Source organism: Pelatocladus sp. BLCC-F211, from assembly GCF_041928655.1.
Lineage (GTDB): Bacteria > Cyanobacteriota > Cyanobacteriia > Cyanobacteriales > Nostocaceae > Pelatocladus.
Genome location: NZ_JBHFLM010000148.1, coordinates 1 through 57,671 on the forward strand (window position 1 = coordinate 1; position 57,671 = coordinate 57,671).

The 57,671-nt window shown below is 40.6% G+C and carries 45 protein-coding genes and 2 pseudogenes (1 of these 47 running past the window's edge); 23 read left to right on the forward strand and 24 right to left on the reverse strand.

The features are described 5' to 3' along the window. The 6 genes and pseudogenes from ACE1AT_RS18385 to hemL form a co-directional block, all read right to left on the reverse strand. Positions 1 to 729 (reverse strand): annotated as a pseudogene (locus ACE1AT_RS18385) (hypothetical protein); the annotation flags it as partial. A 132-nt stretch (positions 730 to 861) separates the two neighbouring features. Then, positions 862 to 1,233: pseudogene (locus ACE1AT_RS18390) on the reverse strand (hypothetical protein); the annotation flags it as partial. Continuing rightward, positions 1,220 to 1,687: a hypothetical protein gene (locus ACE1AT_RS18395; protein WP_374870878.1), complete on the reverse strand. Its 468-nt coding sequence runs from the start codon at positions 1,685 to 1,687 to the stop codon at positions 1,220 to 1,222. The gene ACE1AT_RS18395 and the pseudogene ACE1AT_RS18390, both read right to left, overlap by 14 nt. 78 nt (positions 1,688 to 1,765) lie before the next feature. Further along, the gene (locus ACE1AT_RS18400) at positions 1,766 to 1,972 is read right to left on the reverse strand and encodes a type II toxin-antitoxin system HicB family antitoxin (protein ID WP_374870880.1); all 207 of its coding nucleotides are present in this window, start codon (positions 1,970 to 1,972) and stop codon (positions 1,766 to 1,768) included. 128 nt (positions 1,973 to 2,100) lie between these two features. Beyond that, entirely contained in the window at positions 2,101 to 3,729 is a 1,629-nt protein-coding gene (locus tag ACE1AT_RS18405) for a mucoidy inhibitor MuiA family protein (protein ID WP_374870882.1), read from the reverse strand. Between the two features lie 196 nt (positions 3,730 to 3,925). Further along, positions 3,926 to 5,224 (reverse strand): glutamate-1-semialdehyde 2,1-aminomutase, encoded by a 1,299-nt coding sequence (hemL, locus tag ACE1AT_RS18410; protein WP_374870884.1) that lies wholly within the window; start codon positions 5,222 to 5,224, stop codon positions 3,926 to 3,928. A 109-nt stretch (positions 5,225 to 5,333) separates the two neighbouring features. Between hemL and ACE1AT_RS18415 the strand changes: the two genes are divergently transcribed. The 3 genes from ACE1AT_RS18415 (at position 5,334) to ACE1AT_RS18425 (ending at position 7,065) form a co-directional block, all read left to right on the forward strand. Beyond that, the gene (locus tag ACE1AT_RS18415) at positions 5,334 to 5,522 is read left to right on the forward strand and encodes a ChaB family protein (protein WP_016859064.1); all 189 of its coding nucleotides are present in this window, start codon (positions 5,334 to 5,336) and stop codon (positions 5,520 to 5,522) included. A 101-nt stretch (positions 5,523 to 5,623) separates the two neighbouring features. Beyond that, positions 5,624 to 6,274: a bifunctional phosphoribosyl-AMP cyclohydrolase/phosphoribosyl-ATP diphosphatase HisIE gene (gene hisIE, locus ACE1AT_RS18420; protein ID WP_374870886.1), complete on the forward strand. Its 651-nt coding sequence runs from the start codon at positions 5,624 to 5,626 to the stop codon at positions 6,272 to 6,274. Between the two features lie 593 nt (positions 6,275 to 6,867). Continuing rightward, entirely contained in the window at positions 6,868 to 7,065 is a 198-nt protein-coding gene (locus tag ACE1AT_RS18425) for a DUF2811 domain-containing protein (RefSeq protein ID WP_017313148.1), read from the forward strand. Between the two features lie 490 nt (positions 7,066 to 7,555). On the opposite strand, the gene ACE1AT_RS18430 is transcribed toward ACE1AT_RS18425, so the two are convergent. Beyond that, positions 7,556 to 8,275: a response regulator transcription factor gene (locus ACE1AT_RS18430; RefSeq protein ID WP_016865534.1), complete on the reverse strand. Its 720-nt coding sequence runs from the start codon at positions 8,273 to 8,275 to the stop codon at positions 7,556 to 7,558. A gap of 689 nt (positions 8,276 to 8,964) precedes the next feature. Between ACE1AT_RS18430 and ACE1AT_RS18435 the strand changes: the two genes are divergently transcribed. Continuing rightward, positions 8,965 to 9,594 carry a CPP1-like family protein gene (locus ACE1AT_RS18435; RefSeq protein ID WP_374870889.1) on the forward strand — a complete coding sequence of 210 codons (630 nt, stop codon included), beginning with the start codon at positions 8,965 to 8,967 and terminating at the stop codon, positions 9,592 to 9,594. Positions 9,595 to 9,685: 91 nt separating this feature from the next. Here the strand turns inward: ACE1AT_RS18435 and ACE1AT_RS18440 are convergent, their stop codons facing one another. The 4 genes from ACE1AT_RS18440 to der all read right to left on the reverse strand — a co-directional run bounded on the left by ACE1AT_RS18440 (position 9,686) and on the right by der (position 14,494). Then, positions 9,686 to 10,390 (reverse strand): HAD family hydrolase, encoded by a 705-nt coding sequence (locus tag ACE1AT_RS18440; RefSeq protein WP_374870891.1) that lies wholly within the window; start codon positions 10,388 to 10,390, stop codon positions 9,686 to 9,688. 326 nt (positions 10,391 to 10,716) lie between these two features. Continuing rightward, positions 10,717 to 11,835: a 4-hydroxyphenylpyruvate dioxygenase gene (gene hppD, locus ACE1AT_RS18445; protein ID WP_374870893.1), complete on the reverse strand. Its 1,119-nt coding sequence runs from the start codon at positions 11,833 to 11,835 to the stop codon at positions 10,717 to 10,719. Positions 11,836 to 12,003: 168 nt separating this feature from the next. Continuing rightward, on the reverse strand, positions 12,004 to 12,957 hold the full coding sequence (locus tag ACE1AT_RS18450) for an energy-coupling factor transporter transmembrane component T family protein (RefSeq protein WP_374870895.1): 954 nt from the start codon (positions 12,955 to 12,957) through the stop codon (positions 12,004 to 12,006). 175 nt (positions 12,958 to 13,132) lie between these two features. Next, positions 13,133 to 14,494: a ribosome biogenesis GTPase Der gene (gene der / locus ACE1AT_RS18455; RefSeq protein ID WP_374870897.1), complete on the reverse strand. Its 1,362-nt coding sequence runs from the start codon at positions 14,492 to 14,494 to the stop codon at positions 13,133 to 13,135. Positions 14,495 to 14,723: 229 nt separating this feature from the next. Here der and ACE1AT_RS18460 point away from each other — a divergent pair, with 229 nt between their 5' ends. The 4 genes from ACE1AT_RS18460 to ACE1AT_RS18475 all read left to right on the forward strand — a co-directional run bounded on the left by ACE1AT_RS18460 (position 14,724) and on the right by ACE1AT_RS18475 (position 20,228). Beyond that, a complete protein-coding gene (locus ACE1AT_RS18460) occupies positions 14,724 to 15,500 on the forward strand; it encodes a glucosamine-6-phosphate deaminase (protein ID WP_374870899.1) in 777 nt (258 codons plus the stop codon). Positions 15,501 to 15,751: 251 nt separating this feature from the next. Continuing rightward, entirely contained in the window at positions 15,752 to 16,711 is a 960-nt protein-coding gene (gene phnD, locus ACE1AT_RS18465) for a phosphate/phosphite/phosphonate ABC transporter substrate-binding protein (protein ID WP_374870901.1), read from the forward strand. Continuing rightward, positions 16,708 to 18,942: an ATP-binding protein gene (locus ACE1AT_RS18470; protein ID WP_374870903.1), complete on the forward strand. Its 2,235-nt coding sequence runs from the start codon at positions 16,708 to 16,710 to the stop codon at positions 18,940 to 18,942. Before phnD ends, ACE1AT_RS18470 begins: the two co-directional genes overlap by 4 nt. After that, complete coding sequence (locus tag ACE1AT_RS18475; protein WP_374870905.1) at positions 18,939 to 20,228, forward strand: response regulator; 1,290 nt, start codon at positions 18,939 to 18,941, stop codon at positions 20,226 to 20,228. Before ACE1AT_RS18470 ends, ACE1AT_RS18475 begins: the two co-directional genes overlap by 4 nt. A gap of 125 nt (positions 20,229 to 20,353) precedes the next feature. Here ACE1AT_RS18475 and ACE1AT_RS18480 read toward each other — a convergent pair whose 3' ends face one another. Beyond that, positions 20,354 to 22,426: a hypothetical protein gene (locus ACE1AT_RS18480; protein ID WP_374870907.1), complete on the reverse strand. Its 2,073-nt coding sequence runs from the start codon at positions 22,424 to 22,426 to the stop codon at positions 20,354 to 20,356. Between the two features lie 356 nt (positions 22,427 to 22,782). Between ACE1AT_RS18480 and ACE1AT_RS18485 the strand changes: the two genes are divergently transcribed. Beyond that, positions 22,783 to 23,505, forward strand: coding sequence for an SDR family oxidoreductase (locus tag ACE1AT_RS18485; RefSeq protein WP_374870909.1), 723 nt, complete (start codon positions 22,783 to 22,785; stop codon positions 23,503 to 23,505). A gap of 54 nt (positions 23,506 to 23,559) precedes the next feature. Here the strand turns inward: ACE1AT_RS18485 and trpE are convergent, their stop codons facing one another. The 3 genes from trpE to ACE1AT_RS18500 form a co-directional block, all read right to left on the reverse strand. Then, complete coding sequence (gene trpE / locus ACE1AT_RS18490) at positions 23,560 to 25,083, reverse strand: anthranilate synthase component I (RefSeq protein ID WP_374870911.1); 1,524 nt, start codon at positions 25,081 to 25,083, stop codon at positions 23,560 to 23,562. 417 nt (positions 25,084 to 25,500) lie between these two features. Next, entirely contained in the window at positions 25,501 to 25,923 is a 423-nt protein-coding gene (locus ACE1AT_RS18495; RefSeq protein WP_016859046.1) for a photosystem I reaction center subunit II PsaD, read from the reverse strand. A 186-nt stretch (positions 25,924 to 26,109) separates the two neighbouring features. Further along, positions 26,110 to 28,125, reverse strand: a complete 2,016-nt coding sequence (locus tag ACE1AT_RS18500; RefSeq protein ID WP_374870914.1) for a DICT sensory domain-containing protein — start codon at positions 28,123 to 28,125, stop codon at positions 26,110 to 26,112. Between the two features lie 454 nt (positions 28,126 to 28,579). Here ACE1AT_RS18500 and ACE1AT_RS18505 point away from each other — a divergent pair, with 454 nt between their 5' ends. Further along, positions 28,580 to 30,877, forward strand: coding sequence for a glycogen debranching N-terminal domain-containing protein (locus tag ACE1AT_RS18505; protein WP_374870916.1), 2,298 nt, complete (start codon positions 28,580 to 28,582; stop codon positions 30,875 to 30,877). Between the two features lie 107 nt (positions 30,878 to 30,984). Here the strand turns inward: ACE1AT_RS18505 and ACE1AT_RS18510 are convergent, their stop codons facing one another. Continuing rightward, complete coding sequence (locus tag ACE1AT_RS18510) at positions 30,985 to 31,314, reverse strand: DUF2973 domain-containing protein (RefSeq protein WP_374870918.1); 330 nt, start codon at positions 31,312 to 31,314, stop codon at positions 30,985 to 30,987. A gap of 227 nt (positions 31,315 to 31,541) precedes the next feature. Further along, positions 31,542 to 31,880, reverse strand: coding sequence for a DUF2605 domain-containing protein (locus ACE1AT_RS18515; protein WP_374870920.1), 339 nt, complete (start codon positions 31,878 to 31,880; stop codon positions 31,542 to 31,544). Positions 31,881 to 32,453: 573 nt separating this feature from the next. On the opposite strand from ACE1AT_RS18515, the gene thrS reads away from it, so the two are divergent. The 3 genes from thrS (at position 32,454) to ACE1AT_RS18530 (ending at position 34,842) form a co-directional block, all read left to right on the forward strand. Further along, positions 32,454 to 34,304 carry a threonine--tRNA ligase gene (thrS, locus tag ACE1AT_RS18520; protein ID WP_374870922.1) on the forward strand — a complete coding sequence of 617 codons (1,851 nt, stop codon included), beginning with the start codon at positions 32,454 to 32,456 and terminating at the stop codon, positions 34,302 to 34,304. A 65-nt stretch (positions 34,305 to 34,369) separates the two neighbouring features. Beyond that, positions 34,370 to 34,558 carry a hypothetical protein gene (locus ACE1AT_RS18525; protein WP_016859040.1) on the forward strand — a complete coding sequence of 63 codons (189 nt, stop codon included), beginning with the start codon at positions 34,370 to 34,372 and terminating at the stop codon, positions 34,556 to 34,558. Continuing rightward, positions 34,543 to 34,842, forward strand: coding sequence for a type II toxin-antitoxin system RelE/ParE family toxin (locus tag ACE1AT_RS18530; protein ID WP_374870924.1), 300 nt, complete (start codon positions 34,543 to 34,545; stop codon positions 34,840 to 34,842). Before ACE1AT_RS18525 ends, ACE1AT_RS18530 begins: the two co-directional genes overlap by 16 nt. Positions 34,843 to 35,026: 184 nt before the next feature. Here the strand turns inward: ACE1AT_RS18530 and ACE1AT_RS18535 are convergent, their stop codons facing one another. Further along, complete coding sequence (locus ACE1AT_RS18535) at positions 35,027 to 36,331, reverse strand: ABC transporter substrate-binding protein (protein ID WP_374870926.1); 1,305 nt, start codon at positions 36,329 to 36,331, stop codon at positions 35,027 to 35,029. A gap of 161 nt (positions 36,332 to 36,492) precedes the next feature. Between ACE1AT_RS18535 and pilM the strand changes: the two genes are divergently transcribed. The 4 genes from pilM (at position 36,493) to ACE1AT_RS18555 (ending at position 42,304) form a co-directional block, all read left to right on the forward strand. Further along, positions 36,493 to 37,599, forward strand: a complete 1,107-nt coding sequence (gene pilM, locus ACE1AT_RS18540; RefSeq protein ID WP_374870928.1) for a type IV pilus assembly protein PilM — start codon at positions 36,493 to 36,495, stop codon at positions 37,597 to 37,599. A gap of 180 nt (positions 37,600 to 37,779) precedes the next feature. Then, a complete protein-coding gene (locus ACE1AT_RS18545; protein WP_374870930.1) occupies positions 37,780 to 38,544 on the forward strand; it encodes a PilN domain-containing protein in 765 nt (254 codons plus the stop codon). Next, positions 38,541 to 39,296, forward strand: coding sequence for a pilus assembly protein PilO (locus ACE1AT_RS18550; protein ID WP_374870932.1), 756 nt, complete (start codon positions 38,541 to 38,543; stop codon positions 39,294 to 39,296). The genes ACE1AT_RS18545 and ACE1AT_RS18550 overlap by 4 nt, the downstream gene beginning before the upstream one ends. Positions 39,297 to 39,862: 566 nt before the next feature. Further along, positions 39,863 to 42,304, forward strand: coding sequence for an AMIN domain-containing protein (locus ACE1AT_RS18555; protein WP_374870934.1), 2,442 nt, complete (start codon positions 39,863 to 39,865; stop codon positions 42,302 to 42,304). A 142-nt stretch (positions 42,305 to 42,446) separates the two neighbouring features. On the opposite strand, the gene ACE1AT_RS18560 is transcribed toward ACE1AT_RS18555, so the two are convergent. From ACE1AT_RS18560 to ACE1AT_RS18570, 3 genes are all read right to left on the reverse strand, one after another. After that, the gene (locus ACE1AT_RS18560; RefSeq protein WP_374870936.1) at positions 42,447 to 43,148 is read right to left on the reverse strand and encodes an acyltransferase; all 702 of its coding nucleotides are present in this window, start codon (positions 43,146 to 43,148) and stop codon (positions 42,447 to 42,449) included. Between the two features lie 763 nt (positions 43,149 to 43,911). Then, entirely contained in the window at positions 43,912 to 44,034 is a 123-nt protein-coding gene (locus ACE1AT_RS18565) for a hypothetical protein (protein ID WP_374870938.1), read from the reverse strand. Between the two features lie 360 nt (positions 44,035 to 44,394). Continuing rightward, entirely contained in the window at positions 44,395 to 45,018 is a 624-nt protein-coding gene (locus tag ACE1AT_RS18570) for a hypothetical protein (protein ID WP_374870940.1), read from the reverse strand. A 70-nt stretch (positions 45,019 to 45,088) separates the two neighbouring features. On the opposite strand from ACE1AT_RS18570, the gene psbP reads away from it, so the two are divergent. The 5 genes from psbP to ACE1AT_RS18595 all read left to right on the forward strand — a co-directional run bounded on the left by psbP (position 45,089) and on the right by ACE1AT_RS18595 (position 49,231). Continuing rightward, positions 45,089 to 45,631 carry a photosystem II reaction center PsbP gene (gene psbP, locus ACE1AT_RS18575; protein WP_374871009.1) on the forward strand — a complete coding sequence of 181 codons (543 nt, stop codon included), beginning with the start codon at positions 45,089 to 45,091 and terminating at the stop codon, positions 45,629 to 45,631. A 175-nt stretch (positions 45,632 to 45,806) separates the two neighbouring features. Further along, the gene (locus ACE1AT_RS18580; RefSeq protein WP_374870941.1) at positions 45,807 to 46,400 is read left to right on the forward strand and encodes a Maf family protein; all 594 of its coding nucleotides are present in this window, start codon (positions 45,807 to 45,809) and stop codon (positions 46,398 to 46,400) included. A gap of 114 nt (positions 46,401 to 46,514) precedes the next feature. Continuing rightward, the gene (locus ACE1AT_RS18585; protein WP_374870943.1) at positions 46,515 to 47,171 is read left to right on the forward strand and encodes an Npun_F0813 family protein; all 657 of its coding nucleotides are present in this window, start codon (positions 46,515 to 46,517) and stop codon (positions 47,169 to 47,171) included. Between the two features lie 133 nt (positions 47,172 to 47,304). Continuing rightward, positions 47,305 to 48,231 (forward strand): hypothetical protein, encoded by a 927-nt coding sequence (locus tag ACE1AT_RS18590; RefSeq protein WP_374870945.1) that lies wholly within the window; start codon positions 47,305 to 47,307, stop codon positions 48,229 to 48,231. A 25-nt stretch (positions 48,232 to 48,256) separates the two neighbouring features. Beyond that, positions 48,257 to 49,231, forward strand: coding sequence for a transposase (locus tag ACE1AT_RS18595; protein ID WP_374870947.1), 975 nt, complete (start codon positions 48,257 to 48,259; stop codon positions 49,229 to 49,231). 174 nt (positions 49,232 to 49,405) lie between these two features. Here the strand turns inward: ACE1AT_RS18595 and ACE1AT_RS18600 are convergent, their stop codons facing one another. Then, a complete protein-coding gene (locus ACE1AT_RS18600) occupies positions 49,406 to 50,149 on the reverse strand; it encodes an SGNH/GDSL hydrolase family protein (protein ID WP_374870949.1) in 744 nt (247 codons plus the stop codon). Positions 50,150 to 51,401: 1,252 nt separating this feature from the next. Between ACE1AT_RS18600 and sir the strand changes: the two genes are divergently transcribed. Then, positions 51,402 to 53,315 (forward strand): sulfite reductase, ferredoxin dependent, encoded by a 1,914-nt coding sequence (sir, locus tag ACE1AT_RS18605; protein WP_374870951.1) that lies wholly within the window; start codon positions 51,402 to 51,404, stop codon positions 53,313 to 53,315. 38 nt (positions 53,316 to 53,353) lie between these two features. Here the strand turns inward: sir and ACE1AT_RS18610 are convergent, their stop codons facing one another. Together ACE1AT_RS18610 and ACE1AT_RS18615 are read right to left on the reverse strand one after the other, a co-directional pair. After that, complete coding sequence (locus ACE1AT_RS18610; protein WP_374870953.1) at positions 53,354 to 56,203, reverse strand: AAA-like domain-containing protein; 2,850 nt, start codon at positions 56,201 to 56,203, stop codon at positions 53,354 to 53,356. Between the two features lie 29 nt (positions 56,204 to 56,232). Further along, positions 56,233 to 57,671: the 3' portion of an AAA-like domain-containing protein gene (locus ACE1AT_RS18615; protein WP_374870955.1), read on the reverse strand. Its footprint extends 142 nt past the window's final position; the window shows 1,439 of its 1,581 coding nt (coding positions 143-1,581); its start codon lies beyond the right edge, outside the window — the gene reads right to left on this strand; it ends in the stop codon at positions 56,233 to 56,235.

Genomic DNA, 57,671 nt, shown 5'->3' on the forward strand with positions numbered 1-57,671 from the left:
TAGTACTGATTTTCGCAGGGTTTGTTGTTCTTCTTGTTCTTGTGCTTCTTGATATTCTGCGATCGCTTGAGTATCTACTAAGTTTACCCGGTTATCGCTGTCATCAGTGAGGATCTCTTCTGAGACTAGTCTCACCATATCCCCACCAGGTACTTGGGTTAAGCCACCACGCTGGGTACGACGTAAATAATTGACAAATCGATAAACTAGCAGAGGTTGATTACGTACTGGTCGCAGGCAATATTCCTCTACACTGGCAAATAGCAGGGCGCTGCGTAAGCGCGGATCGGTGGTAAATTCCGAGATAAAAGCCATTTGCTGTTGCATGTAATTATCGCTTTGCAGCAATTCTTGAATGACTTCTTGCAAGACATCCAAAACCGAGCGTTGGCGATCGCGACTCAGAGCCACCCATGTCTGAATTTTATTTCGTAATGTGACTAGACTTCCCAAGCGAGTCAATAAATTCTTATAAGCAACTTCTTGTCCTTTACCCAGATAACGTTGATTTAAAATCTTCCAGCGATATTCCATCACTTGTCTAGCAATATCTAATTGTTGTGGATCTTCAAATCGCTGTTGATTGCTGCCTAATAGCCAGCGAACAATGCTTTCTTTATTAGCTATAGGTTGTTCTGGACACTCAACTTCTAGACGCTTGTGCCAAAATTGTGATACTTCATCCGCTCCAGAAGTAAGATTGCGCTCCTCGAAACCCCTTGTCGTGATAGCAACTGCGTACTCGTCGTATCCATACCCAACAGCAATATTTCCTTCTACTACTTCCGCATTAAATACTCTACGTTGTCTATACTGTGAGGTTTTGATTTTTTGTTCTTGAGGTACAACTTGCACATTCTGTACAGGGATACCCAATATCTCAGTCAGTTTACCCTCTCTAAAAAGAGCTAAAATCTTCTCGTACCCATCTTCAGAGCCTTCCAAAGTAATTTTTATACTACCTGCTTCAATTTTCCGCAATTTTAAGGAAGCATCTCCCGAAATTTGACATAAATACTCATAAATAGCGTCTAACTGTTTCTTATCAAAATCATCGATTGTAGCTTCTAATACAATTGACCATCTAACTTTAGCTTTAGACTCATTTTCTTTTTCACATAGAAGAACAGGAGTTAAATGTTCTGGAATACCTTGTAATTGAATTTCCACACAACCAAACTTGTAAGCTTCTTCAATTGGACGATTAGCACCAAGCGCTTTATAAAATCCCACAGCAAATGCGATCGCTGATCGCTGCTTTATCCCCAATAGCTTGGTTCATACCGATAACATACTTGATATGCTTAACAATTGCCTCTGCCTGTATTTTTGAATAACAAGCATTTAAAATGACACAACTAACTTGTTTCTGTACAAGTTCAAATAATGCAGCCAGAGCATGAGATGTGACGGGCTTAATTTTTCCCAATTCATCTTCAAAACAAAGCTCTCCAGTACTCTTAGCATGACCAGAAAAATGTACAATGTGAGGCTCAATATCCAGTAATGCTTGGCTAATATCACCCGGACGTATTGACGTTCTTTGTTCTAGCCAAAATTGATCTCGATATTTTGCTAGTTGTAATCTTTCTTGAATATCTCGGAATTCCTGTCCTAAGCGTAATCGCGAAGCATCACTAGGATCAGAAGCTAAAAACAGAATTTTGATTCGATGATCATTGCTCATTCATTGTTGTACAAATCCTGGTGCTTACTAATATAGCTTCTCAACAGGTACTCGTATTATGTCCTTATTTTGTGACATTTAAGCCTCAACATATTCACAAAGAGTTGTCGGTTCAGGTATTGGTAAACCGTCTTCGCGTAAGCCTTCCAAATGAAAAGTTATAGCTTCTCTCATCTGTTCCTCTACTTCTTCAAGAGTTAAACCTGTCGCTACACACCCAGGTAAATCTGGAACATAGGCAGAATAATTACCATCTGCTTTTTCAATCACAATTGCATAACGCATTAATTTTCTTCCTTAAATCAGTGAACAGTACCAGCCGCAGAAATCATCGGCGTATGGTGGGAGACTGTTACCTACCACCAATTGCTGGGGGACTTAAACCCAAGGATTTCACTGATAACTGATAACTGTTAAACATCCAACCCCACTACCGTTAACTGCGGCGGATGTTCAACCATAAACTGATAATAAATCTCCTGTTTTCCCTGAGCAGAAATTATCACATCCCATTCCAATATCCCCATTTCGCCTAATTGAATTTGGGGATTACTGCGAGTTAGACGGACTTTAATTTGTTCATTCCGACTAATTGGTAATTGTTCAGTCAATTTTAAATTCGCTGGTTGGTTGAGCAAATTAGTAATTATTAACCGATAAGCATAAATAATTCTGCGGTTACTACCAATTAATTTTTTCTCAACTTGCCGTTCAACTAACTCACGCTCAATTTTCAAACCTTCGTCAATACCTAAGTTAACTTTAAACTCTTGTCCTGGCGCAATATTTTCCAGCTGAGTACTACCCACAAAAATATTGTCACGGTAAACATTTGCTTTACCAGGTAACAAAGTCGCACCCTCAGAGTTATTTTTTACCTTTGCTTGCAAATAAGCAAAACTCACTAGGCGCGGCATTACTATGTAATTAAAACTACATGGAAAATCGTCATTAAAGATTGTAGTTTTGTGGGGTGTGCCATCACTAGGTATATTCCCGCTACTACTCAGTTTAAAAGTAACTACACTCCCTTCTCTAGATACTTCTGCTACCACAGTTTCAGCTGGTATGTCTGCTTGTACTTCTGCACTTGCTGGTGCGGGAGTTGGCATAGCAGTATCTGCTTCCGCAGCACCTAACTGATTCCTAGCACGCATCGGTACTGCTGTCATTACGTAACTTTGTGGCATGAGACGAGGTATGTCAATATACCAAGGTTGTAATTTGGGTGGGAGTGTACCTAGTCCTGGTTTAGCAGTAGAAAGGGTAAGAGCTACACCCAGCCAATCTTCACCTGTGCTTTGTGTTACTTCTGCTAGATAACCGAGATTGACAACATTGCTGTTACTGCTTACCCGTAGATCATACAGAGGAGTCCAACTCGCACGACTCACCAGGTAAGATACTTCGAGTTCAAATTCGCCTGCACCCGCAGGTTCTACACCTACACTCAAGCTTAAACTTTCTTTGGGATGGGGTGTTTGGATAGTTTGTAATTGCTGGCGGAGTGCTTGTAATTGCTTGTCTAATTCTTTCTGACGAGTTTTGCACTCGGTTGTGGCGATCGCATACTCACTATACTGACTTCCGATAAAGTTAAGAAAATCCAATGTCTCGCTCAGATTGAGATTTTTCCGCGCCAGACTAATCGAAAATTGTTCTTCTGTTTTCTCGCGCAAACCTTGGATAAAACTAGACTGTAACGCCAAAGAATCAATTTGGGCTTGTAGATGTTGCCACTCTAATTCTAACTGTTGAATCTGCTGAGTCAGGTGAGCAACTTTTGCTGCTACGGGTTCAGTAGAAAACATGCGATCGCACTTCACTTCCAGCAAGCGTACTGCGACTTTTCCCTTACCACTAACTCTGACAGACTCTGTTTCGACAATCTCCGGCAGTGGAGTAATGACTAATTCTTTTTCTTGTCCTGTTAAGGATACTAAACCTCTTCTTGTTACCAAAGCTTTGTCAGAGTACACCGTTACTGCCACAATCTGACTTGCTACGATTTTTCGCACAGATGGTATTTCTGGGTTCTCCACTGCCAGTTTCCCCCTATGTTTTTATATGGAGACTTTAGCTCGGTAGCTAATACTCTGTCAAAGCAAGTTTCCTGGGGTCGTAGTGAGCGCTTAAGCGCTCATAAAGGACTAAAGTCCTCACTACAAACCCCTCAAAGCTAGGTTGCCAGACTACTAGTATTTACTTCAAATCTTTGTTACTTCAATGTGAAAGAAGTCAAAGTTGAGACATTACATCTTTAGCTGCTTCTAGTGTTCTGTCAATATCTTCTTCTGTGTGAGCAAAAGAAGTAAAGCCAGCTTCAAATTGTGATGGTGCTAAGTAAATACCATGCTCTAACATCCCGCGATGGAAGCGAGCAAATTTAGCCAAATCTGATTTTTTGGCATCTTCGTAGTTATGAACAGGGCCAGCAGTAAAGAACAGACCAAACATAGCACTGATGGAACCGCCACAAGCTGGATGACCAGTTTCTTGGGCAACTTGCAACAAACCATTTGCGAGTTTCTTGGTAATCTGCTCTAAGTACTCGTAAGTACCAGCTTTTTGCAGTAATTCCAGGGTCTTAATACCAGCAGTCATAGCTAGGGGATTACCAGACAGAGTCCCCGCTTGATACATTGGCCCAGCAGGAGCAACCATTGACATGATATCTCGACGACCACCATAAGCTCCGACGGGTAAACCACCACCAATTACTTTACCTAAAGTTGTGAGATCCGGGGTAATACCAAACTTCTCTTGAGCGCCACCATAGGCGATGCGGAAACCTGTCATGACCTCATCAAATACCAATAAAGCGCCGTGTTCGTGGGTAAGTTCCCGTAATCCTTCTAAGAATCCAGTATCGGGAGGAATAAAGCCAGCATTACCCACCACTGGTTCCAAAATTACTCCAGCAATTTGGTCGCGGTTTTCTTCAAATAAAGCTTTCACGGCTTCCAAATCATTGAAAGGTGCAGTTAGGGTACTACTAGTTACTGATTTGGGAACACCTGGAGAATCTGGTAAACCCAGGGTAGCCACACCTGAACCTGCTTTTACCAAAAACATGTCAGCATGGCCGTGGTAGCAACCTTCAAACTTGATGATTTTTTCACGTCCAGTGAAAGCCCGCATTAATCGCAACACTGCCATACAGGCTTCGGTGCCAGAGTTAACAAATCTTACCATTTCAATGCTAGGAACAGCATCAATGACCATTTCTGCCAAGACGTTTTCTAGCACACAAGGCGCACCGAAACTAGTGCCTTTTTCTAAGGCTTCATGCAACGCTGCAATTACTTCTGGGTGAGCATGACCACAAATAGCTGGTCCCCAAGTACCGACATAATCGATGTATTGATTGCCATCGATATCCCAAATGTATGCGCCTTTAACGTGGTCGAATACAATTGGTTGTCCTCCCACAGATTTGAAGGCGCGAACAGGGGAATTTACCCCTCCCGGCATCAGGTTTTGGGCAGCCGCGAAAATTTCTTGTGATTTTGTTGTTTTAATTGTTGTATTAACCAAGGTTCTCTCCTCAACAGTGGGAAATAATTAAAGCTCTATCTTGGGATAGGGGTGAAGTTTTCTCAGAACTTCTATCGTATAAAATTACCTGAACCAGGAAAATAACAATATGTTATACAAGTCCAATCAAGACTTGCCTGTAGAGATTCGCACTCGCTTATCCGAGGCATACCAAGATGTTTACCGAGCAGCTTATAATTCGGCAATTCATTGGTATGGTGAGGCTACAAAGGCTCATCAAGTTGCTTTAAGTGCTGTTAAAATGCAGTCTGCTATGCATAAAAGTTATGTGATCTAAGTCTGGATAGAAAAAATCTTCAGACAAAAAGTGCCAGTTGCCCTCTTTAGAATGGTATCGTGAACCCATGAATCATTCTCGCTTTTTTTGAAGCACCTGGTATGTTTTTTTCTGCGAGCAATTCTCAACACCAAGTCATCCCTGTTGATCAAATTCGCTACGATGATCGCGGTCTTGTCCCGGCTATTGTCCAAGACTATCTAGATGGTACTGTTTTAATGATGGGGTGGATGAATCGGGAGTCCCTACAAAAAACTTTAGAAACAAGAGAAACTTGGTTTTGGAGTCGTTCCCGTGAGGAGTTATGGCATAAGGGAGAGACTTCTGGCCACATTCAGAAAGTGCAAAGTCTTCGTTACGACTGTGATAGTGATGCACTACTGATTGGAGTTGAGCAGGTAGGAGATATAGCCTGCCATACTGGTGAGCGTAGTTGTTTTCATCAGGTAGAAGGAAATATCACTCCACCACCTGCGGATACTTTATCACAAGTATTTGCTGTGATTTGCGATCGCCGTGATCAACCCCAGGAAAGTTCATACACTTGTAAACTATTGGCTGGTGGTGATAATAAGATTTTGAAAAAAATTGGCGAGGAAAGCGCAGAGGTCGTCATGGCGTTTAAAGATGATGACCATGATGCGATCGCATCAGAGGTTGCAGATTTGTTCTACCATACCCTTGTCGCTCTTGCTCACCATCAAGTTGATTTGAAATCAGTATATCGCAAGTTGCAGGAGCGTCGGCGCTAATTTATATGTATTTATTTATATGGTTATGAACAGTTCGTTTAACTAAAAATCAATTTTGAATTTTTAACGTGTAGGGGTGTAAGGGCAGTAAAAATCCTTACACCCTAATTGCGCTGATGAACAATTACTAAAAACTAATCAATGAAATAAAGTAATCTAATCTTTTTGTAATTCTTATTATTCTCGGAAATTTTCCTCACTGATTCCACAGAGTTTCCACAGGCTATTTCCTAGTTTTCCACAGATAATTTACGATGATATCGGCTTTTGACCCTTGATTGGGGATTGTTTGTTTACAACTGTCAGAGATATTTAAGACTGAGTTTAAGTTAAGAAACATTACAAAAATGACTTAAAAGTCCTATACTTTCGTAAGTATGTATTTTTCATAAACTGATTCGTAATATTTCGCAGCATTGACAACCCCACCCCCTTTTGACGCAAAATGATGCGGCTTACCTTTTTAGTCTGCTCGGATATCTGTACTACAGAATTGTTGACAGACAAAGAAAGGGACTACACACTCTCATCCTGTGGCTATAACTCAAAACAAGATTTCCTAGTCAATGGACACCGCCAAGGAGAAAAACCTCATGAATACGACTGTTAGCATCTTTACAGAAATTCCTGAAACACTACACGAATCTCTCAAAACCTACTTAGAAAAGCATCCTGATTGGGATCAAAACCGGGTCTTAACGGCGGCGCTGTCATTGTTTTTACTCCAAAATGGAGATAGCGATCGCCATGCTGCTCGTGTATACTTGGAAACCTTATTTCATCACTGCTAAATATCTATACTGTGTACTAAATTATGCCTAAAAGCTAATTTAGTAGACATCTTGAGTCATGGGTGTTTCGATTAGCAGTGCAATTAAGTGGACAATGTTCTTTACCATCACATTTAACACTTACTATCCTAAGTAGCCAAATTTTCGTGAACATGAAGCGGCCATTGCTTTAGGGTAAGCATCAAAATCAAAAAATCAAGCAAAATTGTATGACATTTCGAGTAGTTGCTCTAGGTCGCGCAACTACTGATATTAAGAATGGGATGTAAGCAAAACTAATCTTCGTAAACTCTTTGATTACAGCTTTGTAAATATTCAGTCAATTCAAGTGCGGCTCGAAACAATATCGTCAACCGTACTTGGATGTAGCTATCTACCGAAAGTAAAGATAAATTAAATTGTCGAGCGGCTTGCGCCGCTCAAAGTTTGTATTTGTCTTTTGTTGGTTATTGGTTGTTATTACTAACAACTAATGACCATTGACCAATGACTACTGTGGTTTATCTGGCTGCTGAGATTGAGGAGGACATTCAAATTTGTAGCCAACACCACGTACAGTCTGAATTAATGCTGGCTGGCTAGCATCAACTTCTATTTTCTTGCGAATTTGACCTATGTGTACATCTACAACCCGTTGGTCGCCGACGTATTCATAATCCCAGACTTCTTGGATTAGTTCAGCTCTTCGCCAAACTCGACCTGGATGACTAGCCAAAAAATGCAACAAATCGAACTCCAAAGCGGTTAGGGGTACTGGTTCATGATTGAGTGTTACCTCTCGCCGCACCGGATCGATCATCAATTTTTCAAATATCAGACGTTTCTGTTCTGCTGTGGTTACAACCCGTTGACGCCGCAAAATAGCTGCGACTCTGACTTCAAGTTCTCCCAAACCAAATGGTTTGGTGAGATAGTCATCAGCACCTTTAGAAAAGCCGCGAATCTTGTCAGCTTCATCTGCACGGCTGGTTAACATCAGAACAAAAACGCCATTGCGGCTTTGCATTTCTTGACAGAGGTTGAAGCCGATCACGTCTGGTAAATTAACATCCAAAATGACCAAATCTGGATTAAATTGCTCAAACAGAGCTAGAGCAGTCTTACCATCTTCAGCAGCCTCCACCTGATAGTTCTGCTTCATCAAAAAGCGTTGGATTAAATTCCGTACCGCAGGGTCGTCATCAACAACAAGAATCTTGGCGGGAGCCATGACCATCACTTTACACAAAAATTTATTAGGATAAACATACAGGTTGCGTTAAAAACGCATTTCCTGCTCAGAACAAAATAAAATCTACAAGGCTAAGGCACAAATTTCCTGAATGATCCAAATATTAGTTTAATCAGGATTTTCGACTACTAGAGTGCGAATTTTAAATTATCATGCCACCCTGAACAGTTTTAGGCTAATAGCTGTTAACCTTGGTTGTAGTAAGTAGATGCTCTTACGTGAGCCGCAACCCCTAGTAAAATAAGATACTTATGTATCCTTTTTACTTAGTAATTTCAACGCTATTAATTTTAAATCTATATGCGGCTTTATGGTACAAGGGAATGTAAGGCTTCCTAATTCAAACTTAATCAAGGTACAGTCAACAACCAAATTGGAAAGGGAAAAGGTATTTTTTTCATAAAATAAAGGCTTGTAGGTATTTTTAACTCAAATTCTAGAGTAGAGCGAGAATTTGTGAACGACATGAGGGGATACACGGAGTTATAACAATATGTTAAAGTGTCTATAGTTAAAAGTACCAGGTCGATTCTGCTTACACATGCTACGATTCAGGTATGATATATAATAAATCGACCGAAACATTGGTTTCGACCGACACAAAATCTCAAGTTATTTTTTTGTAAATAAATATTGCTGCCGAGTCAGGCTAAACCAACAAACTCACCATGAGCGAGCAAAGTCCCTACGAAAAACTTGGGGTATCTGAAGAAGCTAGCTTCGATGAAATTCAAGATGTTCGTAATCGCCTCTTGCAGCAACATAGCGGCGACAGCAAGCGTCTAGAAGTCATCGAAACGGCTTACGATGCGATTTTGATGGATCGCTTGCGGATGCGCCAAGAAGGAAAGATTAAAGTACCAGAACGCATCCGATTTCCAGAACGCCTTGTCCAAGCACCTCCTAAAGAAACTCCCGCGCCTCGCGAAAAGTCGCCTGTATGGCTGCAAAATTTTCTGGATAAACCAACACCAGCAGATGTAATTTTACCTGGTGCTTGGTATCTGGGTTTAAGTGCCATCAGTGTGTTTTACCCAGGTGGAGGCGATCAAGTTTTACAGATGGCGTTAGTGGTTGGTGTAGGTATTAGTATTTACTTTATCAATCGTAAAGAAGGTAAATTTGGTCGAGCAGTTTTATTTATTCTAGTTGGTCTAATTACTGGTTTAATTGCTGGAGGAATAATTGCTAATTTGGTATTGCCACAAATACAGCAGTTTGTGAGTCTGACACCAAATCAGTTTTCTACGGTGGTAACTTTTGTTTTATTGTGGTTGATTACTAGTTTCCTTAAGTAATAACTCGAAACAGGGAGAAGGAAAAAGGAGAATGGTCAAATGTGATCAAAAAACTCCTTTAACCTTTAACCCCGACCTAATGAATCAGCAATTACCTAGTTCCTGTTGGTTGTAAAGCTTGCTCTAAAACTAAATCAACAGCTGCACTGAAATTCTTAACAATGAAATCTGGCTGATAAAATTCCAGTTGGGCGCGATCGCGGATACCACTCTCTACAGCAATAGCCTTTATACCATGCTTTTTCGCAGCAGTGATATCAGCTTCTGTATCTCCTACCATCCATGTATCTGTAGCGGCTGGTAGTTCTTTTAATGCTCGTGCCATTAATAAAGGTTTATCATCAATGTCACGGGTTTTTACATAATCATTACTCAAACAATAACAGCGATTCTCTGGGAAAAATTTACTTAAATCATATTGTTGGAAAGCATAATCTAGCTCTTTGACTCGGCGCATAGTCATAACCGCTAAATCAACGCCAGCTTCTTGAAGTTTTAACAAAGTATCCACAGCACCAACCGCTAGGTGATCGTACTGGAAATAAGGCTCTGTATGTACCGTATTTCGCCGCAGCTTGGAAAACTCTTGTGCTTGTAATTCATCTAAACCAGAAGCCATAGCAATTTGGGTTTCACTGATGCGCGATCGCTTCATTTGCCAAAATTCTGCTTTTGAAAGTTCTCGCACTGGTTGAGATGGACGGCGGATTTCCTGTAAGCAGAACTGATACACACGGTAGTATCGTTCTGAAACATCCATAATTGGACCGTCAAAGTCTGTAATAATTCTTAACATTCTGTTAAAAAAATAATAATTAATTTATCTTTACACTAGCCCAGATTTAACCGTGTTTGAGTTTTAAATATTTAATGAATGAGTTTTGGATTACTAATCAGATGTAGATTTGCGAGCAGCTTCTAAATAAAAAAACTTTACCGTAATAGTGAAACTGAAAATTTAAGTTCACCAGCTGCTTAGAATCATGTGTAGTGACTTTTTTGGGGCTTGTATCAAACATAGCCCCAATTCCAGTTTCTTGCTTCTATAAAGTATTAATTAATCCATAAAGATACCTAGTACCAAAGTAAAATGACCGCCTACTAACCTCTACCCTCTATTCTCTAACAAGCACCCCTTTTCATTTGTTCTCGTTCTATGGCTTCAAATAAAGCTTGAAAATTACCTTCACCGAAACCTTGAGCTTGACGACGACGTTCTATCAATTCAAAGAAAAAAGTTGGCTGTTCAAAGATAGGCTGAGTGAAAATTTGTAGTAGTAAAGCATGGGGAGTCTGTGGGTTCCAGTCCACCAAAATTTCTTGTTGAGCGATCGCTTCTAATTCTTCACCAGTCAAGGGAAGTTCTGGACGTTCTTTGAGTTGCGAGTAATAAGTTTGGGGAACTGGGAGCAAAGATAAACCACAAGCACGAAATTGAGCGATCGCACTCACAATATTCACAGTACGTAAAGCAATATGCTGAATTCCTGGCCCTTGATTAACATTTAGAAATTCCTGAATTTGGGAATTAGCTGAAGTTGGTTCGTTAATGGGGAATTGTACATTGCCACAGCGAGAAACCATAACTTGGCTAGACAAAGACGAGCGATCGGTTTGAATTTTAAATGTCTGCTGGGGTTGAAAATCAAGAATTTTTTCGTACCACATTACCGCACGCTCTAGATCACCCACTGCGACATTGAGGACAATATGATCTATAGCGGTGATGGAAGGGGACACGGGGAAGTGGAGACGCCCAGACACGGAGAATAAAGTTTCGCTATTGTCTGCGTCTTCCGAAACTGCATTAGTCAAAGAACCTCTTTCAATCAACGTATGTGTCACAGAACCCCAAGCAGCTATTTTGCTCCACTTAATGTATCTGTCTCCTTGTTGATGATGTTGGATGGGTTGTAAGACTTTAGCTCCGTATGCTTGAGCGCGAGCGATCGCTGCTTCTACATCTTCAATTGCAAAAGCAATATCTGCTACACCGGGAGGATGTTGACAGAGAAAATCTGCGACTGGACTGATAGGTAATAGTGGTGAAGATAACAAAAAGCAAACAGAACCACTTTTCACTGCTTCTGTACAGGTGTGAAAACTACTTTCGTTGTCTATGTGTATAAAGGGGGTTAAGAGTGTCGAACTTTCTACGGTTTGAAAACCAAGATGACTGACAAACCAATCACGCCAAGCTTTAGCATCTTCCACATAAAAGTGAACCCAATTAATTTTCATAAGGTAAGAGAATCCAGCACGACAGCCTATCTGTCTCGTTATTTTGCCTTTTTTGCTGAATTTTCAAGTCATTCCTAAGCAATAAATTAGTTATTGGTTAGGAATCAGTTATCAGTTAACAGTGAGTAATGAAATTTGATCATTGATAACTGGTAACTGATAACTGAATTAAATCTCACTACCGATCGCCAACCGCACTCCCCAAAAGATAATTAAAGCTGCAATAGCTAGCCCGTCACGTCTTTTAAGGCGTAGATCGTGCCATTGGACTCGATGTTCATTAGGACTAGTAAAACCCCTTACCATCATTGCATTCGCCATTTGTTCTGCTCTTAGTAGTAGGTTTTCCAAAAGTCTCTCTGCTACTAGCATCCAAACTTTGATTGCTCCTTTGAATCCCAATTTTTTCCAATTTATTGCTCTTGTCATAACAGAGCGAACTAAATTCTGTACTTCTTCTAATACTAAAGGTATAAACCGTAACGATAAAGTCAACATTAATGTGATTTCAGTTACAGGTATATTAAACCTTTGTAGGGGTTGCATTAAGCTTTCGAGAGCGGCAGTGATTTCTTCTGGTGCGGTTGTTAGAAGATATAAATTGGTACTATAAATAACAGTAAATAAGATTGTACTTAGACTGATTGCTAAATCTAAAGAACGACGAGTTACTTTGATTGCACCTTTTTCAAATAGTACGTAACTATATTTTTGTTGCTTCTGAGTGGGTAAAGTTTTATTAGTTGGAGTTGGAGTTGGAGTTGGAGTTGCAGAATTAGTGGGATTTGGTTGCTCAGTTAAGATGACATCGTTAGTCGGTAGACGTGGTTGATAGCTTATACCCAAACCATCGGGGCTAATAGCAGCAATCACTAACACAAAAAAGCATAGCATTAACAACCAGCCCATCTGCTGCTGCCAAACTCGCTTGGGAATTCTGGCGATTAGGGTAGCAAGAATCAACAATGCTACCAGTAATACTCGCCATAAATTGTTAGCAAAAATGTAGGTTGTAAGAAAACTCATCAACCAGATAAACTTGACACGTGGGTCAAGTTTATGTAACCAAGTTTGCGGTTGTTCTAGATAAAGACCTATTGGTAGCGATCGCAGTAAATCCATGTTTAGTCATTAGTCATTGGTCATTAGTTATTGGTCATTGGTCATTGGTCATTGGTCATTGGTCAATTGGCTGATCATCTCTTGATGGTACAAGCTCCTAGATTTCATAGAGAACCAATCCAAAATCTAAAATCCAGATGACAAATGACAAATGACAAATAACAAATAACAATCATTACACGCGGGCTGCTCTATTATTACTAGCATTTTCCACATCTCGTGCTTTTTTACTCCGCCAGAACAATCGGATCGGCGTACCCTTAAATCCTAATTGCTGTCGGAATTGTCGTTCGATATAGCGACGGTAGTTATCGTTAAAACGTTTAGCATCATTGACAAACAATGCTATTGTCGGTGGCTGAGTGCTAACTTGCGTACCGTAATAAATTTTACCTTGTTTGCCACTGCGGCTGACTGATGGCGAATGCCAGCGAACAGCTTCCTCTAGAACTTCGTTGATGATCGATGTGCTGACGCGGCGCTTGTGTTCCTCGGCTGCTTGATTCACCAATTCCAAAATCTTCTCTACTCTTTGTCCAGTCAAAGCGCTGACAAAAATGGTTTCTAACCACTCAGTAAAATGCAGCCTTTCTTGCAAATGTTTTTCGTAATCGTAGATCGTGTAAGAGTCTTTGTCTACCGCATCCCACTTATTCACCACAACAATGCAGGCTCGCCCTTCTTCGATTACTCGTCCGGCTAACTTTTGGTCTTGTTCAGTGACACCATCAATAGCATCAATTACCAATAAAACCACATCGGCGCGACGAATTGCTTTAAAAGCGCGGTTAATACTAAAAAATTCCGGGCCGTATTCGACGTTTTTCTTTTTGCGAATTCCGGCGGTATCGATTAAAAGATAAGTTTTCCCATCACGTTCAATTTTGGTATCAATTGCATCACGGGTAGTACCGGAAATTGGGCTAACAATTGCTCTCTGTTCACCAACAAAAGCATTTAATAAGCTTGACTTACCGACATTGGGGCGTCCGATAATTGCGATTTTGATTTCATCAATGTCTGGAATATCTTGGACTGGTTGTAAATAAGTTACCAATGCATCTAGTAAATCTCCCGTACCACTACCATGAATAGCAGAGACGGCGAAAGGTTCACCCAATCCTAAATTCCAAAATTCAGCAGCTTGGATTAAACCTTGTTCTGGAGATTCACATTTATTTACAGCCAACAGCACCGGTACGGGTTGTTGTCGTAACCATGTAGCGATTTCTTCGTCGGCTGCTGTCGGCCCAGTCAGACCATCAACTACAAAAATAGCCGCACTGGCTTCCGCAAGCGCAGCCATAGCCTGTTGGCGAATTAATGGTAAAAATTCGGTGTCATCATTAAAGACTAAACCACCAGTATCGACAACCATAAATTCGCGATCGCGCCAAAAAGCACTTAAGTATGTGCGATCGCGCGTTACTCCTGGTTGATCATAAACAATAGCAGATTGCTCTCCCGCCAAACGATTGACGAAAGTCGATTTACCTACATTCGGGCGACCAATAATAGCTACGATAGGAAGTCTCATAATCTCGATGCAGAATACTGCAAATCTTTATTGTAGCGATTAGAGCTGTTCTTTTTATCTGTTTACGATTTAATTTAGTAGCAATCTCATTCAATCTTCCTTTCTAATTTCAGTTTTGTAAATCCTCTTGGCTTTCGTTGCTCAGAATTTAGTTCAGCCAAGAATCTTCAATTAGAATTCAAAAGTAACCAAGAATCTATAAGCCATAAACTATATTTTTGATAATTCAATGCCATTCACCAAAAAACTTTTTCGTGTTGATGACCTGAATGTACAAATTTATAACTGTAAAACGGAATTAGCCGAGAATGTAGCAGAAATTGCACGTGATTATTTACAAGAAGTTTTACAAAAAAATGGTCATGCTGCTGTATTGCTAGCCACGGGTAATTCTCAGATAAAATTTCTCAATGCATTGATAACATTGGGTGGTATAGATTGGTCTCAGGTTACTTGTTTCCATTTGGATGAGTACTTAGGAATTTCTGCTGATCATTCTGCTAGTTTTCGACACTATCTACGAGAACGTTTTCACAAACGAGTTAATCTGCAAGAATTTCACTATATCCAGGGTGATGCTTTAGAACCTTTATTAGAATGCGATCGCTACAGCAAATTATTGCAAGCACAATCAATTGATTTATGTTGTTTGGGTGTGGGAGAAAATGGACACATTGCCTTTAACGATCCATCTGTGGCTAATTTCCAAGATGCTTACAGTGTAAAATTAGTGAAATTAGATCAAGCAAATCACGAACAGCAAGTAAAGCAAGGCCATTTTCCGAGTTTAGAAGCTGTACCAAAATATGCTTTTACTGTTACGATTTCCATGATTTGTTCTGCTAAAAAAATTTTCTGTCTTGCACCAGGATCACACAAAGCTAAAATAGTGCAACAGATGCTACAAGAAAATATCAGTACAGCTTGTCCTGCTTCTATTCTTCGCAAATATTCTCAAGCAACATTATTTTTGGATCAAGATTCTTCTTCATTGGTTAGTTCTTAGTTAAGAAAGGGAACAGGGAACAGGAAAAAATGCGCGTTGTGGGTTTATACCAGTTCTCTATAATCTCGCAACACATCAATCTCTGTGTCCGGTGTGTCACCGCGTCCCCATCTCCCCGCGTCATCGAGATATTCTTCATTAATTGGTAGGATGACCCCATTTTTAGGGAACTATAAGCAGAGATTGGAGCATTTTCTTGCACCATCAATACTCATTGAGTAGTCAATTTAGAATTGAGACACCAGAACACGATGAAACGGCTTCCATTCTGGCGGCATGATCGGTTTTTCAAACGAGCCGTTAGCTTAATCATACTTTTTTCGCTGACGGTACTGGGGGTAAGTTGTACGGCAACCTCCTCCAGTAATCCTTCCCAATCCGCAACGACACCAACAATCAATCCTGTCGTGACTCAGCCTTTACGGGTGGCGGTGATTCCGGCGCGAAGCTCTCAAGAACAGGAAAACAGACTACAATCTCTGGCAGCTTACCTCCAGCAAATCCTCAACCGTTCAGTCAATATTCAGCTCAGTAAAAACTATGAGGCTGCGGTAGATTTGTTGGTTAATGAAGAGGTGGAAATGGCTTATTTAGGAGCCTTAACCTATATTAAGGCACGCGATCGCAATCCTAATATTGAACCACTTGTTCTTCCCATCGAACAGATAACAGGACGCCCTTGGTATACGAGTGTTATTATTGCCAACTCTGATCGGGAAATAAATTCCTTGCAAGATTTGCAAGGTAAACGTTTTGCCTTTGTCAGCCCATCCTCTACTTCTGGGTTCCTCATGCCAATGAATGCTTTTCAGAAAAAGGGCATCGATCCGACACGGGATTTTGTTGGTATCCGGTATTCCGGCAGCCATGATCAAGCTGAGACAGATTTAGAAACAGGTGTGGTTGATGCGATCGCCACAGAAAAAGCCATCTTCTTACAAAGTCGTAGAGAAGGCAAACTCAAATCTTCCAATTACAAAATTATCTGGGAATCTGAACCAATTCCTACCACACCCATTGTCATCAATACAAAAAAGTTCTCACCGGAAGTAATCAACCAACTCAAGCGAGCCTTGATTGACGCGCCGTCAGGAATTGTGGATGTGAATGGCTCAAATTCTAACGGATACACCGTCACAAAAGACGCAGACTTTGAGCAAATTCGGCAAATTTACACCCGTCTAAAATCTGTAGTGGTTGCTGCTAAATGAAAATTCTGACTAAGTTTATTGGTTCGACGGCAATTTCTGTGGGATTAGTGATTGTGTTGATGGGGGGTAGTACGCTGCTGATCAAACAGACTGAAGAATCGATCAATCGCAGCCGAACTCGCACCAATCAAGCCGTCCGCGAAACCGAAGACCTCCGGCTGGCATTGGAAGAGCAAACCTCGGCGCTGAAAAACTATTTGCTGTTAAACCGTAGTACAGCAGACATGATAGTTTACGAGCAAGCCCTGTCCAGCTTTTCAACGACATTGACTACACTGGAACAACTGATGCCAGAGGCGAAGCAACCTGATGTGGTGCGCCGCCGCCATCAGTTCCTAGTGCGCCTGGTGGACGGTTTGAAAAACCAAACACAGTCTTCCACCCTTCAGGCACAGCAAGATGTGAAAGCGATTAACTCCTTCCAGGATGACATCAAGCTGTTTCTTCAAGCGCTAGAAGAGGAAGTGGAGCAACAAGATGCTGCCACCCGCCAAGCCGCCGAGCAATTCAACCAAACTACTACCATTGTCACTTACGATTTAATTGGCCTAGTACTGCTGATTTTCATCGCGCAGTTTGCCTTGACCCTATTACCAGTAATTCGCTCTATTCAAAAGCTCCAACAAGGAGCCACAGAATTAGGTGCTGGCGACCTAGATTATCGTCTAGATATCCACACTGGCGATGAAATTGAGCAACTGGCGCAGGAATTCAACCTGATGGCAGCGAAATTGTCAGAATCATACGCTTCCCTAGAGCAAAAACGAGCAGCAGCCGATACCGCAAACCAAGCAAAAAGCGAGTTTTTAGCCAATATGAGTCACGAACTCCGTACGCCACTAAATGGCATCCTGGGTTACGCTCAAATCCTTAACCGTTCCCAAAGCTGGGGAGAGAAAGAACGCAAAGGTGTGCATATTATCCACCAGTGTGGTTCTCATTTGCTGACGCTGATTAATGACATCCTCGATCTCTCGAAAATTGAAGCCCGTAAACTAGAATTGCAACCCCAAGCAATTCATCTACCGTCTTTGTTACAGGGGATAGCAGAGATAGTCCGCATTCGGGCAGAGCAAAAAGGCATTGATTTTGTCTATTTGCCCGATGCGAACTTGCCAGAAGGCATCGAAGCCGATGATAAGCGGTTGCGACAAGTATTGATTAACCTGTTGGGAAATGCTGTCAAGTTTACCGAACAAGGAAAGGTGACATTTAAAGTAGAGGTCATCGATCAAGCCGAACCACAAACGACGCGCGGAGTATCGCAGATTCGGTTTCAAGTCAGCGATACTGGCATTGGCATGAGTCCCGAATCGTTGTCAAAAATTTTCCTGCCTTTTGAACAAGTGGGCGATGGTAAACGACACTCAGAAGGAACCGGACTCGGACTTGCCATCAGCCACAACATTATTACTTTGATGGGTAGCCAGATTCAAGTGCAGAGCCAGTTAGGGGTAGGCAGTACCTTTTTCTTTGAGGTTGATTTCCCACTAGCTTTGGAATGGCAACAGTCTGCCATGACTGCAACCGGACAGCAATTGCTTGGGTATGAAGGGCGCAAGCAAACGCTTTTAGTAGTGGATGACAAATGGGAAAATCGCTCGGTGATTGTTAATCTACTGGAACCGCTTAGTTTTGTCGTTTTGGAAGCAGAAGACGGGCAGGATGGGTTAGTTAAAGCAGCTGAGGTTAAACCCGATTTAATCATTACCGATTTATTAATGCCCGTGATGGATGGCTATGAATTTATGAGACAAATTAGGCAGTCTGAAACATTAAAGGCACTACCAGTAATTGTTTCCTCGGCATCAGTTTCGACAATGGATCAACAACAAAGTTTGGATGCCGGTGGTGATGATTTTCTGACAAAACCCGTCCAAGCTGATGAATTATTTAAACTGTTACAAAAACACTTGCAACTTCAATGGGTTTACCAATCCACTGAATCATCCCTTGAGCCATCGGTTTGTCCACAAGATGCAGAGGCAATTGCTTTGTCTGGGGAGCTCCCAAATCAAGAAACTTTAGCACAATTGCTTCAGCTTGCCCAGGATGGACGTTTGCAAAAACTAGCCCAAGTGGCTATGGCCTTGGAGCAGCAAGAGCCACGTTACGCTGCTTTTGTCCAGCACATCCTAGAACTCACTAGTAAATTCCAGGTGGAAAAACTTGAAGCCTTCATCCTGCAATTTACCCATGAATTAACCAGTACATACAGAGGTGAGGAATGAGAGACGTGCAATTAATTTTGGTAGTAGATGATACCCCTGCGAATCTGGCAGTCACTTCGGAAGCACTAACTGATGCAGGCTTTGAAGTGGCGATCGCCAAGGATGGTGAACGTGCCATCAAACAAGCTGAACGCAATCTGCCCGATTTGATTTTGCTGGATGTGATGATGCCCGGTATCGATGGGTTCGAGACGTGCCGCCGCCTCAAAGCCTCACCCATCACCCAAGAAATTCCTGTGATCTTTATGACTGCCCTTTCAGACACCACCGATAAAGTTACCGGGTTTAATTTGGGTGCAGTCGATTATGTTACTAAGCCATTTCAAGAGGCGGAATTGCTTGCCCGTGTCAAAACCCATTTAAAATTACGCCATCTCACTCAAACCCTGGAACAGCAAGTTGCCGAGCGTACATCTGAGCTGACTGCGGCCCTACAACAAGTGCAACATTCCCAGATTCAGTTGGTGCAATCAGAAAAAATGGCAACCTTGGGACAATTGGTGGCAGGTGTTGCCCACGAAATTAACAATCCCGTTAACTTTATCCACGGCAACCTCGGTCATATCGAGAACTACATACAAACGCTTTTAGAATTTATTCAACTGTACCAGAACTACTATCCCCAGCCTGTATCAGAAATTCAAGCGAAAGTAGAGAATGAGGATCTGGAATTTTTGCAGTTAGACTTACTCAAAATCCTCACTTCACTTAAGATGGGGAGCGATCGCATCCGAGAAATTGTCAGAACCCTCCGCAATTTCTCTCGCACCGACGAAGCAGAATTCAAAACTGTTGATCTTCACGAGGGAATCGACAGTACCCTGATGATTTTACAATACCGCCTGAAAGCTACGCCAGAACGTCCGACAATTAAAGTCATCAAAGACTACAGTAATTTACCTCCTGTTGAATGCTATCCTGGTCCTTTAAATCAGGCATTTATGAACATTCTGGTAAATGCTATTGATGCACTAGAGGATTCATTTCACAAAGGACAAAATACCCTTGATAAATTTACAATCACTATTCGCACTTCGGTAATTGCTGGCCAATCGATAGAAATAAGCATAGCTGACAATGGCTTTGGTATTCCAGAACAGGTCAAACAACGTATATTTGAACCATTTTTTACTACCAAACCTGTAAATAAAGGTACAGGGATGGGATTATCTATTAGCTATCAAATCATTACAGAAAAACATGGAGGCAAACTAGAGTGTTTCTCTACTCCTGGTGAAGGAACTGAATTTGTCATGAAAATTCCCATACAACAGCAAGTTCGTTAGAGGACAAACTTCAACTACCCCGCCGCACAGGCGGACGGAACTTATGTACTCAATAGAGAGTCTAGAAGCCCCACCCACTCGCGAAGCGAGAAGCAAGCTACAGGCTTTGCTAGGGTGGGGTAAGTTCAAAATCGACTAGGATCGTCATCCAGCGCTAACAAGAAGTTAATTAAATCAGTTTGCTTGTTGCGAGTCACATAGAATTCATGACCAGTACCATCGAGATTACTCCTTACCAAAGCAGGATTAGCTTTGTTTGTGGCGATCACTTGGCGACGAAGTTCCTCATCTAGCAAGGCGCGTAAGCTACTAGTAGGATCGGCGGGAATGCTTTGACTGAGAGTTCCAGTTAATCCCAAGCCAGTGGAATCAACTACATTAAAACTACCATCCTGGTTAACTTGTAAACTTCCTGCCCGTACTGCTGCACCACCATCATGCAAATAAGGAGCGCTCAAGTAAAGACCCCTGAGAGAAGTAGTTTTATAACCTCCATCCGGCAATATACCTGTAGGTAAAGTTGTAGAGTTAACAGAAATACCGTCTGTTGGTACATCCAGTACTGTAGCATCAGCAGGTACAGGTACAGGTGTATCGAAGCTGTATATTTTTGGTGGTACTAACAGATTATTGAGCTTGAGACGAGACTTACCCCGTTCTGGGTTAGTACCAATTTCACTGACTGGATGAATTTTGTTGTCAGTAAAGAAAGGTGGAATATGGCAAGTTGCACATCCGGCTTCCTGAAAAATTTTTGCCCCCCGCACGACAGAACCGTTTCTGAGTGCTTGCCAATTTTCGCGAGTGTGGTTAGCAGGCGGTACTAAGTTATTTTGGAATACTGACATGGCATTGTTAGCAAATAAAAACTTACCAGCGGCGATATCATCTGACTTGTCAGTGTTGGGGCTAAAAACCAAACCGTTGTATGTAAATAAACTAGGGTTCAAATCTGGGTAAGTACCTGTTCCAGGTGCAGGAATTTGGTCTTCTAATTCTGCTTGGGTAACATCTGGTGCAAGCTGACGTAGCCACTCCGAAGGTTTAACTGGTTTTCCCAGGGGTAAGCGCAGACGTGGATCAGCAGCATTTTGGAGAAATGTCCCAATGTAGACTTCTGAGTCTATACCAAGAGTTTTTTGACTTAGTTGAGCAGCTGCTAACAGATTCACTTCTGAAGAATGCACACCATTGTTGAAAGCACTGAGTCCAGCAAACGGCCCAACAGCAAACTGACCATCAGAAGAATAAGGATGTGTCTGAAAAGTAAATACACTGGGAATTTGAGTAGTATTGTCAATGCCATCCGGTGAACTCTCAAAGTGACCAAAAGGTACATCTAACACAGCATTATCGAAGGCTTGCTCAAATTTATCAGGGTCGGGCAATTTGACTAATTTACCTTGACTATCAATAATGATCTTGCCTTTGCCTTGATACTGTGAGTCTAAGGGATTAAAATTTAACCTGGCAAACCCGGCGGCTGAATTTGGTGCTAAGGCAATCAAAAAGGGAATCGCAAGTTCACCATTAGGTATCCCTGCTAGGCGTTTACCTTGATCAGAAACAACTGCGTGACAGACTGCACAGCTAATATCGCCGTTTTGTTTGATTCCCACAGGAAAAAATGTTCCTCTTTCCACTTTAAAACCTGTGTTAAGCACAGTTCCTTTGGGAAATGTCCGACTACCCAGTGTGATATCTTTTTGCAGGGTAATTTGTAAGTTGTTGGTTGACTGTCCACGTAATTGTGCGATCGCTGTAGTTAATTCTGGCAAAATGCGAAATAAGCCCTGTTTAAAACCAAACACATCCTGCAAACCGAAGTTATCACCTATTTTCCGGTTAAAAAATATATCTTCGCCTTTGTCAATTAATTCTTGCGTAATTTCGACTGCTCCGATTTTTTGATAGGAAATTGGGTCACTCGGATCAAGTTTATTTTCTTGTACCAACTTTGCCGCATTTTCAGGACTAAGGAGTTTACCAAAGTAGTCGTAATAGCCAAGCGGTTGAATGGGTGCAGCTTGTAAAATACTGATGTTTGCTAGGCTTGGCTGACCTGCCATCAACCAATTAGATAGCAAAATACCAGAAAAACTAATGATAAAAACGAAGACCAAAAAGAAAATTCTCGCCTTGAATGCAAAAAATCCCCTAAATCCACTTTGTTTAGGGACTGTTTTTTTATTTTTCATAGCTATGTGCTTTTGATTTATGTAGTTAGGTAAAGTGTGCAAAGACGTATATGCACACAAACAAAAGTTTTTGATGACGGATTATTATACTTTTACAATTCAGTATTTACTGAACAATAAACAAATTTTGCAACTCAAATTAATATTATGAAAATACTTGAAATCTTCAATGCGATGTTTACTGTATAAACTATGTAGAGACGTATCATAGTCAGCTAAACCAAAATTCTCAAGATAGTTAAAAATTAAACCTATATAAATTTTTTATGTATATTCTTAACCTATTCTTTACCTTCATTGAGAGAGACTGCCTATATTCTGAATAACGACAAAAACTCTCAATTTCTATACAAATTATGGATCTCAAAGATAAGGTTGCGATCGTGACTGGGGCTAGCAGTGGTATCGGTACAGCCATTGCTCATAATTTAGATGAGGTTGGAATGAAACTGGTTTTAACAGGGCGATCGCAACAAAAACTGTCTGAACTTGCAAATCAACTTAAAAATGCCGCCATTGTTCCCGGTGAAATTACTGATTCTGCTTTACCACAACGTCTTCTTGATACTGCACTGACAGAGTTTGGGTCTTTGGATGTCATCATTAACAATGCAGGTGTAATGCACATGATGTCAATTGAAGAAGCCGACATCGAAGCGTTGTGTAACATGATCCGCGTTAATTATGAGGCGGTAGTGAGAATTTGTTACACAGTATTACCTTATTTTAAAAAGCAAAAAAGCGGCTTTATCATCAATATGTCCAGTATATCGGGACTAAAAACCACACCGATGATCGGTGTTTATGATGGTACTAAACATGCTGTGGAAGCTTTTACAGATTCTTTACGGATGGAATTAGCTGGTTCTGGTGTTGGTATTGCGACTATAGAACCTGGTGCAGTCGCAACAAATCTTTATGATTCTTGGCGTGAAAGTGGTAAGCAAGGCTACGACGAATTAGTCTCACAGCCACTACAAGCTGGTGATGTTGCTCGTTGTGTACGTTTTATTTTAGAACAACCTGCTTCTGTAATTGTGCCTCGCCTGTTGGTAGTTCCAGCCGCATCGCCCGTCTAACAAATTCTGATAACTTCCCTCTTTGCTAAGAAAGAGGGAGTTGATAAGTTAAATTCATCGCAAACAACGTATTGCTTCTAACAAACCTCTAGCTTTATTCAAAGTCTCTTCATATTCTTTTTCTGGTTCCGAATCAGCTACCAACCCTGCACCGGCTTGGACATATACTGTATTATTCTGTAGAACCATTGTGCGAATGGCGATCGCAGAATTCAATTGTCCTTCAAAATCGTAATATCCATACACGCCGGAATACACGCCGCGCCGACTTGGTTCTAACTCATTGATAATCTCCATTGCGCGAATTTTGGGTGCGCCGCTCACTGTTCCGGCTGGGAAACAAGCTTTGAGTAAATCCCAGGCTGTTTTACCAGGTGCTAATTTACCCACTACATTGCTGACAATATGCATCACATGGGAGTAGCGTTCAATGATCATTAGCTCGTCTACCTTCACCGTACCGCTTTGGCACACACGCCCCAAATCATTACGCCCTAAGTCAACAAGCATGACGTGTTCGGCTATTTCTTTGGGGTCTTTGAGTAATTCTTCTGCTAAAGCTATGTCTTGGCGGGGTGTCTTACCCCGTGGACGAGTACCAGCAATGGGACGTACTGTAGCCAATAAATCTCCTTCGGAATCGCGTTCGGCTTTCACCATCACTTCCGGACTTGAACCAATAATTTGCCAATCCTGGAAGTTAAAAAATGCCATGTAAGGAGAAGGATTAATCTGACGCAGGGAACGATACAAAGCAAAAGGATCGCCTGTGTATTCTGTTGATAAGCGCTGAGAAATTACTACTTGAAAGATATCCCCGGCTTTGATGTATTCTTTTGCCTTTGTAACGCTGTTACAGAATTCCTGACGGGTGAAATTACTCTTATACTCCTCGACTCCTGGTACTTCCGTTACTCTCTTACTTCCTGGAGGGTTCCATTCTAATAAAGTATTTTGCGCTGATAAAGGCAGAGATAACTTATCGACCATGCGAGTCACGCGATCGCAAGCCTTTTGGTAGGCTATCTGTAAATCCACATTTGGATCACGCAAATCGGCGTAAGCAACAGCCCAAATTTTCCGCTTCACTTGGTCAAAAATTAACAGATGGTCTGCCTGCATCCACACAGCATCAGGAATATTACGGTCATCCTGTGCATGAATTGGTACACGCTGTTCAATCCAATTAATTAATTCATAGCCCCAAAACCCAAATAAACCACCAATTCCTGGTGGTAGCTGGGGTAATTTGACAGGATAAAAAGGTTCTAAACATGTTGTTAAAGCTGCAAATGGATCACCCGTAAATACAAATTGTGAACCATCACGGTGCATTTGAGTCGTGCGATCGCCCCTAACTTCTAAAATCCAGAGTGGATCACAACCCAACAAACTATAACGCCCGATATTTTCTCCACCTTCTACCGATTCCAACAAAAAACTATAAGGTTGTCCAGCACAAACTTTATACCAAGCGGAAACAGGTGTATCTAAGTCTGCTACCCATTCCTGATATACCGGAACAAAATTACCATTTTTAGCTAATTCGGAGAATTGAGAGAAATCAGGGAAAATCATACAAATAATCAAAAATAGAGGGAACGGGGAACAGGGAACGGGGAACAGGGAACGGTGTGGATTTTCCCTACTTTCTATTCGTTGTTTTCATATCGAGCAGGTGTAATTAATTTTGTTTAGACACTTATTTCGGTATTAAACACTTAAAGTTAAACCAGAAAATAGCATTGCCCTACGAAGCGCTAACCGTAGGGCTGGATAGATTTTATATTTTCTATTTCAGAACTTGTACTACTTTAGTTATTAATTCTTAATTATTTTCAGAAACAAATAGTAGGCTTGTTAGCAATATAGAGCAGACGCGGAGACTAAAAGACGCGGCGAAACGGAGAAAGTTTTAGAAACATTTTCCCCGTATCCCCGTGTCTTTGGTTTACCGTGTCTGCGTTAGTGACTATTTCCTTAATTCAGTATCGATTAAGGAGCGTCGTAGGTAGCTGTGCCACTGAACTTGACTTTAGAAGGACTGGGATTTTGACCGATTCTGCGATCGTTATAACGTACTTTCTCCCGACCTGCGTTGACTTTCTCAGGGAAGACACCATCAGCCGGATGAATGTAGACCGTTTCGCCGTTAGGATAAATCCGGTAAATTTTGTAATCTGTGATTTTGAATTTCCGGAGTTGTCCACCCAGAGCAATGCCTTGCTCTTTACGAGCTAAATATAGCAAGTTTTGTCCTTGCGACATAACGGCAGCGCCACCTGTAGGCATTTCAAAGACTTGCTCTTTCGGGCTAGTCCAAGTGATAGCGTATTTCTCTTCGACTTCTGCTTTTTTGAGCAGACCGCCAGTGCTGCCGCCAAATTTCGGAGTTTGTCCAGAAAGTGTTTCTGCCATAAAGCGTCTCTCAACGTTTTTACGGCATCGTAACACCGCTGATGGGGACATATGGCGATTGTGTAAGGAACTGTAACAGTTGGTCATTGGTCATTGGTCATTGTTGTTAGTTTATCTCCTTCTTGCTTTTCTTCATTCCCTATTCCCCGTTCCCTATCCACTGAACAAATGACCAATGACCATTGACTATTGACTTTTGACTCTTGATGGTCTTTTTTCCTGGCTTCCTTCAACGATGGGTATGGTGAAATGAAACTGACTACCCTGGTTTTTACCCTCTGATTCTGCCCAAATTTCACCTCCCCAGCCATTGACAATTTGACGACATATTGCTAGTCCTAAGCCTGTACCGCCTGTGCTACGTCTGAGCGCTCCCTCTTCTTGATAAAAGCGGTCAAACACAATTTCTAAACGATTGGGTTCTATACCTCGTCCTGTATCTGCTACAGTCACTTCGACCATTGGATCGTTGTTGCGAACAGCTTTGATGGTAATTAGCCCATTGGGGGGTGTGAATTTGCAAGCGTTATCTACGAGTTTGGCAATTACTTCAACCAACCAATCACCATCAGCTTTGACTAAAGGTAGGTTACGTGCCAATTCTGTTGTGATCTGGGGCAATTTTTCATCACTTGCTAGGCGGGTGCGAAGACGACTCAGGGCTAAATCCACACACTCTTGTAAGGTTAGTGATTCCGGATGCCATTCTACTCGCCCACTTTCTAAGTTGGAAAGCGTCAGGAAATCTTGGATCAGCTTTCGCATCCGTTCGGAGTCGGAAAGAGCGGTGTTTAGCATTACCTGGCGCAGTTCTAAAGGCATATCTGGTTCGGTAGCCAAGCTTTCCAAGCACACCTGAATTGTGGATAGAGGTGTACGCAATTCATGACCGGTGATGGCGATCAGGTTGCTACGTGTACGGTCTAGGGCTTCTAATTGTTTGTTGAGTTCTCCAAGATTGGCGTAGGCTTCGGCTTGAATTAGAGCAGTTCCGATTTGAGTGGCGATCGCCTCTACTAAATCTAATTCGCCAGCGTGCCAATCATGGGGAGTTTCACCACTATAGTGCAATTCTACTATGCCCAATAATCGTCCTTGAAAAAGCACTGGTTCCATCAGCCAAGAGCGAATGCCATATCTCTCGACAATTTGCCATAGCCCTTTAGAGTTAATTACCCGCGAGTCGTTGAAAGTATCGACAACCCGGACACCTTCACTCTGGATTACCACTTCCTCAAACAGGGGATTATTTTCTAAAGCCCAAGTTTGTCCTAAAAAAGACAAAACACCAGGAATTAAAAACTCGTGTTCAATGATGGCTTGGGCGTCTGTAGCTTGAGCGCGGTAAATTAAACAGCGACAAGCCCCTAAGTTTTGTCCTAATTCTTGGGCTGCTACTTTGAGAATTTCGTGAGGATCGAGCGATCGCCTAATTGCGGTACTAATTGAGTTGACTAATCTTTCTTTTCGTGCTTGGGCAGAAATCGAACGGTAAGCTTTATGCAACTTGTATTGACTCGCTTGCAAATAAGTTACCAAACGTTGCACAAACGGATCGGTATCAATATCGCAAGCGTATTCACTCAGTAATTGCTTGGCTTGGGTGCTACTCTTACGCCCTCCGATGCTAAAGCGTTGGCGTGCTTGCTCTATTTTATCTCTTAACTCTGGTCTATAAACTAAAATCCGCTTTAGCAATAATTCAGCAGCTTTGAGGCTGACTCCCCTTTCCGCCGTCCAAATTCCCTCAAATCTCCGCGCCGCGTCCATATCCAGACCAGGAGTTAATTCTCGTATTTCCCTATTCTTAGCTAAGGAACCAAGACTTTCCCGACAAACTAAACAAGTAGCATAGTTTTGGGCTATGACCACCAAATGCCACTCTTGGCTGAGAGCATCATCTGGCTCAAAAGCGACCTTTTCGTAAAATTCCGAGCTGTTAGTAAAATCAGTTTCTGGCGCAGATAATACGTATATCTGATTACTTCGCTGGGCAAGTCGTTGATAGCGATGAGCTTCCTGGCGATAAAATCGCTCTCTTTGAAAGCTAGCAATTACCAAAGGCTGCTCTAGAGTAGCAGCTAAAATCTGATCTTCCATCGCGTGGGATAACGCCGTTAGCGATGCTTTGAAGTATAGTTGGGGCCGCAGGTTGGGTATAGCCTGTAGCAAATCACTCAGCACGGAAGTTGAAATGCTCATGAACGTCCTAAAAGAGCCACAATCTGGACATGATTCACGTCACAGCTGCATTGTACAAATTACAACGGCCTTTCAAATCAAGCATTTCGTTGCAATATGTAAAGAATGGTGAACACAGCCAGCAGAGCGACGCTGTAAAGTGGGTAAGAACGCAATCACGCAAAAGTCGTGGAGGCGGAACAATGAACAAGATTCATTGCTCATAAACTCAAAAACTCAATCAAAAAATTGAGATCAAAGTTCTTGTGTTTTGTGTTTATCTACGCAAATTTTTATTTCACTTTAGAATTATAAAGATTTGATAATCTGACTTTGATGCGTTTTTGCCCACTAGCTAAATGTGATTATCATTTATTTTTGGTAGCATGGCTCACAAAGTTTTGACCACGCATCTTTTTCCCTATTGATGCTCAACTGACCTGAAAAATATAGATTTTATACGGAATACTGGCTGATGACACCGGATATATTGATCACACCGGAGAGGATTTTTCTGGATGGAAAAACTTTTGTCCCCGCAGAACTACTACCTATACCTGAATGGCCTTGTGTAATTAGCGAAAGAGCGCAGTTGACACTGACTGTGAAAGATGATGACTTATTTTTAGTTACAGATACTCTAGGTAATATTTCTGCGTGTTCGCTCACTGAAGGCAACCCTAGCATGGGGCTATTTTGTGCTGATACACGATTTTTGAGCCGCTTAGAGTTGCAAATTGATGGGCGATCGCCAGTGTTATTAAGTAGTACTGCTGACAAGGGTTTTTCACTGTCAGTTTTATGTACTAATCCGAGAATCGATGATCGCCTCCAAGCTGATACAGTCGGGATTCGCCGAGAACTAGTCCTGAATGGCGCACTTTTTGAGGAATTAGAAGTCTCGAACTATAGCACAAGTACAATCAATTTTGAACTGAGTATTAGCTTTGATGGCGATTTTGCTGATTTATTTGAAGTCAGAGGCTTTGGTAGAGAAAAGCGAGGTAAGCTTTTGCGTCTGATTGAGCCGACTTTTGAGGAAGATACAGCAGTTTCATTGGATGGTGCTTCACCTCTCAAAATTCATCCTACTGCATCCGACGATAAATCTTTAACACTGGCTTACCAGGGTGTAGATGGCTTGGTGATGGAATCTCGGATTAATTTCCAGCATCGACTACCAGACACTTTCAAAGGTTACACCGCAATTTGGCAGCTAGAGTTAGCATCCCACGAAAAACAAAAATTGGGCTATCGAGTCAATATGCTCACAAATAACAAGCCCAGTTCTACTGTCAGCGCTCCTGTTACCTTGGGTCAAGCAAAAGCTGCTGAGATCATGGAAGAACAAAACTGGGTGCAACAAATTACACGTATTCGCACGGACGAAAAAGGTGTTGTCAATCGTGTGATTGAACGTGCTGAAGAAGATATGTATTTGTTGCGTCAGTCCTTTGGCAAATATAAAACTGTGTCGGCGGGAGTACCTTGGTATTCAGCATTATTTGGTCGGGATTCTATCATCACAGCATCCCAAACCTTGATGCTAAATCCCGAAATCGCCAAAGAAACTCTGATTCTCTTATCTCAATACCAAGGTCAAGTCGAGGATGAGTGGCGCGACGAACAACCAGGTAAAATTCTCCACGAATTACGTTTGGGAGAATTAGCCCGGTGTCAGGAAATCCCCCACACTCCTTACTACGGTACTGTTGATGCTACTCCTTTGTGGCTGATGCTATACGCCGAGTATTATGCATGGACACATGATACAGAAACTTTAGAATACTTATGGCCAAATGCATTGGCGGCGATGGAATGGATCGATCGCAACATCAAAGCAACTGGCTACCTCAGCTATCAGCGTAAATCCAGACGTGGTTTAGCTAACCAAGGTTGGAAAGATTCTGGTGATTGTATTGTCAATCGTAAAGGCGATTTAGCCAACGGGGCGATCGCTCTTTGTGAAGTGCAAGGTTACGTCTACGCAGCCAAAATGCGCTTGGCAGAAATTGCCAGAATGAAAAAGCGCTTAGATTTATCAGATCGTTGGCTAGAAGAAGCCAAAAATCTTAAACTGCGCTTTAACAGAGATTTTTGGATGGAAGACCAAGATTTCTGTGCTTTAGCTTTAGATGGAGATGGTAAACAGGTAGACAGTATTACCTCCAATCCTGGTCATTGTCTACACTTGGGTATTTTTACACCAGAAAAAGCTTACAGTGTGGCAGAACGCTTACGCGCACCAGATATGTTTAATGGCTGGGGTATTCGCACCCTCAGCAGCTTGTCACCTGCTTACAACCCGATGGGATATCATATTGGTTCTGTCTGGCCCCATGATAATTCTTTGATTGCTATGGGATTGCGATCGCTCGGTTTAGTCGATCAAGCCTTGGAACTTTTTGAAGGTTTATTCGACATGACTAAGAAGCAGTCCTATCATCGCCCTCCAGAGTTGTTTTGCGGTTTCGAGCGTATTAGTGATGACAGTTGTCCTGTACAGTACCCAGTTGCTTGCACACCCCAAGCTTGGGCCACTGGCAGTATTTTTCAGTTGCTGCATATGATGGTGAATCTGGTTCCAGATGCGCCCAACAACTGCTTACGGATTATCGACCCTGCTTTACCAGAGTCAATTAAACGCCTTTCCCTGCATAACTTGCGAGTCGGCCCCACTATCCTTGATTTAGAATTCGAGCGTTCCGGTAATACCACAGCTTGCCGCGTCGCCAAAAAACGCGGTAATCTCCGGGTAGTCATCGAAGCCTAGACTAGAGAAGAAATTAACGGTTAGGGATTAGGGATTAGGGGCTAGGAAATAAAGACTAGATTCTTACCCAACCCCCGATCCCCGATCCTCGATCCCCGATCCCCAATCTACCCTTCCTCTTGACTTTCTCTTTTCTGTCCTGGTGAAGATTCGTAAAGAGCATCAAGTTGTTGACGAGCATCATCGACGTTGATAGAACGCATGACTAACAAGGGTTCTTTAATTAGATTGCCAGAACTATCTAACAATTCTGGATGAGGTGTGAGTCCTTTTCTTGATCCTACATAGGGATAGTTCCCTTGATTTGCCATTGAAGAGTACCTAGCTGGATAACTCCGGTCTCTATCAAAACTGAACATGATTAAATTGCGGATTAAATTGCCAACAGCGATAAAAGCAAGAATTGTAAAAGCCAGAATATAAAGCAGATGTAACATCGGGTTTTCCTCCAGGGGCAAAAATTTTAAAATCATTTATGACAACGATTTGTTTCGCCTAGTTTTAATTGAAAACTATGGCAAACCACCAAAAACTCTGTTCCTACGCCTATGTTTGCGGTCTTAATTTGTAAATCAAAAAGCAAGTGTCTTATAAGTTACATAACTCACTTAAGTAAGAAATGTTGTTAAAGGTTTTTTTCGTTTCTGTTTCCGTTTCTGTATATTTATATACCGTCTTTCTGTGGTGAGTTTGCGTGTTCAGTGCGGAAATACATTGCTACTTTCCAGCATTGTGATAACAATTGATGCCAAGGCATTAAGGTTGTCATATCAATCCCAACTTGTCCTTCTGTTGCAGTAAACAGCATCTTGGCTGTGTTCACCTCTTTTTGGGCTTGCTTGACTCGCTCTAGCAAAGCAGATTGCTCTTGGCTACTCAGAAAATTCAGTTGCTCTGTTTCCAGCAAGTGACGCGATCGCGCAAACCAATACTGAAAATCTTCCAACAGTGGTTGCAAAACTGTCTTCAGCAACTCAGGCTCTGGTAAATTTGAGTCTCGCATAATTGACAAGCATATTTCTAACTTTATTACTAATATTAACGCTATTTACGATTCTTAACATTTAGAAGTTTTCTCTCATAGGTTACAATTTATAAAAAACTGTATTTTAAATTACATATTGATATTATATATAGATGCAAAAATTTTTGTATATATCCTTAGGGCAGATCAAAGTAGAATAATTTAAATATTTTTTAAGTATTTAGGGAAAATAGAAATAAGATTAAGTAATAAAGATTGAAAACATAAAACCTCCAAAATTTATATAAAAACTCATCTGTGGATTGGGGATCGGGGATCGGGGATTGGGGATCGGGAATTATTTAATTATTATTTTTCTTAAATCTCCTAATCTTTAAATCCCTGATTAATTCTCTAATTTCCAATCCCGATCCCTAGCCCCCAATTAATTCCCCAATCCCCGATCCCCGATCCCCGATCCCCGATCCCCGATCCCCGATCCCCGATCCCCGATCCCCGATCCCCGATCCCTGATCCCCAATTCCCTCAAGGTCGCTAATATATATGTCAGTCCTCTTAGTCGAAAATTACTCGTAAATAATTACTTCGCCAATGGATCAGCAGCCAATGTCGTCTTCTGAACAATCCAGTCCATCAGAACAAGCAGAGAAAAAAATTTATTTACCACGTACTAGCGAATCAGAAAACTTAAAAAAAATTCGCCACACCACATCTCATGTCATGGCGATGGCGGTGCAAAAGCTGTTTCCCAAGGCACAAGTTACAATTGGTCCATGGATTGAAAACGGCTTTTACTACGATTTTGATAGTCCGGAAGCATTTACCGACAAGGATCTCAAAGCCATCAAAAAAGAGATGGATAAGATTATCAATCGTAAGCTGCCAGTAGTAAGAGAAGAAGTTAGTCGAGAAGAAGCTGAACGCCGGATACAAGAAATTAACGAACCTTATAAGCTAGAAATCCTGAAAGATATCAAAGAAGAACCGATTACAATCTATCACTTGGGTAATGAATGGTGGGATTTGTGTGCTGGGCCCCATGTAGAGAATACTAAGGAGTTAAACCCAAAAGCTATTGATTTAGAAAGCGTTGCTGGTGCTTACTGGCGTGGAGACGAAACCAAAGCACAGCTACAGCGCATCTACGGGACTGCGTGGGAAAACCCAGAACAGCTAACAGAGTACAAGCGGCGTAAAGAAGAAGCACTACGACGCGATCACCGTAAATTAGGTAAAGAACTAGGATTATTTATATTTTCCGACTTAGTAGGGCCAGGATTACCATTATGGACACCCAAAGGAACCTTACTACGGAGTATTCTAGAAGACTTTCTCAAGCAAGAACAAATCAAACGCGGCTATCAGCCAGTGATCACTCCCCATATCGGTAGAGTCGATTTATTTAAAACTTCTGGCCATTGGCAGAAGTATAAAGAAGACTTATTCCCGATGATGGCAGAAAATGAAGAAGCAGCCAGCCATGAGCAAGGCTTTGTTCTCAAAGCCATGAATTGTCCTTTTCACATCCAAATATATAAGAGCGAATTACGTTCTTATCGAGAGTTACCGATACGGTTGGCGGAATTTGGTACTGTCTACCGCTTCGAGCAATCTGGGGAATTAGGCGGTTTAACACGGGTACGAGGCTTTACTCAAGACGATGCTCACATCTTTGTTACCCCAGAACAGCTAGACAGCGAATTCCTCAACGTGGTGGATTTGATCTTGTCAGTGATTAAAACTCTAAAGCTCGATCAGAACTTTAAAGCGCGGTTGAGTTTTCGTGATCCGGCTAGCGATAAATATATTGGTTCAGATGAAGCTTGGGACAAAGCCGAAAGTGCCATTCGTCGCTCTGTCGAAACTTTGGGAATGGATCACTTTGAGGGAATTGGTGAGGCTGCTTTCTACGGTCCCAAACTTGATTTTATCGTCCGCGATGCTCTAGAGCGGGAGTGGCAGTTGGGAACTGTGCAAGTAGATTATAACTTACCAGAAAGGTTTGATTTGGAGTACGTCGCTGAAGATGGTTCTCGTAAACGTCCAGTGATGATTCACCGTGCGCCTTTCGGTTCCTTAGAAAGACTCATCGGTATTTTAATCGAAGAGTATGCTGGAGATTTCCCTTTGTGGTTAGCACCAGTACAAGCTAGATTATTGCCCGTCAGCGAAGTGCAACTCGATTTTGCCAAAGAAGTAGCAGCAAAAATGACAGCTATAAATATTCGAGCAGAAGTTGATACCAGTGGCGATCGCCTGGGTAAACTCATTCGCAATGCTGAAAAAGAAAAGATCCCCATCATGGCTGTCATCGGCGCCAAAGAAGTAGAAACAACTTCTTTGAGTATCCGCACTCGTGCAAATGGTGAATTAGGGACTATACCTGTGGACGAAGTTTTAGATAAGATTAAGGAAGCGATCAAAAACTTCGAGAATTTTTAACAATGTATTAGGTGGGCATTGCCCACTTGTCTATATTGCAATATAAATTAATTAGAAATAACATTATGAGTTCTACAAAACAAAAGATACAATCTCTTTTGAACCAATTACCCGATAATTGTTCTATAGAAGATGTCCAATATCATTTGTACGTCATTGAAAAAGTCCGGCGCGGTTTAGAAGTAGCCGAACACCAAGCAACCAGAACCCTAAGTGAGGCCGAAGAACGATTGAACAAATGGCTTATCAAGTAGAATGGTCTCCCAAAGCATTAGATGATGTAGAAGCAATTGCCACATATATAGCTCGTGACTCGGCTTCCTATGCTGCGACAGTAGTCAAGAAGATACTTGAGACAACAAGTAACTTAAGCAAGGAACCTTTTTCTGGACGCATTGTACCAGAGTTCGGCAACGATAATATCAGAGAACATTTGGCATACAGCTATCGAATCATCTATCACATTCAGGGAGATATTGTTACTGTTGCCGCAGTGATTTACGGAAAGAAGCTACTCGATAAATTTGAAATCGATTAATTAAATAGGATAGCCTATGAGTTAAATCAAAAAACCCAAGAGATTTTTTCACATTCAAGCAAAAATGCAACCGGGTAAATACAGACAAAAAACCCATCTGTATTTATCCGGTTTTGCTTTGTTTATTATCGAAGCCAGGGAACACAGAACTCTATCCCCTGTCCCCTGTCCCCGTTCGCTTTAACTATTGACTACGGCTATTCCACTCCTGTGCTGCATCCTCTACAGCTTTATCCACTGTCTTCTCATCTAACATTGCTGCTTGCAGGTTCTCGTAAATTGCCTTTTGCAGGATATTGAAATTTTTCAAAGTCGGGGTTAGCACTTCTGCTTGTTGCATTTGACTAGCACTGATCGCCCTAGCTTTATCTATTGTGGGGGCGTTTGCTGGTATATCTTTAAAATAGCTGTCAGATAAAGCCTTGACTGTGGAAGGTAAAACATTTGCTTGTTTAGCAAAGGCTAGCTGATTTTGGTCATTGGTGACATACAGGGCAAATTTGAGAGCTGCGTCTGGTTGTTTGGTGTCACGAGGGATAACTACATTCATCACAGCGACATTTTTCTTACCAGTTTCGCCAGTAATTTGAGGTGCTATGGCTGAAACTTTGGCGATCGCAGGTGCATTATTAGCAATCTGTTTCAAAAATTCCGGACCAGAAGCTAGCAAGGCTGTTTCTCCAGATTGATATAACTCTATAGCATGACGATGTCCTTGTGTCAATACTTCTTTAGGCAGTAGACCTTTTTTGTAAAGGTCTACCCAGTACTGAAATGCTGCTTTACCTTGAGGAGAATTAAAAGCAGCTTTACCTTGGGCATCAACTAAAGTAACTCCCATCTGCACAAAAGATTCTAAAACTTCACCAGAATCTTGGGGGACAAAAGTTACAAAAAATGCATACTTACCAGTTTTATCTTTAACTTGTTGGGCTGCTTGTGCCAATTCAGTATAAGTAGCAGGTGGCTTATTGATACCTGCCTGTTTTAATAAATCAGTGTTATAAATAGTTAGCCGTGTGGTGAGATACCAGGGTATTCCAAAACTCTTACCATTCAGCGTACTAGCTTTCCATATATTCGGTAGATATGAGGAACGTACGTCATTTGAGACTTTTGTATCTAAATCTAACCAAGCGTTTCTACTTGCTAATTGAGATGCAAAATCTGGATTTAAGTTCACAACATCAGGTGGCGTTTTTGCGGAGACAGCTGTTAAAATTTTGTTTTCCATTTCCGCCCAAGGTATATCCACCCAGTTAACCTTTATACCTGAATTCTGCGATTCAAAAGTCGCAATTAGGCTTTGGAAGTAGTCCGTAAATTGAGGTTTGAGTTGCATAGTCCAAAACTCAATTCTTGCGGCTCCCGAAGATGCCTGTTTTGTGCTTGGGTTAACATTACCTGTGCTGCAACTGACAATCCAACTTGTCAATAAGCCAACTAACGCCCAAACAGTTAATCTTTTGAATTTTTGAATTTGAATCATTGTGCTTATAGTTTTTCAGTTAAACCGGGGTAAAAAGGTCATTGGTCAAGAGTCAATCGTCAATGGTCAATTTACAAAATTTTGGATTTTTGACAATTGACTATGGACTTTTGACTTTTAACATTTAAACTTTTCAATTTAGCATTTATGCGGGCAAAACAGTGGTTAAAAGCATCAACAGTCTGTTTAGCAAATCTAAGGACGGAGTTGGCATCGAACTTGCACCGCAATGTGTGAATGTCGCTCGTTTACGCAAACAACGCCAAGGTCTGAAACTAGACGCTTTAACATCAGTGGCTGTTCCAGAAGGTGTTTTTATTGATGGTCAAATTGCTGATCCTCCAGCAATGGCACAAATTATTCAGCAGGCCCTTACAGAAAGTAAAATCAAAGCTTTTCGGGTTGCTACTGCTGTTACAGGACGAGATTCAATTGTACGTCTCATTCCTGTTCCATCAGAATTAGATGATAAAGAACTGCGCGAGATGGTATTAAACCACGAAGCAGGTTTATATTTACCTTATCCTCGTGAAGAAGCTGATGTAGATTATCAAAAACTTGGCTACTTTGTAGATGAAGATGGAATTGAAAAAGTACAAGTGTTGCTGGTTGCAACTCGTAAAGAAATTACTGATACATACATAAGTACATTCGAGCAGGCAGGATTACAAATTGATGTCTTAGAAATCAATTCTTTTGCACTGATTCGGACAATCCGTGACCAGTTGCGGCAATATGGTCCACAAGAAGCAGCTGTTTTAGTCGATATTGAATTTGATAATACAGAAATTGCCATCATTGTCAACGGAGTACCACAATTTTCGCGTACAGTTCCTCTGGGAACGAATCAAATGCAAATAGCACTAGCCAGAGCAATGAGCTTACCTGTATCACGAGATATGGACTTGTTGCAGGGAATGACTATTCCTCTCAATAGCACAGAAGGCGCAAAAACAGGTGTTACTGAAGCGAATCCTGGTGTAGCAGCCATGATGCGTGTGTTGGGAGAACTCACAGATGAACTGCGCCGTTCCATCGATTTTTATCTCAACCAAAGCGAAAACTTAGAAGTAGCCCAGATTTTTTTAGCAGGGCCAGGTGGAGGACTAGCACAGTTGGATGAGTTCTTCACGCAAAGATTGAGTTTACCTACCTCTCAAATAGATCCGATTGGATCTTTATCTTTGGAAGTTGACGAAGAAAAGTTTCCCAATGTGCAACGTCCTGGATTGGGGATAGTACTCGGTCTTGGGATGCGTTCAGTGTGAGATTGGGGATTGATTGGGACATGGGGGACAAGGAGGACTTATCAGTTATCAGTTATCAGTTATCAAATTAAACTGCTCACTGCTCACTGTTAACTATTAACTATTAACTATTAACTGTTAACTGTTAACTGATTCATGCCCAATGACCAATGACAAATGACCAATGACAAATGACGAAAAATGTACAGTTTAGATATTAATTTTCTTAAAGACCGCCCAAATTTTCAGAAAAAGACTGAAAAGAAGGCAAATGTAGCAATAAATACAGGGAATTTAGCGCCTGTATTTATTGGGGTGGGGGTTGGTGTAATTTTCCCTGCTTTTGTAGCAGCTGGTTTGTGGTTTTTGCAAACAAAAAATGCTGAGATAGAGCAAACAATTGCCCAATTGGAACAGGAAAACCAAAGCTTAGATGCCCAAATCGGCAGTATTAACAAGATTAAGGAACAAACTAATAAAGTCAAGGCGGAGACACAATCTTTAGTGACAGTATTTGATCAAATTCGTCCTTGGTCTGCAATGTTAGAAGATTTGCGCGATCGCATTCCAGCCACAGTCCAAATAGAAAACGTCAAGCAAATACCACCTGCTGCTGCTGTTGAGGGACAGCCACCACCAAATCCAGCCGGAGGAATAGAAATTACTGGTTTGGCTCGCTCTTTTAATGATGTCAACGATTTTTTGCTGACTCTACAACAATCTCGTTTCTTTAAAGCCAGTGAAGCCAAAATTATTTCCACAGAACTAGTAGATGCACCATTAAAAAATACTGTCACTCCAACAGGTGTCACAATTAAACCACCGAAAGTAGCTAAATACACTATTCAAACCAGCCTCAGCGATATCCCAGCTTCGGAGCTAATTCGCGAATTAGAACAAAAAGGCACAGTGGGATTAGTCGCACGTATTCGTAGTTTGCAAAAAACAGGAGTCATTCAAAAATGACGCTGAGTGAAGATATTAACTTTATGGAAGGCGGGGAATTAACCGAGGCAAAATCAGCCTACCCCGTTGTGTTTGGCATTAGTTTTACACCCAAAATTATAGGCATTTTGGTCGGGGCGTTGGGATTTGTTGGCGCACTTTATATGTTGTTCACTTTAGTTATGCCGGCTTGGGACGCCTTCGGACAAAACCAAAACAAACAAAGTGAACTGCAAGGACAAGTTGACCAAAAGAAAGCCACTATCAAACAGATAGATCAAGTCAAACAAGAACTCGCAGACGCCAAGCAGCAACAAACTCAAGTTTTAGGTTTATTTGCCAATGAGAAAACCTTAGACACATTACTACTGGACTTGAATCGTTTGGTTGAAGCTAACAACTCTACTATTTCTATCAATACTACCAGAGCCGAACTGAAGAAATTTGTACCAGTTTCAGATAAAGCTGAACCAATTACTGATGGCTCATTGGGAACACAAGTAGATGGCAAGCTCAAGCGGAGAAGTGTGAATGTCGAAATTATTGGAACTTATGAACAAACGCAATCAATACTCCGTAATATTGAGCGTTTGCAACCTTTATTAATAGTAAAAGACTATCAATCCGCCTTAGCTCCAGAACCTCCTGCTACACCAGGCAAAAGGTTATTGCAAGTTGGGCCAGCACCAATTTCTACATCCTTTCAGTTACAAGCACTAATGCCACTTAGTCCGGAAGAGGCCGCAGCTGTTAAAGCAGAACCGAAGAAGTAGGGGACATGGAGGACACGGAGGATAAAGGAAGAGAGCTATACGCTACTTACAACCAAGTTTTAAGCGGTCTAATAAACATGATTAAAAATCCAAATAAACCACGTCTACTTTGAGAACTGTAGTTTTGTAGGTTGAGTTACACTCCGTTCCACCCAACCTACATAATGTCCTTTTTGAAAAACTCCTCTTTTCAAGATGGACGAGGTTTAAATGGATTATTGGTGAGTAATCAACAGATGAAGGGAACTAGGAAGACCAAAAACATAACAGAAAATTTTGACCATATATATCAAATAGCTCTCTTCCTTTATCCTCCGTGTCCTCCGTGTCCTCCGTGTCCACGCCACGTGCTACAACGCGGGGGACCCGCGCAACGCAGTGGCTCCCCTTGTCCCCCTTGTCCTCAGATTAATTTAATGACGCTGTGTTATTTCGATAGAAATTTTGGGAAATATACAAACTATAAACACAATTAACAGCGCACTTACGTATAAATACCAAGAAATTGGTTGCAAAAATAGTCAAGACAATAGTCAAGAAATTTGGTTAAATGTGAGGAATGAACTGTGAGACAGCTTCACGGTAAAGGTTTAGATTTAATATTAGGTGCAACTACAATAGTCTTTTTAGCTGCTCAACCAGTCAAAGCACAGGTTACGCAAATTACGGATGTGCAGCTCAAAACAGTTAATGGCGGAGTAAATGTTGTTTTAAAAACTTCTGCTGGTTCTCGTCCGCAAATTTTTACGACACAGAGGGGCAAAACTCTAGTTGCAGATATTATTAATACTCAACTACGTCTACCCCAAGGCAATAGTTTCCGCAAAGATAATCCCCTTCCGGGAATCGCTTCTATTCAAGTGACTCAGCTAGATACCAATAGCATCAGAGTCTTAGCAATTGGTACTGACAGCGCTCCCAATACTCAACCTTTGGTGCGGGGGACAAACGTGATTACTCTTGGCTTGAGTCCGAGTACAGGAACCACAGCATCAGCACCCACACCTCCCCAAGCACCTACCCCTACCCCCAGTCCATCAGTTCCACCCGTTGTCCCCAATCCCCAAGTCAGTATTGATGGTACACCAGCGCAAACAGCTGGGCCAGGACAAGCGCAAACCCCAGCACCACCTTTCTTACCTAGAGCCGTTGCACCACCAGTGGGAGATATTGCCATTTCCAATATTGATGCTTCTCCGAGTGTGGTTGATTTAGGAACTCAAGAACGTGTACCCCGACTTGTGCTAAGAGATGCACCAGTCAGGGAAGTGTTGTCATTGCTTGCTCGCGCTGCTGGTTTGAATTTGGCTTATACGGAAACACAAGCAGCAGGAGGACAAGGGGGACAAGGAAGTTCGACGATTTCTTTGGATATAGAAAACGAACCTGTACAAGATGTGTTTAACTACGTCTTGCGTCTGAGTGGTTTGGAAGCCAACCGTAGTGGACGTACAGTTTTTGTTGGGCCGAGACTACCCAACTCTACCCGCGATGTAGTCATGCGGAACCTGCGACTGAATCAAGTAACAGTGGGGACTGCTCTCAACTTTTTGGTGTCCTTGGGTGCAGAAAGTGCTGTGAACCGCGAACGCCAAGTCACTAATGTTAGTGCTGTTCCTGTAGCTGCTGGAGCTGCTCCGATTACTCAAACCCAGACAACTACAGAAACAAGAGTTGAAACTCAACGCATAGATTTTCAGGACTCTAAACCTTTATTAAGAGGTTTACAGGCACTTGGAGACGAGCGGACAAATTCTCTAACTTTAATTGGCCCAGCGAGACAAGTTGAGATGGCTATGGCTCAACTGACTCAACTAGATGTCCGCCGTCGGCAAGTGGCAGTCAATGTCAAAATTATTGATGTTAACCTTTTGAATACCAAGGACGTTAACACCAGCTTTTCCTTCGGGGTTGGCAATAATTTCTTTGTCAATGATGGCGGTGCAGCATCTCTAAATTTTGGTGGATCTAGACCAGCTACGAGTACAGAAGCATCTAGCAGTGTGACAAGCACACCTGTGATTGGCAACCCAATTACAGGAACACCCTTCCTGGATGTAAACAATCAGCTTGTTATTCCAGGTGGAGGCTCTGGTACAACAATAGTTAACCAATCTTCAAATTCTATCACTGTTGGTGGAGTAACTGTCCAACCTGGTACTGCAACTGTACTACCCAATAGAGATGCAGTCACTTATCAACCAATTTCACCATCTTCAACTAATCCATTACAACCAGGTATTACAAATGTTACTCGTGGTACAAATGATATAATCACCGTTGATACAGAAGGTAAAATCAGTGTGTCTCCTGGTAATACAGGAACAGTAACATCTGCCCTACCTTCTTTATACCAGTTCCCCAAACGTTTTCTTGCTAGTTTGCAAGCTCAGGTGCAAAGTGGCAATGCCAAAATTTTGACAGATCCAACCTTAATTGTGCAAGAAGGTCAAAATGCTAATGTCAATCTGACTCAGCAAGTAGTAGGAAATATTAAGAACGAAATCACACGAGGTGATGGCAGTTCTACACAAACTGTGACAGCAGAGAAAGAAGATGTGGGTTTAACTTTAGCCGTCAAAGTTGAGCGAATTGATGATAATGGTTTTGTTTCTCTTTCTGTAGCTCCTACTGTCAAAGCACCACAAGCTTCTGCTGACATTAATCTGGGTTCGGGTAGTAGCCAGCAAATATTTTTGGTATCTCAGCGATCGCTTAATTCCGGTTTGGTTCGTCTACGCGATGGTCAGACTTTGATTCTTAGTGGCATTATTCAAGACACAGACAGGTCAACTGTCTCTAAAATTCCTATCTTAGGTGATATCCCCTTGATTGGCTCGTTGTTTAGAAGGACAAACAAACAAAATCAGCGCAACGAGGTAATTGTATTGCTAACACCTCAAATTATGGATGATTCTGAGAAATCATCTTATGGCTATAGTTATACTCCTAGTCCAGAGGTGCGGCAAATTCTTGAGCGTCGTGGTTTGCAGGTTCCCAAGCAGTAGGTAACAAAGTTCTTTGAAAGCATAGTTTTCTTTGTGTCTTTGTGCCTTTGTGTTGAAAAAATTATTATTGAAACACCAAGACACGAAGACACCAAGAAGTGAGTGAATCATCCCACCCTATAAACGAATGGAGCTTATTTTCTCATTCATTACTACTTTGATAATTAAATACCAGTTCCTTTGCATCACGTTTTTTAATTACTTTTGCAGGTACTCCCACGGCTATAGAGTAGGGAGGAATATTTTTACTAACAACTGCTCCTGCTCCAATTACACTACCTTCACCAATAGTGACTCCATCTAAGACTGTGACATTATGTCCTATCCAGCAGTCATCTTCTATAGTTATTCCCTGGCGAGTAATACCTTGATCTACGATATATTTTGTCGGATCTGCAAAATTATGATTATTAGAAAATATTCCTGCGTGAGCAGCAATTAAGCAGCGTTTACCGATAGTAATATCTCCCGGCCCAGCAATACATACACCAGGACCAATAAATGTTCCTTCACCAATTTGTACACAGGTGTTGTCTAAAGCACCAATAGTTACATCTTTTTCAAGTGCAACACCTTTTTCTAAGGTAATTTTGTTATTTTCTCCTTTCGCATCTATACGCGCACCTTTAAAAATATGCACATAACTACCAATTTTAATTTGATTAGTACCTATAAATTCAACACCATTTTGAATATAGACTGAGTTATCTATTTTGGCAAAAATAAAACGATAAAGTAGCTTTCTTAAACTAGGACCAAAAGCTATTGTTGGTAATTCTCCCAGCAAGTTAATTAGTAAAACTTCTTTCAGGCGCTGCACTTTGGATAAGGAATTTTGATTCATAATCTTTCTCCATATTCTTGATCTAATTTATGAATTGTTTTGTTGTCTATGCACAACTATAGCTTTTGTTATTTAGGTAATAATCTGTCATACATTTAAATTTGTTTGGCAATATACAGAAAAAACTGATACTTTTGGTAGATTTTTGCCACAAATAAATAATGTTGAAAAAAGCAAGGAGATAAATTACTTTTAGCTAGTGTTAATAGGCACAAAAATCATTTCGACAAGAATTCACTTGTTTGAACTACATTTAAAATCAAGTTCAAGTTTGCTATGAGACAAATATAATTTGTCTAATCAATACTTCGGTTATGCTCAAATTCTTGTAACTATAAAATACAAGTCAGAGCTAACTTGATATCGCTTGTGTTTTATGACAAGGAATTTTTTCGCTTTAATGCAGGTATTAGAATCAAATGAGTATTGTCTAAGTAATCTTGATCAAGCAATGACATGGTTTCTCTCACTCAACCATCAAACCAATCAAATATCAAAGTTTATGGTTGAAATAGACTAATGCTTGGTTTTTTAGTAAAATCAGAGATTTACATAGCAGAATCAATATAGGGTATAGCCTACAGCTATCTTCTGCCAAATAGTAATAATCTCCTCAACAAGTTAGTTAGACAAGTATTCTTTTGATAAAACTACATTTGTTGAAGCTTCTCTATTGAGTGGTGAAAGTTTGCATTTTTGCATCAACTAAATGTAGGCATTAATTTTTCGTTTTTCCAAAAATTTCTTCTATGCTGGGATAACACTAGGGTGGAAATTCACCAACTTCAGCCATCACATTGAACCGAAGTGCAAACACATAAGCACTTCCTCGATTCATATAACGGCTTTCTTGCAGCCAATTTTTGTAGTGCGCTGCTTTGATCATGATGGGCGTAGGTTAACCACAGACAAATTAAACTGGGTTTGTAACTTTATAATCTAAAATTACTTACTCTAATTATCTATAACATAATTCATTTAATTATTCTAAAATAAAAAGATTCATTTAATTTTTTTTATATTTGATAAAATTATAATTAAGTTTCATATATTTATGAGCCACATATATTAACTCAAAAAATATTGCTTCTTGCTAAAGATAGATTTTTGAGCAAAAGCTAGGACTGTTGCAATACGGTTCGGTTAAGAATTTTTCGTCATAATTTTGGGTATATGGAGACGTTGCACTGCAACGTCTCTACAGGGTTAAAATGTCAATAGGTTTGTCTTATCCGAACCGTATTGACTAGTTAATGGCGATCGCTAACCAAGTAGGATAAGCATAAGAATCAACAAACAGTAACTTTTGTTCTAAGTAACTACTGAATATACGGTTGGCTGTGGCTTGAAGATTCTCGAATATACGGTCATCATCACCAAAAGCTTCAAATGCAAGACTCCACCAATTATTTTCCTTGAGCGTCAAATAAGTCAATTCCACTTTACAGGCGTTATCAATGGTTTCATTTTCCGAAACAGCTTGTAGTGAAAAATCATCTAAAACTTCGTAAAGTTGGGAATAGCGAACTTTCTGCACACTCACCCACACAGGATGAGTTGCAATCTGCTGTGCTGGAAAACTTTCTCCCGTCGAGTCATGACATTCCCACTTACTCCACTTTTCTACTTTCCCCTCCGCAAATTCACCGAAACTCATGACACCTAATTCAGCTTTGCGCCATTTGACTTCTAGTTGTTCTTGCCGTAATTTGATACCCAAAAATTCGCACTCAGGAGAGTACAGATATAAATCTTCTCGTGGTGCTTCTGGTTGTGAAGATTGAACTAGACAATGTTGCTCAAACCAAAATTGAATATTTTCTGGTATGGTGCCAGGGTAAAACCAGCGCATTTCGTAAGTTGTTAGCATCCGTGGGAGAATGAAAAACGACAAATCACACTTGCCTTGTATTGCTTCCAGCCCAGAGGAATTGAAACAAATGTGGAAACGAATTGCAGTAATTTTGTTACTAGTGTTGAGCTTTAGCCTTACTAACTACGGTACAGCGTTTGCCGCACTCAGAAGTTTTGTAGACACTAGTGATGGCTATCAATTTTTATATCCTAACGGCTGGGTGCAAGTTAGAGTTAATGACGGCCCGGATGTGGTCTTCCACGATTTGATAGAATTTAGTGAAAATGTTTCTGTAGTCATCAGTCCAGTACCAGAAGGTAAGAGCTTACCAGAATTAGGGACGCCGGGTGAAGTAGGATATAGGCTAGCCAAAAATGCTCTTGCTCCTGATGGTTCAGGACGTACAGCGGAATTAGTCAATGCAGAGCAAGTCGAATCTAATGGTAAAACATATTACAAATTAGAATATTTAATTACGCTCCCTAATAAGCAACAACGACATAACCTCGCCAGTGTTGCCACCAGCCGAGGTAAGCTTTTTACATTAAATGCCTCAGTGCCAGAAAAACGCTGGCGCAAAGTCAAAGGGGCCATAGAAGAATCTGTTGATTCTTTTTCTGTATATTAGTCAAGGGTCATTAGGGATCGGGGATCGGGGATCGGGGAAAAAATTCTTAATTTTGTAGGCGCAAGCCTTCCCGTAGGGTATTTTGAATTGTTTTGTCTCCCTTGTTCCCGCGTCCGGTGCGTCCCCCTTCCCTTGTCCCCGATCCCTGTTCCCCGACGATCCCCAATTCTAAACTATGGGTATTCCAAACTTTGTACTTGCATCTGCTTCTGCGGCGCGGCGCCGCTTGTTACAAACTGTTGGTATTGAACCGATAGTTTGTCCGAGTGATTTTGATGAGTCGCAAGTGAAAATCAGTGATCCGGCGCAGTTAGTGCAAATTTTGTCGCAACGAAAAGCGGAAACTGTAAGTCCTCAGTTTGAATCTGCTTTAGTCATGGGTTGTGATTCGGTTTTAGCTGTTCATGGTGAGATTCACGGAAAACCAGCAGATCCTGATGAAGCCCGCCAACGTTGGCGGATGATGCAGGGAAGTTTTGGTGATTTATATACTGGTCATACTTTGATTGATAAATCACGCAATCGCAATTTAGTCAAGCATCAAGTAACAAGAGTTTATTTTGCCCAGATTAGCGATCGCACTATTGACGCCTACATAGCCACAGGTGAACCCCTTAAGTGTGCTGGTGCTTTTGCCCTCGAAGGTCGTGGTGGTTTATTTGTGGAAAAAATAGAAGGCTGTCACAGTAATGTGATTGGGCTGAGTTTACCCCTGTTGCGGCGAATGCTAGAGGAATTGGGGTATGATGTGGCAGATTTTTGGAATTAGGAATTGGTTGTTATTGAGAAAAATCAACAATCAACAATCAACCACCAATTAATAAGGTTATGATATCTGCCATATTAATAAGAATGCCCCTGTGAGGAGTTATCTGCTAGTGTCATGTTTATTCTTAAAAGGCAGGATGTTGAAATATCGACAATTGACCACCCAAAACGGGATCAGCAAGTACCGATTCTCAATTATCAGGGGCAGACCTTTAGATTAATCAGTGTATTTAAAGCTAGCCAAGAAGAAGAAGCAAAATCTTTGTGGAGAGATTTAACCGATAACAAAGGTAAAGCTTGTGTTTTGCTAGAAGAACCGGAACGTTTTAGTATTTGGGGCAAAATTCGTCTAGATCAACTCGGTAGTGACACGGGTAATCATAGTAATATCGGTGTTTTTACTCAAGCTAGTATTTTGCTGTTGCAAGCTGTGTACATGGACATTGAAGACTTTTTGGGTAATAGACAAGCTGCCTTATTTGAGAAAGAAATGGTTGAGACTTTGCAAAAGGGGCAGTTTCCTCAAGTGTCTTCGCCTGAAGGAGTCAAATACTTACTAGAACTAGACCCGCTAACTACTCCAGTTCCTAACTGGCAAGAAAATCATGTCATCAATTTATTGCAAGAATTGCATCGATTAGGAAAAGCCTATTTTGGCAATACTAACTTTGCTCATTCTGTAGCTGATAAATTACAAGATATGCCGGAAGGAGAGCGATCGCTATTCATCAGTTGGCTAAATCAGTCTCCACTGAGTAAACTGTGGCATTAGTGTATATCAGTGTTTGTTGACGTTGAATCCTGGATAATTGAACATATAAATTGGCAAAAAGCTTGTTATATATTCTTTTCCACGATTGAACACTCAAACAACATTGAGGATATTCCTGTCACGGTCAAAAATCATGAGTAGCATTTACGACAAGTCTCAACGTTCTAAATCTTTATTCACCACTCAGAATATTATTTTGGCTAGCATAGGTTGGGGTGTGCTGGCACTATTGTACTTTTTAATGTTTAGTGCCAAGGTTCCGACCGGAGTAGACTGTGTAGCAAAACTGAGTGCAAAAGCCCAAGAAGCAGCAACTTGCTTAAGACGTGCTGATTGGTACGTTTTGGGGACGAATATTTTTGAGGCAACAGCTTATCTATCTGCTAGTATTTTATGTCTAAGGAATTGGCGCAGTCAGCAAATTATGAGCGATCGCAACGTCTGGCTGGCAATTGGTATTGGTATGCTTTCTTATTTCCTGGGAGGGATATTTTTTGGATATACGGAAATCGTCTTAAAAGAAGAACCTTTCCCATCATTAGGTGATGTATTTTTCGTAATCACATATCTGTTGCTGGGCGTAGGTATAATTTTAGCAGTGGCTTCTAGGCGACTGAATTTGGAAACTTCGCAGTGGATAATAGTATTGGCAATAGGAGCCTTTGGCAGTGCGTTGGCATGGCTAATTTCCAATCAACCACAGACCGCAGCAGTCCAAGCCCAATATTCTCCTGGGTTAGAAGTTGTTGCTTCTGTTTTAAATTGGTTTTACGTGATCAGCGACGTATTGCTGTTAATTATCGCTACTACTCTACTGCTAGCTTTTTGGGGCGGACGAGTTTCTCTTTCTTGGCGTATGATTGCAGCTGCGGCATTTTCGCTCTACATTGCAGATATGTGGTATAAATACGCCACAAATTCGATTCCCAATTATCAAAGTGGAGAGATACTGGAAGTGTTTTGGGTCTGGAGTGGAATTTTATTTGGTATGGGTGCTGTCTTGGAATATGACGCATCACTAAGCCGTTCCCGTCGAGAACGGAACAGAAAACGTAGTTAGAAAATTGTTTGTTTGGTGTCCCGCCGTGAGAAAACTAACAGAATCTGATAAACAAGAAATCTTACAATTATACCGTCAAACTGCTGAAACAACCTCTACTTTGGCAGAACGCTATGACGTAAGTAACTCGACAATTAGTCGTTTACTCAAAAGTACCTTACCAGAAGATGAGTACGAATACCTTGTTTCGTTAAAGCGTGCTGCTAGAACTCCAGAAGGAAAAGCACAGGTCAGTTATGATCACCTACCGTCTTTTGTGCAGGTAGAACCGGAAGTTTTAGAGCAACCGCAAGAGAAGGTAAGTCCACCCCAAGAGGACCAACCTACTCCTGTTGTTGCAACTGATTCGACTGATTCAACCTCTAATAGCAGACGAGTCAAGCGGCGTTCTTCTGCACCCCACGAGACTAAACGACCAGTCATCAAGCAATTAGAACTTTTAGAACCCAAAGCTCAAGAAATCACCAATATTCCTAGTCCGTTAATAGAGGATGTACATACGGATTCTCAAGCGATCGCTCATATGCTGGGTGAAGAATTGCTAGACGAGTCGGAAGAATTAGAAGATTTAGATGAGGAGCTCGAAGAAGAAGACTTCGATGATGAAGACTTCGAGGAAGAGGAGGAAGAAGAATATCGAGAACGACCACGTCTAGTGACCAGAACTAGAACTGGTGACAGTTTTGTACGAGTCTTACCCTTCTCAGCCGCTAGTTTACCCAGAACTTGCTATTTAGTGATTGATCGTTCCTCAGAATTGATTACCAGACCATTGCGAGAGTTTGGCGATTTGGGCTATATCTCTAATCTAGAGACTCAAGAAAGAACTTTGCCGGTGTTTGATAATCACCGAGTTGCAAAACGCTTTTCTACCAAACGCGATCGCGTAGTCAAAATTCCTGATAGCAGAATGTTGCACAAGGCTCGTTACCACCTCCAAGCCAAAGGTATTACTCGGCTATTAATTGATGGTCAGGTTTATTCTTTGTCTTCGGTTTAGTGTTATTGTTGGCGGTTCGTTCCTGGACTTTTCAATTATCCCCCGCCTTTAGGCGTGGGGAGAGCCATTCGATTTTGGATTTTGGATTTTGGATTTTGGATTTTGGATTTTGATTGGCTCCACAGATTTTTCTGGGAGATTTTACCATCAAAGAAGTATCGGTCAATAATTTGACTAAAATACCTTCTTAAGAGCTTCAAACCAACGAGATGCTAATTTTCCTTCGCCAGTATTATTCGGGTGACATCCATCGATAGTATCAGACACATTGAAACCATTATACTGATCTACGACGATCACAGGTGATTGATATGTACTGGTTTGGTTAGCAAGGTTGGGAATCAGCGAATTAAATGATATTTTACGCTCCTCACTACCACAGGTTGTAATAATTTGAGCCAGCAGTATCTTTACATAGGGATTATAGTATCGGAGCTTTTGAATAATCCCACGTATGTCCTCGATGGTACTCTCTGGGCTTTCTCCACTTCCTAAATCATTAGTACCCAAATGAATCAGCACTATATTTGGTCGAGTGCTGCTTGCCCATTGGTCAATCTGAGCTAGTATCTGATCAGCTCGCCAACCACAATGACCCTCATTATCTAAGTCAAAATCTGGCTGAGGAGGAGTTCTGCCACAATTAACTCGGAGTGAGCCAACAAAATCAACATTGTAACCTCCATTGAGTAAATAAAACCAAAGTAAGCGACGGTAGCTGTTTTGACCTCCCTCTCCTCCAGTAATTGAGTCCCCAAGAGGCATAATTCGTATAGAACTAGAGTTTTGTACAATTAAACGTGGTTTGTTACTTTTGTTTGTACCGAACGCTGTTGCATTGAAAGTACTTTTACCTGTGACTTCTAAAGTCACAAACATAACTATAATGCTTAAAATTATCAACCACCAACGACGCATATTACTACCTCTTAAATAAAGATATGCAGTTAACTTGATTGGTCGCGGTTGCTAAGATTATTAGGAGCTAAAAATTGATGATAAAACTCTCCTAATTGCTGTAAAAACATGCAACAACATGCCTTTACAGAATATGTTTTTTTCAAAAAATGCAACCTAGTTATTCATTAATTTAAATATAACAGTATTATAAATAATCATTATGATGGGCATAACCTATCAATGGTTAATTCATATTTGTATGCTAGCTATTACATGTTTATAAATTCGTTTTTTCGCCTCTAGTCAGCTATCTTGAACAGCATTCCTAAAATTGTGAACAACAAGATACCCGACTTCTTGTAGATACCCATAAGATGGCTTACCGGAGGTTATAAGTCGGGGACTGGATCTCTCAACAACTCATTTAGCATTGCTACATGAGGGCGAATAAACCACGTCTACTTTGAGAACTGTAGTTTTGTAGGTTGGGTGTAGCGACAGCGAAACCCAATATTATAGTTTGGTTAATGTTGGGTTACACTCCGTTCCACCCAACCTAAATAATGTCCTTTTTGAAAAACTCCTCTTTTCAAGATGGACGAGGTTAATTACTAAAATTGTTCCTGGTTTAACTCTGGATTATGCCATCATAAAAACTGTCTATGTTATAAATTTTTTTCGACATTGTATATAAAAGCAATTCCTACAAAATTTGGTCAAAATTATGCAACGTTTTTTCAAGTTTTTTTGACATTGTCTGCTTTATCTTCTTTTTTTTCGATCTTATTGATGCTGCTTCTGCTCAACCTATTCCTACTAAGAAAGGTACAGATGCAAACTACGTCGATGCTGGTCTTGCTTCTGGTGTTACCAATGGTGAACAAAGTAATGATTCTGCAACATTGGGTGGGAATGTTGCTGGTCGCATGAAGCTTGGTAGTACTCCTTTAGGAATTAATGCTTATGAAAATAGCTCTGCTTCTGCTATAAGTCTGAACGGTGGTATTGGCTATCGGTTTAAGTAGCTTGCTTGTTTGGTTAGCAAAAAAATTTTTGGATAACGTAACAAATAACTGATAATTTATTAAGTAAGATTGCTGGGTTTGCTAGGTATTACATATACTGAAAAACCCAGTTTTTTATCGTGTTAAAATTAAACTATTCTTCTTATCCCCGACCGGATTACCGGGAAAAATTAGCCGAATGGGTGCTTCTAAATTCACGCTTCGGCGTTTATCGATGACTTCTTGAGAATATTATACAATTTGCAATGGTTAAATCCGCTCCTCTTCCCATCACCAGCCGTAAGCCTTCTAAAGTAGAAGCAATCAAAGAACGCAGTAATTGTTTGCGTGAACCAGTCGCCACAGAAATTCTTCAGGATACAACGCATTTTAGCGAAGATGCAGTACAAATCCTCAAGTTTCACGGCTCTTATCAGCAAGATAACCGAGATAATCGGGCTAAAGGACAGGAAAAAGATTATCAGTTCATGCTGCGGACAAGAAATCCTGGTGGTTTTGTACCGCCGCAGTTATACCTGACTCTGGATAAACTAGCTGATGAGTATGGCAATCATACTTTGCGTGCTACCACTCGGCAAGGATTTCAATTACACGGGATTTTAAAGAAAAATCTCAAAAGCGCGATCGCCACGATTGTGACAAACATGGGTTCGACTTTGGGAGCTTGTGGTGATGTCAACCGTAATGTCATGGCTCCCCCCACACCTTTTAAAAATAAAGCAGAATATCAGTACGCTTGGGAATATGCCGAGAATGTGGCTGAGTTACTGACACCACAAACCGGTGCTTATTACGAAATTTGGTTAGATGGCGAAAAAGCCATTAGTGGTGAAGAAAACCCAGAAGTCAAAGCTGCAAGAGAAAGTAATGGCACTGGTACTATTTTTCACGACAAAGAAGAACCTATTTATGGTACTCACTACATGCCGCGCAAATTCAAAGTTTGCGTCACGGTTCCAGGAGATAATTCAATAGATTTGTATAGCCAAGACCTCACCTTAGTGGTAATTACTGACGCTCAGGGAGAATTAGCAGGATTTAACATCTTTGCTGGTGGTGGTTTAGGACGTACACACAACAAAGAAGAAACTTTCGCCAGAGTTGCAGATGAGATTTGCTATGTGGCGAAAGCAGATGTTTACGATATGGTGAAAGCCATTGTTGCGACTCAAAGAGATTATGGCGATCGCACAGACCGCCGTCACGCTAGATTAAAATATTTAATCCACGATTGGGGCGTTGATAAATTCCGGGCAATGGTGGAAGAATATTTTGGGAAACCGCTAGAACCCTTCCAAACTCTGCCAGAGTGGAAATATGAAGATTTCCTCGGTTGGCATGAACAAGGTGATGGTAAGCTGTTCTTGGGTATTTCTATCGACAATGGGCGAATCAAAGATGAAGGTGACTTCCAACTCAAAACCGCCTTACGGGAAGTAGTCGAGCAGTACAACTTACCGATCCGCTTGACTCCCCACCAAAATGTGATTCTCTACGATATTGCATCTGAGAACAAGCAAGCTGTTGAAGATATTCTCAATCGTCATGGTGTTATCACCAATGTTGACAGCATCGACCAGATTTTCCGTTACTCAATGGCTTGTCCTGCATTACCTACTTGCGGTTTAGCAATTACCGAATCAGAGCGGGCGATTCCAGGAATTTTAGAGCGGATTCGCGCTTTGTTAACGAAAGTGGGTTTACCAAATGAACATTTTGTGGTAAGGATGACTGGATGTCCTAATGGTTGCGCTCGTCCGTATATGGCGGAACTTGGGTTTGTGGGTAGCGCTCCCGAAAGTTATCAAGTCTGGTTGGGTGGTTCGCCAGATCAAACCAGACTCGCAAAGGCTTACACCGAGAAATTGCATCATAATGATATTGAAACTTTCCTAGAGCCAATTTTTGTGTACTTTAAGAAGTCACGTAAAAAAGGTGAAAGCTTTGGAAACTTTTGCGATCGCGTCGGGTTTGATGCAATTCGGAAGTTTACCGACTCTTACAAATCAAAACTTGCCAAAGCTGCGAGTGTAGGACGTCATCGGATTACCGTTCGCGATGATGTTTATGCTGTGCTGAAGAAAACTGCTGACAGTCAAGGAAAGTCAATGACGGATGTGGTGGATGAAGCATTAAAGCTTTACTTGAAAACAGAGTGATACAGAACCCCGATTTTTCTAAAAAGTCGGGGTTATTTTTACTCTACCAGTTCCAAATGAAATCCACTTTCCTCAAAACTCTTACATGGGTATTTGCGATCGCTCTCAATTTTCTGTTTGAATTGATTATTATTTCTAACTACTTTCGCAAGCACAGCACTTTGTTGACTTCGTTCACCATTTTGAAATTGCAGTGGATATCCTGAAGTTTCTGTCGCTGGAAGATTAACAGATTTGAGATTATCTAACACACCTTGTCGAGTTGGATTTTTAGACTGGGAAATCAACTGAGAAATAACTTGAAGAAAAGCTTTGGTAGCATCATAACTACCAGCAGTTCGTGAACTAACCCTGACTTCCGGTATTGTACAAGCCTTATTTGCAAAATCTTTAGCGTTGGGTTCTCCACTAAACCAGGGAATTGTCATGACTAAGCCTTCAATATCATCTTTACCTTGTCTGATAATTTCTGTACTATATAGTGAACTTGCTGCTAGTAACTGCAAATTTCGATCTAGATTTTCTTTATTTTCTTTTAATTCATGAGAGATTTCTACTATTCTAGAAACTAGATCAAGACTTGGTAAAAACACAACTCCATCCGCTTTATTTTGGAAAACTTGAAAAGCTTCATAAGATGTTTGTAAACCTGAACTGGCTATATCTCTAGTTAGAATTACACTTCTACCTGCTTGTTTATCTTCAAAGAATTTTTTAAATTGTCCTGTTATACTTTCGCTCGAAACATCATCTTTTTTATAATAAACTACAATTCTTTTCAGGTTTTGTTTTATGGTATATTTAGCTAATCTTTCTCCAATTTCTTTATCGGAAGGAACTGTTCTATAGAAAACATTGTTTTTATATTTAAATTCTTTCCAGCTTAATAGTGTGCTGGTGCTAATCGGAGATACCATTGCTAAACCAGCAGCATCATAATCACCTACAGCAGCATAACTAACGGAACTCGGACCATGTCCAATTACACCTAAAACTCTGTTGTCTTTAATCAAATTTTGAGCAACTTTTTTTGCATATTCTTCATCACCATAATCATCTGCGATGACTATGTTGAGTAATGGTTTACGGAATTTTTTGTTTTTTTCATTAAATTCAGATTGTGCAAGTGCTACACCCCTTAATGTTTCTCTAGCTAAATCTTTTCTAGCGCTGATATCATTTATAGGTACGGCAACTGCTAATGTCACATAATTACCACTTTGTTGTGCTAGTGCATTGTTGTAGTAAATTTCTGCTTCTGGATCAGCTTTGTCAGTGTCTTTTGCTTTTCTGAAGAAATCAACTGCTTTTTGATAAGCGTCTTTTTTTTCTGAGTCTTGCTTTGATTCTAAACCTTTTGTAAATTCCTTAACACCAAGTTTTAAATCATAATTACCATTACCAAGAAGGAAAGAACGTTGTCCTTCACTAAATAATGTTGGTTCACAAATATAAGGAGTATATATGCATTGAATTTTTTCTTTTAACTGAAAACCTATCGCAAAAGTCGCAACACTTGCAATTGTTGCTATTCCTGCAAATATAAGTTGAAAACGTTTATGTTTTTTGATCTCTGATTTTTTATCTGCTATCTCTGATTCTTGTTTGACTATTTCTGATTCTTGACTAGCATTTAAAAACTGGTAATCTTCTATTGTCAATATTTTATCAACACTCCATAGCATTGCCTCTTTTAATTTTTCTCCATGTAAGAGCCATGCTAATTTATCTTTATCTTGTTTAGAAGATTTCCAACCTAATAATTCTTCTTCATAGGGTCGCTTATCAGCTAGCATCTCTGCAACCCATTCTGAGTTAAATATTTTCTGATAAAGTCGGTTATAAACCTTTAATTTGCCATCTTGTGCTAAAACCAATCCTGATAATCTTAATTCAGTCTGTTCTATACTTTCATCTGTATTGACATTATTGTTATTTAAGATTTCCAAATAAAGCTTTAATATTCTGACAATCGATTCTTCATGATTACGAATTCTGTCACGAATTTTACTAAAATGTTGAGGATTATCTTTTTCTTCCCAATTGGTGATGATCTTGTCATAAACAAGTTTATCTGTCCATACACTTAAATCTTTTGAATCAACTGGTACTTCATCTCTGCTATCCACAATTATCTGACAGAGTTTTTGAGTGAGAAAAGGTTGTCCTCCTGTCCATTTCCATACTTCTTTAATGATATTTTCACTAACTATAGGATTATTGACTTTACTTGTTAATCCTTCCTTAAATTGTTTTGCATCTTCTAAGGAAAAAGGAGTTAATTGAATAGCATGACCAATATTAAATGGTGTACGTTCTGTATCTTGAATTAACTTAGCAGGAGTAGCGACGCCAAGTAATACAAAAGTTAGGCGTTGATATTCTGGTTTACTAGTTCGTTGATTATAGCAGTAACGTATGAAGATAAAAAAATCATCTGCGGGGAATTCTAAACTGAGGACACTATCAATTTCATCAATAAAAATAACAATATTTTCGGTAATAGTTTTAAACAATAACTTTTCAAAGAAATAGCTGAGTTTCATTAATGGTGGTAAGTCTTTATATTCCTGCCAAAAATGTGATAAATTTTCTGGCTGTAAATGCAATTCATCTGCTAATCTTTGCATCAAAGAATAATACCATTGCTGCGGAGTCACTCCTGTATTACCTATCCCACTTAGATCAATTAAAACACATTTATAGTTTTCACTTTCTAATCTTTGTTTAACTCGCAATTGTAAGCTAGATTTCCCCATTTGTCGCGAGTTGAATACATAGCAAAAGTTACCTGCTATGAGTTGTTCATATAGTTCTCTGTCTGCTGTTCTTTCTATATAACTAGGGTTATTCGGTTGTAAAGTACCACCAACTTGATAATATGCCATAGTGTTAATTATTTAATATGATTTATCACTTAAAGATGCTCACGGAAAAATATTCGATATAATTCGCAAAAAGGTTTACTGAAATTTCCCTCTAGCTTCACTAGACCTAAGCATTGTAAGTATCTAGTAATATTTGCTTCTAATTTAATTGGATATTCTGTATTAACAACTTGATAATATGCTGCTCTCAAATCTGGAGTATTATTGAGCAGATTTAATCTTTCAATTAGATGACTCCTGTATGCTCCTTGTAAAGTTGGCGCAATTGCTAAAAATTGCGGCAAGGTAATATCATAAAGTTTGATGTAATCACAGCCTACTCGTACTAACATGGGATGACCATTTAGCAATGAAAATAATTCCTGGATTTGTATTTCTGTAAAATCTAATCCACTTATTTGTACAAAACGCTGTACTTGTTCTTGACTCAATTCTGGTAAATCTAATACTAGTCCAACATTAGTTAGAGGTGAATTATTAATATTTAGTGAAGCGTAAAATTCAGTAGAATGGACAATAATCAAACGCAGTCTTTTCCAAATTCTACCTGTTGCATCATCACGTTTTGCATTATTATGCCAAGTTCGTAGCATCGCACAAAAATTATTAGCGATCGCACCTTGTTCAAAAACTAAATCTACATGATTAAGCGCTAAAACCAAAGGATTATTTATACTTGTTAATAAGTATTTTTGAAAGTAGTTTGTAGTATTATCAATATAACTACCTTGATTCCAATATTGATCTAGCTGATTAGATAATCCTAGTTCTCCACCGACAGCAACACAGAAAGAACGCAAGAAATTTTCAATATTATTAGAAGCTGTTGCATCAATCAAAAGCTCAAAGTCTAAAGTTACTGTTTGATATCTTCTCCCTTTAGCATAATCAACTATACGATGCATCAGCCTTGTTTTACCCATAAACTGAGGCGCTTTAATTCTGATGAGAGAACCTGGCTGAGTAATATATTCATAACATTGTTGTTCAATGGTGGGACGTTCTAAGTAAAACACAGTCGAAGATTGATCTATTCTTTTACGCAGAACAGGGATTAACTCTGGTGAAAAACCTGCAAGGTTAATCTCTGTACAACCCAGTTCATGAGCATCTTCATAGGAACAGTTTCCACCCAATGCGGTGTAAAAACCAACCGCAAAAGCGATCGCAACTCGATCACCTATCGCTCTTTGTGTTCCAATTACAAAAGGGATATGTTCAGAAATTGCTCTTGCTTGGATGTCTGAATAACAAGCATTGAGAAGCACACATTCAACAATATCTGCAACATTACTAAACAATTCAGCTAAAATTTGGGGTTCAACAAGCTGCATTTTACCCAAGTCATTCTCAAAACAAAGCTCACCAGTACTCGCACCGTGACCAGAAAAATGTACAATCTGAGGCTGAAAGTTCAGTATTGCTTGACTTATATCTGTTGGACGTGCAGAAAAAGCATAATGTAAAG

Coding starts and splice junctions, on each gene's coding strand:
- ACE1AT_RS18525 (WP_016859040.1), top strand. CDS start 34,370: ATGAGTTCTACAAAACAAAAGATACAATCTCTTTTGAACCAATTACCC.
- hisIE (WP_374870886.1), top strand. CDS start 5,624: ATGTTTTTTTCTGCGAGCAATTCTCAACACCAAGTCATCCCTGTTGAT.
- ACE1AT_RS18440 (WP_374870891.1), bottom strand. CDS start 10,390: ATGTTAAGAATTATTACAGACTTTGACGGTCCAATTATGGATGTTTCA.
- ACE1AT_RS18545 (WP_374870930.1), top strand. CDS start 37,780: ATGTACAGTTTAGATATTAATTTTCTTAAAGACCGCCCAAATTTTCAG.
- ACE1AT_RS18415 (WP_016859064.1), top strand. CDS start 5,334: ATGTTATACAAGTCCAATCAAGACTTGCCTGTAGAGATTCGCACTCGC.
- ACE1AT_RS18435 (WP_374870889.1), top strand. CDS start 8,965: ATGAGCGAGCAAAGTCCCTACGAAAAACTTGGGGTATCTGAAGAAGCT.
- hppD (WP_374870893.1), bottom strand. CDS start 11,835: ATGAAAATTAATTGGGTTCACTTTTATGTGGAAGATGCTAAAGCTTGG.
- ACE1AT_RS18530 (WP_374870924.1), top strand. CDS start 34,543: ATGGCTTATCAAGTAGAATGGTCTCCCAAAGCATTAGATGATGTAGAA.
- ACE1AT_RS18500 (WP_374870914.1), bottom strand. CDS start 28,125: ATGAGCATTTCAACTTCCGTGCTGAGTGATTTGCTACAGGCTATACCC.
- ACE1AT_RS18475 (WP_374870905.1), top strand. CDS start 18,939: ATGAGAGACGTGCAATTAATTTTGGTAGTAGATGATACCCCTGCGAAT.
- ACE1AT_RS18450 (WP_374870895.1), bottom strand. CDS start 12,957: ATGGATTTACTGCGATCGCTACCAATAGGTCTTTATCTAGAACAACCG.
- ACE1AT_RS18600 (WP_374870949.1), bottom strand. CDS start 50,149: ATGCGTCGTTGGTGGTTGATAATTTTAAGCATTATAGTTATGTTTGTG.
- psbP (WP_374871009.1), top strand. CDS start 45,089: ATGTGGAAACGAATTGCAGTAATTTTGTTACTAGTGTTGAGCTTTAGC.
- ACE1AT_RS18505 (WP_374870916.1), top strand. CDS start 28,580: ATGACACCGGATATATTGATCACACCGGAGAGGATTTTTCTGGATGGA.
- ACE1AT_RS18485 (WP_374870909.1), top strand. CDS start 22,783: ATGGATCTCAAAGATAAGGTTGCGATCGTGACTGGGGCTAGCAGTGGT.
- sir (WP_374870951.1), top strand. CDS start 51,402: ATGGTTAAATCCGCTCCTCTTCCCATCACCAGCCGTAAGCCTTCTAAA.
- ACE1AT_RS18565 (WP_374870938.1), bottom strand. CDS start 44,034: ATGATCAAAGCAGCGCACTACAAAAATTGGCTGCAAGAAAGCCGTTAT.
- ACE1AT_RS18470 (WP_374870903.1), top strand. CDS start 16,708: ATGAAAATTCTGACTAAGTTTATTGGTTCGACGGCAATTTCTGTGGGA.
- ACE1AT_RS18395 (WP_374870878.1), bottom strand. CDS start 1,687: ATGAGCAATGATCATCGAATCAAAATTCTGTTTTTAGCTTCTGATCCT.
- ACE1AT_RS18400 (WP_374870880.1), bottom strand. CDS start 1,972: ATGCGTTATGCAATTGTGATTGAAAAAGCAGATGGTAATTATTCTGCC.
- ACE1AT_RS18495 (WP_016859046.1), bottom strand. CDS start 25,923: ATGGCAGAAACACTTTCTGGACAAACTCCGAAATTTGGCGGCAGCACT.
- ACE1AT_RS18550 (WP_374870932.1), top strand. CDS start 38,541: ATGACGCTGAGTGAAGATATTAACTTTATGGAAGGCGGGGAATTAACC.
- ACE1AT_RS18610 (WP_374870953.1), bottom strand. CDS start 56,203: ATGGCATATTATCAAGTTGGTGGTACTTTACAACCGAATAACCCTAGT.
- thrS (WP_374870922.1), top strand. CDS start 32,454: ATGGATCAGCAGCCAATGTCGTCTTCTGAACAATCCAGTCCATCAGAA.
- ACE1AT_RS18580 (WP_374870941.1), top strand. CDS start 45,807: ATGGGTATTCCAAACTTTGTACTTGCATCTGCTTCTGCGGCGCGGCGC.
- ACE1AT_RS18510 (WP_374870918.1), bottom strand. CDS start 31,314: ATGTTACATCTGCTTTATATTCTGGCTTTTACAATTCTTGCTTTTATC.
- trpE (WP_374870911.1), bottom strand. CDS start 25,083: ATGATTTTCCCTGATTTCTCTCAATTCTCCGAATTAGCTAAAAATGGT.
- ACE1AT_RS18430 (WP_016865534.1), bottom strand. CDS start 8,275: ATGGCTCCCGCCAAGATTCTTGTTGTTGATGACGACCCTGCGGTACGG.
- ACE1AT_RS18515 (WP_374870920.1), bottom strand. CDS start 31,880: ATGCGAGACTCAAATTTACCAGAGCCTGAGTTGCTGAAGACAGTTTTG.
- ACE1AT_RS18570 (WP_374870940.1), bottom strand. CDS start 45,018: ATGCTAACAACTTACGAAATGCGCTGGTTTTACCCTGGCACCATACCA.
- ACE1AT_RS18535 (WP_374870926.1), bottom strand. CDS start 36,331: ATGATTCAAATTCAAAAATTCAAAAGATTAACTGTTTGGGCGTTAGTT.
- ACE1AT_RS18460 (WP_374870899.1), top strand. CDS start 14,724: ATGCCATTCACCAAAAAACTTTTTCGTGTTGATGACCTGAATGTACAA.
- der (WP_374870897.1), bottom strand. CDS start 14,494: ATGAGACTTCCTATCGTAGCTATTATTGGTCGCCCGAATGTAGGTAAA.
- ACE1AT_RS18585 (WP_374870943.1), top strand. CDS start 46,515: ATGTTTATTCTTAAAAGGCAGGATGTTGAAATATCGACAATTGACCAC.
- ACE1AT_RS18425 (WP_017313148.1), top strand. CDS start 6,868: ATGAATACGACTGTTAGCATCTTTACAGAAATTCCTGAAACACTACAC.
- ACE1AT_RS18560 (WP_374870936.1), bottom strand. CDS start 43,148: ATGAATCAAAATTCCTTATCCAAAGTGCAGCGCCTGAAAGAAGTTTTA.
- phnD (WP_374870901.1), top strand. CDS start 15,752: ATGAAACGGCTTCCATTCTGGCGGCATGATCGGTTTTTCAAACGAGCC.
- ACE1AT_RS18480 (WP_374870907.1), bottom strand. CDS start 22,426: ATGAAAAATAAAAAAACAGTCCCTAAACAAAGTGGATTTAGGGGATTT.
- ACE1AT_RS18590 (WP_374870945.1), top strand. CDS start 47,305: ATGAGTAGCATTTACGACAAGTCTCAACGTTCTAAATCTTTATTCACC.